The sequence below is a fragment of the Micromonospora sp. CNZ297 genome, assembly GCF_007827625.1.
Genome location: NZ_VISU01000008.1, coordinates 1 through 57,671 on the forward strand (window position 1 = coordinate 1; position 57,671 = coordinate 57,671).

The following is a 57,671-nucleotide window of genomic DNA, read 5'->3' on the forward strand; positions in this document are numbered from 1 at the left end:
CACAACCGCCCATGATCGACGGTGGCTGCACCCGTTCACACACCACACCAAGCCCCAGCTCAGCCAAGGTCAACATCCCCGGCTGGAGTACTAGGCATCGGAGACGACTCCAGAAGGGAATAGGCAATTGGGGAACGGCAAGGCTGTAATGGCGGCCGCCGCAATGACGGCATCGCTCATCGCCATTCCAATGGGCGCAAGCCCGGCAAAAGCCGATCCTGGCACCTGCGGGATCCGCCATGACTTCGGCACCAGCCAGGACGGCATCTATCAGTACATTGTACGTAACCAGTGCTCGCGCGTCGTCAATATGAAGATCCGCACCCAGGGGCACTGGCTATATTGCAAACCCGTGCCCGCCAACGGCTACGCTGGATGGGTGAGCATCTATTTCGACAATAATTGGATCATCGGCTACTGCTGATCGGTGCGGGCAGGTGCTCCGGATTTCACCGGCGCGGGGAGCGCCTGCCTGCACCTCCAAACTTCCCTACAGAACCTTGGCCAGGAACGCCTTGGTCCGCTCGTGCTGCGGCGCCGAGATCACCTCGCGCGGGTCACCCTGCTCGACCACCACACCGCCGTCCATGAACACCAGGTGGTCGCCCACCTCCCGGGCGAAGCCGATCTCGTGGGTCACCACGATCATCGTCATGCCGTCGCGGGCCAGGTCCTTCATCGTGTCCAGCACCTCGCCCACCAGCTCCGGGTCGAGCGCGCTGGTCGGCTCGTCGAACAGCATCAGCTTCGGCCGCATGGCCAGCGCCCGGGCGATCGCCACCCGCTGCTGCTGGCCGCCGGAGAGCTGACCGGGGTACGCGCCGAGCTTGTCGCCCAGCCCCACCCGGTCCAGCAGCTGCGCGGCGTGCTCGCGGGCATGGGCCTTCTTCGCCTGGCGCAGCAGCACCGGCGCCTCGGTGACGTTCTGCAGCACCGTCATGTGCGGGAACAGGTTGAACCGCTGGAACACCATGCCGATGGCGCGGCGCTGCGCGGCCACCTCCTTGTCCCGCATCTCGTACAGCTTGCCGCCGCGCTCCCGGTAGCCGATCAGATCGCCGTCCACCCAGATCCGGCCGGCGTCGATCTTCTCCAGGTGGTTGATGCAGCGCAGGAACGTCGACTTGCCGGAGCCGGAGGGCCCGAGCAGGCAGCACACCTCGCCGGAGCGGACCTCCAGGTCGATGCCCTTGAGCACCTCCAGCGGCCCGAACGACTTGTGCACCTGCTCGGCCCGCACCATCAGCCCGGACTCGGCCGCCGGTGCGGTGGTCTGCGCGGGCACGATCAGCTCGCTCACTTCACCACCCCCGCGCCGCCGCCGGTCTCGGCCGTCATACCCCGCAGCTTCAGCCGGGCCCGGCCGCTCACGCCGTAGCCCTTGCCGAAGTGGCGTTCCAGGTAGTACTGGCCGACCAGCAGGATGCTGGTCAGGAACAGGTACCACAGGCACGCCGCGACGTACATCGGGAAGATCTGGAAAGTCCGTTTGCCGACGGCGTCGAGCTGGAAGAACAGCTCCACGCTCACCGGTACGTAGAGCAGCAGGGACGTGTCCTTGAGCATGGCGATGGTCTCGTTGCCGGTCGGCGGGATGATCACCCGCATCGCCTGCGGCAGCACCACCCGGCGCAGCAGCTGGGCGCGGCTCAGGCCGAGCGCCTGGGCGGCCTCGGTCTGGCCGGGGTCGACCGACTGGATGCCGGCCCGGACGATCTCCGCCATGTACGCGGCCTCGGAGAGCGCGAGGCCGAGCAGACCGGCCATGAAGCCGGTGAGGATGTCCCGGGACGAGAACCCGAACAGCCGCAGTTGCAGGTTGTCGATGCCGAACAGCTGGCCGATCTGGGTGTCGAACGGCACCCCGAACTCGACCCGGCTCCACAGGATGCCGATGTTGCCGAAGACGGCCAGCAGCACCAGCCGGGGCACCGCCCGGAAGAACCAGGTGTAGAGCCAGGCCACGCCGCGCAGGATCGGGTTGTCCGACAGCCGCATCACCGCAATCACCACGCCGAGTGTGACGCCGATCAGCATTGCGCTGACGGTCATCAGCACGGTGCCGCGAAGCAGGCCCTCGATGATCGGCGGCCGGAACATCTTGTCGACCATGAAGGACCAGTTGAAGGCCTCATTGGTCACCAGCAGGTGGACGAACATCGCCGCCAGGACGGAGAGCACCGCCACCGCGACCCATCGTCCGGGGTGCCGCACGGGCACGGCCTTGATCGGTTCCGGCCGTGCCCGTGCGGTTGTCGCTTCCTCGGTGGTCATGTCGTCACGGGTTGATCGCGGGGTCCGTGATCGCGCCGTCTCCCACCTTCCACTTGTCGAGCACCTGCTTGTAGGAGCCGTCGGCGATCACGGCCTTGGTCGCGTCGCGCACCGCCTCGGCCAGCTGCGTCTGCTCCTTGGCCAGTACATAACCGTACGGCGCCGCCTCGTACTGCTTGTCCAGCAGCTCCAGGGCGTCGTTGGACTGCGTCACCGCGTACACGCCGACCGGGTAGTCGGCGAGCATGGCGTCGTCCTTGCCGGACACGACGGCGGCGGTGGCGGCGTCCTGACCCGGGAACTGGTCGATGGTGATCGCCGGCTTGCCGGCGTCGGTGCACGCCTTGGAGCGCTTCTGGATGTCCTCGACCTGGACCGTGTCCTTCTGCACCGCGATCTTCTTGCCGCAGGCGTTGTCCAGCGCGATCCCGGCCGGGTTGCCCTTCTTGGTCACCCACTGGGTGCCGACCTGGAAGTAGCTGACCATGTTGGCCTGGCCCTTGCGCTCGTCGTTGATGGTGAACGACGAGACGCCCGCCTCGTACTTGCCCGAGTTGACGCCGTTGATGATGTCGCCGAACGGCGCCGAGACGAACTCCGCCTTGAGGCCCAGCTTGGCTGCCACGGCGGTGAACAGCTCGACGTCGAAGCCGATCACGGTCTTGCCGTCGTTGTCCAGGAACTCCGCCGGGGCGTAGGTGGAGTCGGTGCCCACCACGATCTTGCCGTCCGACTTGATCGCGTCCGGGACCTTCGCGGCCAGCGCGGCGTCGACCGACGACGAGACGCTGGGGCCGTCACCGGGCTGCGTGGTGCTCTCCTCCTCGCCGCACGCGGCGAGGGAGAGCAGCAGGACGGCCGCACCGGCGACGCCGAGCGCCGCCCGCCGTCCGGGGTTGGGGTGGAACATGGCTGTACTCCTTATTGCGAGGGGTCGGTCGGTCAGGCCACGCCGAGGTAGGCCTCTTTGACCGAGGGGTCGTGCAGCAGGTCCGCGCCGGTGCCGCTCTTGACGATCCGGCCGGTCTCCAGCACGTACGCCCGGTGGGCGCGCGCCAGCGCCTGCTGGGCGTTCTGCTCCACCAGCAGGATGGTGGTGCCCTGCTGGTTGATCTCCGTGATGATCGTGAAGATCTGCTGGATCAGCATCGGCGCGAGACCCATCGACGGCTCGTCGAGCAGCAGCAGCTTCGGCCGGCTCATCAGCGCCCGGCCGACCGCGAGCATCTGCTGCTCACCGCCGGAGAGCGTGCCGCCGGCCTGCTTGCGCCGCTCGGCCAGCCGCGGGAACAGGTCCAGCACCCGGGCCAGGTCCTGCGCGATGCCGGCCTTGTCGCGCCGGGTGTACGCGCCCATGTCGAGGTTCTCCAGCACCGTCATGCCGGGGAAGATGCCCCGGCCCTCGGGCGCCTGGCACAGCCCGCGCCGCACCCGCAGGTCGGCCCGGAGCTTGGTGATGTCCTCACCGGCGAACTTGATCGTGCCGGAGGCGACCGGCCGGATGCCGGAGATCGCCCGCATGGTGGTGGACTTGCCGGCGCCGTTCGCGCCGATCAGCGCGACGATCTCCCCCTCGTCCACGGTCAGGCTGATGCCGTGCAGCGCCTGGATCCGCCCGTAGAGCAGGCTCACGTCCTCGATCTCAAGCAGCATCGTCCGGCACCCCCAGGTACGCCGCGACCACCTTCGGGTTGTCCCGCACCTCGGCGGGCAGCCCTTCGGCGATCTTCTTTCCGAACTCCAGGACCACGATCCGGTCGGTCACGCCCATCACCAGGCGCATGTCGTGCTCGATCAGCAGCACCGTCACGCCCTGGTCCCGGATCTGCCGGATGAGCTGGAGCAGCTCCTCCTTCTCCGCCGGGTTGAAGCCGGCGGCCGGCTCGTCCAGGCAGAGCAGCTTCGGGTCGGTGGCCAGCGCGCGGGCGATCTCCAGCCGGCGCTGCTCGCCGTAGGACAGGTTGCGGGCGAACTCGTGCATCCGGTTGCGGATGCCGACGAACTCCAGCAGGCGCTCGGCCTTCTCCCGGCCCTCGCGCTCCTCCTTCCAGTGCCGCGGCAGGCGCAGCAGGGCGGAGATCACGCTGGTCTTGTGGTGCGCGTCCGCGCCGACCTGGACGTTCTCCAGCGCGGTCATCTCCGGGAAGAGACGGATGTTCTGGAACGTACGGGCCATGCCCATGCGGGTGATCTGGTGGCGCTTCTTGCCACTGATCTTCTGGCCCAGGAACCGGATCTGCCCCTCGGTGGGCTGGTAGATGCCGGTCATCGCGTTGAAGCAGGTGGTCTTGCCGGCGCCGTTCGGGCCGATGAGACCGAGGATCTCACCCTTGTAGAGGGTGAAGTCCACGTCGTTGAGGGCCACCACACCGCCGAAGCGCAGCGTGACGTGGTCGACCTCCAGCAACGGCTCCCGCTCGTTGACCGTCTCGACGGCGGGGGCCGCCGCCTGGGCCGGAACGGCCGGGGTCTGCTCGGTGTCACTCACCGACGATCACCTCCTTGCGGCGGTCCTTGAACTCCGCCGCTCGTCGCCGGTTCGGGATCAGGCCCTGCGGCCGGAAGATCATCATCACCACGAGCACCAGGCCGAAGAAGAGGAACCGGTACTCGTAGAGCTCGATGCCGAACAGCTCGATGCCACGGAACCGCTCGATCATGTACGCCACCAGGCCACCGCCGACGATCGCACCGACGATGTTGCCCGAGCCGCCGAAGATGACAGCGGCCAGGATGATGATCGAGTTGAGCAGCTCGAAGTTCTGCGAGTTGACGAAGTTCTGCTTACCGGCGAACAACGCACCGGCCAGGCCGGCGATGGCCGCGCCGGAGGCGAACGCCCACAGCTTGAACTTGAACGTCGGCACACCCATCAGCTGGGCCGCGTCCTCGTCCTCGCGGATCGAGATCCAGGCCCGGCCGACCCGGCTGTGGGTCAGGTTCCGCACCCCGATCACCACCAGGATGATCAGCGTGAGCACCAGCCAGTAGTACGGGCGGGCGTCGAGCACGCCGAACCACGGCCGGCCGTCGGCGTACTCGCCGGGCGGGTGCGGGATCTCGCTGAAGCCCCGCTGTCCCCTCAGGAACTCGGAACTGACCGCCGCGATCCGGATCATCTCGGCGAAGCCGAGCGTCACCAGCGCCAGGTAGTCACCGCGCAGGCGCAGCGTCGGCGTACCCAGCATGACGCCCGAGACCATGGTCAGGCCGATCGCGATCGGCACCACCAGCAGCCACGGCCACAGCGTCTTGAGGTTGCTGCTCGGCGAGGTCAGCACCGCGACCGTGTACGCGCCGACGGCGAAGAAGCCGAAGTAGCCGAGGTCGAGCAGACCGGCGAAGCCCACCACGATGTTGAGCCCGACCGCCAGCAGCACGTAGATCGAGACCGTGAACATCACCTGGGTGAAGTTCGCCCCGGGCGTCGGGATCGGCCCGAGGTACTGGTAGAACTCCTTGTTCGGCAGCGCGTAGAAGAACACGATGACCGCGGCCAGCAGCACCCAGCGCACCCAGCGCGGCGCGTGGTGCCAGCGCTCCGAGATCGCGTGCCGGCCCTGCCGCAGCTTGTCCGCCGCCGTCTCCCGCCGCTCCGGCGGGTCGATGGTGGTCGTCATGCGCGTGCCCTCCCCAGTGATTCGCCGAGCAGACCGGTCGGCCGGAACATCAGCAGCACGACGAGCACCGCGAACGCGGCGAAGTCCTTCCACTGACTGCCGAACAGACCCGAGGCGTAGTTCTCCACGACGCCGAGCAACAGGCCGCCGATCAGCGCGCCGCGCAGGTTGCCGATACCACCGAGCACCGCCGCGGTGAACGCCTTGAGACCCAGCAGGAAGCCGACGCTGTAGGTGAGCGTCTGGATCCGCACGTCGTAGAGCAGGCCCGCGACACCGGCCATGGTGCCACCGGCGATGAAGACCATCAGGATGATGCGGTCCTTGTTGACGCCCATCAGGGCCGCCGTGTTGGCGTCCTGCGCGACCGCACGGATGCCGCGGCCGGTACGGCTGCGGTTGATGAACTGGTCCAGCGCGAACATCATCACCAGCGCGGAGCCGACCGTGAGCAGCTGCACCGCGTCGATCGGCACCCCGGCGATGTGGAACAGCGGATCGGAGCTGACCAGCCGGGGCGCACCCTCCGGCAGACGCCGGGTGTAGACGCCGAACGCCTCGGAGATCGCGATCGAGGCGCCGATCGCGGTGATGAGGAACGCCAGCGGCGGCGCGTTGCGCTTCCGCAGCGGCCGGTACGCCACCCGTTCGATCACAGTCGCGGTGCCCGCCGAGGCGATGGCCGCCACGATCATCGCCACCAGCAGGTAGAACAGGATCGAGCCGACGCCGCTGACCTGCGAGTTCTGGTCGAGTCCGAAGCCGTTCCAGGTCCAGATCGCGGCGAACGCACCGGCGATGAAGACCTCGGAGTGGGCGAAGTTGATAAGCCTGAGCACGCCGTAGACAAGCGTGTAGCCGAGCGCGACCAGGGCGTAGATGGCGCCCTGCGTCAAGCCGGTCGTGGTGAGTTCCCCGAAGTTGGAGAACAAGCCGTCGAAGTCCAAGGGAGGGACACTCCGTCGCTCAAGAGAAAAAGAGGATGCGGCCGGGAGCCAGCTCCCGGCCGCACCCGCGATCACAACTCAATCGCCAGCCCAGCGATCGAACGATCAGGACTTGGGGATCTCCTGGTCCGGGACGACCTTGCCGCCCTGCACCTTGAACGCCCAGACCTTGACCTGCGCCGGGTCCAGCTCGCCACCCTCGACGAACTTGTAGGTGGACGCCACGCCCTCGCCGCTGTAGCCCTTGACGAACTCCAGCAGGTCGGCACGGCTGGTCTTGCCGGCCTTGATGCCCGCCAGCAGGATGTTCGCCGCGTCGAACGCGGTGTCGCTGTAGGTGCCCGGGTCGGTGCCGTTGAGCGCCTTGAAGTCGGCGGCGAAGGTGCCGCGCGCCTCGGTGGACGGCTGGCAGGGGCAGGTGAGGATGGTGCCCTCGGCAGCCGCCTGGCCGGCGGAGGTGATGTAGGCGCCGTCGTTCACGCCGTCACCGGCGACCAGCGGAGCGGTGACGCCGGCAGCGGTGAGCTGCTTACGGATCAGGCCGGCCTCCTGGTAGTAGCCGCCGTAGAAGACCGCCTTCACGTTGGCGGCCTTGACCTTGGTGACCACACCGGAGAACTCGACCTGCTTGCCCTCGCCCTGGACCTTGTCGCTGCCCACGACCGCGGGGCCGAGCACCTTCTTGACCTCGTCGGCCAGGCCGGCACCGTAGGCGGACTGGTCGTCGATGACGTAGACCCGGTCGGCCTTGAGCACGTTCTTCATGTAGACGCCGGCGGCGGGGCCCTGGCTCAGGTCGTTGCCGACCGCACGGAAGAACGTCTTCCAGCCCTTGGTGGCCAGGGTCGGGTTGGTCGCGGAGGGGGTGATGGTGACCAGACCGGCCTCGTTGAACAGCGGGCCGGCGGCCTCGGACTCACCCGAGTAGGCCGGACCCACGACACCCAGGATCTTGGTGTCGTCGATCGCCTTCTGGGCCAGACCCGGCGCCTGGTCCGGGCTGCCCTGCGAGTCGAGCTCGGCGAGCTCGACCTTGCAGTCCGGGTTCTCCTTGTTGTACTTGTCGACGGCCAGCTTGACGCCGTTCTTCTCGTTGATGCCCAGCGCGGCCGAGCTACCGGTCAGCGCGCCGAAGAAAGCGATCTTGCTCCCGCAGGCGCTGCCCCCGGAACCCTCATCGTCGCTGCCGCTGGAACAAGCGGTGCCACCGGCGACGAGCGCCAGCATGGCGACCCCGCCGATCACGCGTGCGAGCTTCTGCCTCAAGGCCCGAACCCTCCTCCGTCCATGATCCGAACCACCCGCCGCTGATTGGCCCTTGCGGGGTGGACGAACCAAGACCGTCGTCGCCGGTCTGGGCCGGGACGTTATCCCACCGCGAGCGGTGGCGTAAGACCTGGAAAGCGGGGTTGACCGAACCGTTACACGCCGTGGCGGATTCAAGCCCATCGGCGTAAGAAGCGAAGGCGGGCAAAGGCTTTCACCGACTATTCCTCGGTAACGGGCCAGGCCCTCCCCACCCGCTACCGATCGACGGCGGACAACGCCCCCCACCAGGCACGGGATGTTTTTCCGTCGTCGGCGACCACGAGCAGCCCGTCGTCGCGGACGGCCACCGTCAGCGCCGCGTCGCCCCCGTCCGGCACCGGCACCGGCGTGATCACCGGAAGCCACGACGCACCGCCGTCACGCGACATCCAGAGCCGTCGCTGACCCCCGTCCCCGGCCACCGCGACGAGCCGCCCACCGGACGCCGCGAGCGCGTCCACCGACGACACCCCGGGGCCCGCCGAGCCGAACCCGCCGACCCGCCGCCACCCCTGCGCCGCACCCGCCGAACCGGCGGACGGCGAGCCGCAGTCGTCGCACCCGCGCCACACGGCGAAGCGGTCACCCACCGGGCCGACCGCCACCGGCCCGCCGTCGGCCGGCACCACCCGCTCCGCCGCCCCGGAGGTACCCGCCGGCATCGGCAGAGCCACCCGCCGCCACACCCGGCCGTCGGCCGAGAACCACGAAAGCGGCGTCCGGGACGTACCGCCGGGCGGCAGCAACGACCCCACCACCAGCCAGCCCGGCCCCACAGCCGCCACGTCGTACGCCGCCGTCCGGCCCCGGCCGTCGCCGGCCAGCTCCGCGACCCCCTCGCGCAGGACGAACCCCTCCGCGTCCGGCGACGACCACACCGCCGCACCGTCCGCGCGCGCCCCGGCGACCAGCCAGCCGGCCGGACCCGCCGCCAGCCGCGACGCGCTCACCGCGCGCGGGCCGCCGAACAACTCGAACGCCGCCGGAATCTCCCGCAACGGCCCACCCGGACGCCACACCCACGTTCCGGTACGCGGATTGCCGTGCACGCCACCGGTCTTCGCGCCCAGCGCCGCCATCCCGTCGTCGCGGCACGCCACCGCGTAGAGCACGTGCTGGCGGCCGTAGAACGTCTGCGCGCGCACCGGAATCGGCGACCAGGTCACGCCGTCCGATGAGGACCAGGCAGCCGGGCGGGTCTCCCCCGCCGGATCGACCAGCCCGCCCACCACGTACCACCGGCCGGCGCACCGCGCGACGTCGCGCAGCACCGGACGTCCGGTGGCGCCGGCGGGAAGGGCCAGATCGACGGACTGCCACTGCGGGCGTACCGGGGCGGGCTCGGGCAGCGGTCGCGGCGTCGCGTGGCAGGCCACCAGGAGCAGCGCGGCGGCGACGGCGACGAGGACCGGCCGGGCGCGCGGGGAAGGCATGGATCCGATCCTATCGATCGGACGCCTCCGCGGGAGGTCAGGACGCGGGCTGCTCCACCTCGCCGCCGGTGGTCTCCGCGAGGATCCGCTCGGCGACCTCCTTCATGGTCATCCGGTGGTCCATCGCGGTGCGCTGGATCCACTTGAACGCCTGCGGCTCGGTCATCCCGTACGTGGTCATCAGCGCACCCTTGGCGCGCTCGACGGTCTTGCGGATCTCCAGCCGGTCGGTGAGACCGGCGACCTCCGACTCCAGTGCGGCGATCTCGGAGTAGCGGGACAGCGCGATCTCCACCGCCGGCACCAGGTCGCTCTTCTGGAACGGCTTGACCAGGTACGCCATCGCGCCGGCCGCCCGCGCCCGCTCCACCAGGTCACGCTGGCTGAACGCGGTCAGGATGATCACCGGGGCGATGCGCGCGCCGGCGATCCGCTCGGCGGCGGCGAGCCCGTCCATGATCGGCATCTTGATGTCGAGGATGACCAGATCCGGCTTGAGCTCCTCGGCGAGCTTGACGGCGGTCTCGCCGTCACCGGCCTCGCCGACCACCTCGTAGCCCTCTTCGACAAGCATCTCGGCCAGGTCCAGCCGGATGAGCGCCTCGTCCTCGGCGATCAGAACGCGCTTGCGCTCGGCGTCCGCCTGCATCTCGCCCACGAGCCACTCCCACCGGTTCGAGCCCGACACCCGCCGTGCCGGGTGTCGCCGCCCCTAGCGTAGTAGGTAACCTATGGCACGACGCGAGAGCGTCGCGCGAGCCTGTCCCCGTATTCCAATCGGCAGAGAAACGGAGCTCAAACCTCCGACAGTGTGGGTTCGAGTCCCACCGGGGACACCGAAGTTGTCGTACGGGCGTTCGAAGATGCTCTCGTGCACCCACCCGAGATCCGCGCCCGAGCACGTCAGGCCTTTCTGTCCGGGGCGACCGTCGCGGAGGCGGCCCGCGCCGTCGGCCTCAACTACCGCACCGTCTGGCACTGGTGCAGAGACCGCCCGACCGCCGCGGTTCTAGGCACCGCACTGCGGTGTTTCCGTTGCCGCGACGATGTCAGCGTTCCGACAGATCCGGCGGCCTACGCCTATCTTCTCGGGCTCTACCTTGGCGACGGGCATCTCGTGACCAGGGCGCGGGTGCCGGTGCTCCGGATCTCCTGCAGCAACAGCTGGCCCGGACTGATCGAGGCGTGCGACGACGCCATGCGCGCGGTGCTGGCGGAGAAGGTGCAGCGCGTCCGGCATCCGGGGTGCGTCAGCGTGCAGAGCTACGGCAAGCACTGGCCGTGCCTGTTCCCCCAGCACGGCCCTGGCAAGAAGCACCAACGCCCGATCGTCCTGGCCGACTGGCAGCGCCCCATCGTCGAGGCCCACGCGGGCGACTTCCTCCGCGGCCTCTTCCATTCCGACGGCTGCCGCTTCGCCAACCGGGTCGTCGTCCGGGGCAAGGAGTACGTCTATCCCCGTTACATGTTCCACAACGAGTCGGGCGACATCATGGGTCTGTGCCAGCAGGCCCTCGACCGGCTCGGCATCGCCTGGCGGATGAACCGCCGCAACTCCCTGTCGGTGGCCCGCCGGGAAGCCGTCGCCGCCCTCGACCGGCACGTCGGCCCGAAGTCGTGACCCGGCGACGCCGCGCACGCGGCCTGCCGACGGGCGTCAGATCCGCGCCAACGCCCGCGCGAGATCCGCCCGCAGGTCCTCCGGGTCCTCCAGGCCGACCGAGACCCGCAACAGCCCGCCGCACGGCTTGGCGTCGCCCTCGACCGGCCGGTGGGTGAGCGAGGCCGGGTGCTGGATCAGCGTGTCGACGCCGCCGAGCGACACGGCGTGCGTGATCAGCTCGCAGGCGCCGGCGACCTCGGCCGCGGCGGGCGCACCGCCGCGTACCTCGAAGGCGAGCAGGCTGCCGGTGCCGGACATCTGGCGGCCGACCAGTCCGGCCGGGTCGTGCAGCGACGGGTGGTGGACGCGCTCGACGGCGGGGTGCCCGGCGAGCCAGGCGGCGAGCTTCTCCGCGCCGGCCTGCTGGGCGCGGACGCGCAGCGGGAGGGTCTGGATGCCGCGGTGCAGCAGATAGGCGCCGAGCGGGTGCAGGACGGCGCCGGTGACGGCGCGGACCTGACGCAGCCGGGCGGCCCACTCGGGTCCGCAGGCGACGACGCCGGCGAGGACGTCGCCGTGGCCGCCGATGCTCTTGGTGGCGCTGTGCAGCACGAGCGCGGCGCCGTGGCGGGCGGGCTGCTGGAGCACCGGGGTGGCGACGGTGTTGTCGACGAGCAGCGGGACGTCACCGGCGGCGTCGGCGAGCGCGGCGATGTCGACCAGGTCGAGGCTGGGGTTGGCAGGCGTCTCGACCACGACCAGGGCGGTGTCGGGCGGATCGCGGCGGCCACGTCGGCGGTGGTGGCCCAGGTGACAGCGGTGCCGAGCAGGCCGGTGGCGAGGACGTGGTCGGTGCCGCCGTAGAGGGGGCGGACGGCGACGACGTGACGCTTGCCGTCGCGGGTGGCGGCGAGCAGGGTGGCGGTGAGCGCGGCCATGCCGCTGGCGAACGCGACGGCCTCGGCGGTGCCTTCGAGCTCAGCGAGGGCGGTCTCGAACCGGGCCACAGTGGGGTTCCAGAGGCGCTGGTAGACGGCGCTGCCGCCGGCCGGGAGGGTGCCGCCGGTGGCGAGTGTCTCGTAGTCGTCACCGCCGCCGGCCACCGAGGGCAGCGGGTTGGTGGTGGACAGGTCGATCGGCGGGACGTGGACGCCGAGCCCGGCGAGGTCGGCGCGCCCGGCGTGTACGGCTGCGGTGTCCACGGAAGTCATGCCGGAAGCGTCGAACATGACGACGGCTAGAGGCAATAGCAGCGAACAAGATTCTGGCAATCGCGCTTTCGTCCGGCTGTGATTCGGTGAAAGATGGTCGCATGCCTGCCGCACCGAATGATGTACGGCCGTTCGCCGGCCTGGACGACACCGACCGCGCGATCCTCACCGAGCTGGCGGCCGACGGCCGGCTGCCGAACAACGCGCTGGCCGAGCGGGTCGGGGTGGCGCCGTCGACGTGCCTGACGCGTACCCGGGCGCTGCGGGAGTGCGGGGCGATCCGCGGGTTCCACGCCGAGGTGGACCCGGCGGCGGTGGGCCTGCCGTTGCAGGCGCTGGTGTCGGTGCGGCTGACCGCGCACGAGCGGGCCGCTGTTGACGCGTTCCGCGCCCGGTCGGTACGGCTGCCCGGCGTGGTGTCGGTGTTCCATGTGGCGGGCGCGGAGGACTACGTGCTGCACGTGCGCGCCGCCTCCGGCGACGCGCTGCGGGACTTCGTCCTGGATCATCTGGCTGTCGATCCGGCGGTGCAGCACACGCAGACCAGCCTGATCTTCGAGCAGGCCCGCGGTATGGGGTAGCGCACCCGGCGGAACAATTCCGGCACGTCGCGGGTTGCACCTGCCTGTGATCGACGTACCCATGTCTGTTCTTGATCTTGCCCCGGTGGCGGCGACCGGCAACGCCGGTGAGGCGCTGCGGTACACCACGGAGCTGGCCCGCCGCACCGAGGAGCTGGGCTACCGCCGGTTCTGGGTGGCCGAGCACCACAACATGCCCGCCATCGCGAGTTCCGCCCCGGCGGTGCTGCTCGCGCACCTGGCGGCGAACACCAGCACGATCCGGCTCGGCTCGGGCGGGGTGATGCTGCCCAACCACGCGCCGCTGGTGGTGGCCGAGCAGTTCGGCACGCTGGAGGCGCTGCACCCGGGCCGGATCGACCTGGGCATCGGCCGGGCGCCGGGCACCGACCAGGTGACCGCGCTGGCGCTGCGCCGCACCATGGAGGGCCTGTCCGCGGAGCACTTCCCGCGCGAGCTGGCCGACCTGATGAACTACTTCTCCGGCGCCGAGCCGGGCCCGATCACCGCGACGCCGGGCCGCGGCCAGTCGCCGCAGGTGTGGCTGCTCGGGTCCAGCGGGTTCAGCGCGCAGCTGGCCGGTCTGCTCGGGCTGCCGTTCTCGTTCGCGCATCACTTCAGCTCGCAGAACACGATCCCGGCGTTGCAGCTCTACCGGCAGAACTTCCGGCCGTCGCAGTGGCTGGACCGGCCGTACGCGATGGTGGCTGTCAACGCGGTCTGCGCGGAGACCGACGAGCGGGCCGAGTGGCTGGCCGGGCCGTCCGGGCTGTCGTTCCTGAAGCTGCGGTCGGGGCGGCCGGAGCCGCTCGTCACGCCGGAGGAGGCGGCGGCGTACCCGTACTCGGAGTTCGAGCGGGAGTTCGTCGCCCAGCGCCGCGACGGCCAGGCGACCGGTTCGCCGGAGACGGTGGCCCGGCAGCTCGGTGAGTTGCTGGAGCGCACCGGCGCGGACGAACTGATGCTCACCACGATGGTGTACGACGTGGCGGACCGGGTCCGCTCGTTCGAGCTGATCGCCGAGAAGGTGGCGGGCGGGCTGCGCCGGGAGGGCTGAAACACGCTCTTCATAGCGACGTCACCGCACCGTCGCGTGGGACGCATAACTTTGTCCCCGGTGGTGGTACGGCATTCCCGGTCGGGACGGGTCGGGAATGCTGCGGTGTGGTGCACCGGGTCGCCGGCGGAGCGGATTCCGCGGCCGGCGACCCGGTGCCTGCCGTTTCAGCGCAGGTAGATGTTCGGCGCGGGCGGGGTGCTCATGCCGTCGCCCAGGAAGTAGCCGGGGTGCGGCGGCTGGTTGTAGGCGGTGTTCTGCCAGGCCACCGCCACCCGGTACTGCGGGTCGTGCATCAGCGTCGGCAGGCGCAGCCCGGTGGTCACAGGTGTGCTGTAGATCCGTAGCGCGGTGCTGTCGGAGGTGCGCCAGACGACCTCCTCGCGCCAGTCGCCGAGCAGGTCCGCGGAGAGCGCCGGGGTGGACTTGGTGCCGTTGTTCGAGGCGACGCCGCTGCCGGTGAGCAGCCGGGTGTCGCCGCCGGTGCCGTACTTGTCGATCTTCGTGGCGTCGAGCAGCTCCCGGACCGGGTCGCCGTCCCACCAGATCAGGAAGTTCGCCGACGACGGTTTGCGCCCGACGTTCTGGCCCCGGGTGTTCAGCAGCCCGTCGACAGCCGACGACCAGGACTCGGCACCCGGGCTGCCCGCCCAGACGTCGCCGGAGACGCCGCGGCCGTTGTCGCCGCTCGGCGCGGTCTGCCAGATGATCTGCCCGGTACGCGCGTCGGCCATCCAGGAGCTGGGCTTGCTGCCGTCCTCGTCGACCTTGAACACCTCCAGGCCCGCGCGGGAGGGGTCGAGGTCGCCGACGTGCAGGGCGTCGCCGTGGCCGTTGCCGGTGGAGTACAGCAGCCGGCCGTTGTCGTCGATGGTGGCGGCGCCGTACACGATCTCCTGGCGGCCGTCGTTGTCCACGTCGGCCACGGAGAGCTGGTGGTTGCCCTGGCCGGCGGCGGCGCCGTTGCCGGAGGCGTTCGAGTCGAACGTCCAGCGCTTGCGCAGCGTGCCGTCGCGGAAGTCCCAGGCCGCGACGACGGCCCTGGTGTAGTAGCCGCGCGCCATGATCAGCGAGGGGCGCTGCCCGTCCAGGTACGCGGTGCCGGCGAGGAACCGGTCGACCCGGTTGCCGTACGAGTCGCCCCAGGACGAGACGGTGCCGCGCGGCGGGTCGTAGTCGACGGTGGACAGCGCCGCGCCGGTGCGGCCGTCGAACATGGTCAGGTACTCCGGTCCGGCGAGCACGTAGCCGCTGGAGTTGCGGTGGTCGGCCGAGCCGTTGCCGATCACCTGGCCGGTGCCGGAGCGGGTGCCGTCGGCGGTCTTCACGGCCACCTCGGCGTCCCCGTCGCCGTCGTAGTCGTACACCTGGAACTGGGTGTAGTGGGCGCCGGCGCGGATGTTGCGGCCGAGGTCGATGCGCCACAGCCGGGTGCCGGTGAGCGTGTACGCGTCGACGTAGACGTTGCCGGTGTAGCCGGACTGCGAGTTGTCCTTGGCGTTCGACGGATCCCACTTGAGCACGAACTCGTAGCGGCCGTCGCCGTCGAGGTCACCGACGCTCGCGTCGTTCGCCGCGTAGCTGTACCCCTCCCCGGACGGGGTGGTGCCGCCGGGCGGCGGCTGGATCGGCACGTCCAGGTAACCGTTGGCGAACTGGAGCGCCGGGGCGGACGCCGCCTGCTCGGCGCCGTTCACCACGGCCCGCACGGTGTACGCCGATCCGGCCGCCGCGCCGCTGTCCAGGTACGTGGTGGCGCCGGTGATCGGACTGCCGTTGACCTTGGTACCGCCCCGGTAGAGGTTGAACGAGACCCCCGTCGTCTCGGTGCCCAGCAGCCGCCAGGAGACCAGGTTCCCGCTGCCGGAGCGGACGCTGATCAGGCTCCGGTCGAGGTCCTCCATCTGCTTCGCGCCGGCCGGCGGGGTGGTCGGTGGCGGGGTGGTGGGCGGGGGTGTGGACGGCGGTGGCGTGGTGGGCGGTGGCGTGCTCGGTGGTGGCGTCGACGGTGGCGCGCTGGTGGACGGCGCGCCGGTGCAGGCGGTGCCGTTGAGCGTGAACGCGGCCGGGACCGGGTTCGACGCGTTGTTCCACGAGCCGTTGAAGCCGAAGTTCGCGGTGCCGCCGGTGCCGATGGCCGCGTTGTAGCCGGCGTCGCGGGCGCTGACCTGGGCGCCGGACTGGCTGACAGTCGCGTTCCACGCCTGGACGACCTGCTGGCCGGCGGCGAAGCTCCAGCCGAGGGTCCAGCCGTTGACCGGGTCGCCGAGGTTCGTCACTGTCACGTCGGCGCCGAAGCCGCCGCTCCACTGGTTGGTGATCCGGTAGTCGACCCGGCAGGCGGCGGCAGCCGCCGCGGCGGTCATCGTGGTGAGCGCGCCGGCCGACAGGGTGACCGCCGAAGCCGCGGCGAGCAGCGCGATCCGGCGGCGTGGGGTGGTGAGGTGCACGGGGAATGCCTTTCGCGGAGGTCAGGCACGGGGCGAGCGCCGGCCTGCCCGGACCGGCGAATTCGTGCCCTGACGCGACGAGCGACGTCAACACATCGACGTCCATGATTCGGCTCCGCGCTCCGTCAGCCTAGGTCACCGCTGGACACACCCACAAGCACCGGACTCACCGGGCACGTCGCACGCGCCCTTCACCCCGTCCCGTCGCGGTGGCGGCCGGCGCGGCGGCACGGCGGGTCGGCGGCACGGCGGGTCGGCGGCACGGCAGGGTCGCGGCGGGCGGCGAGAAGGGACAGCCGACAACCGATATGCCTCTCGGTCATAAATATGACCGAGAGGCATATCGGTTGGAGGGCTTGTGTCTCCGGAGGGCGACACGCCGAGGAACACCCCTCGCGGGTGCGGGGGGCGCGCCCCGGAAAGGCCTGAGGGCTCAGCCTTCGACGGCGGCGGCGAGCTTCCGCGACTCCGCGGCCTCGGCGGACTCCCCCGACGCCGCGGGCTCCGCCGGCGCGGCGGACTCACCCGGCTTGGCGAACTCCGCCGGCTCCGCCGACGCGGCAGGCTCTCCTGCCGGAGCAGGGCCGTCGGCGAGGGCCGCCTCGACTGTGGCGCGTGCCCGGCGGGTACGGCGCAGGGCGCGCACCGCCAGCCCGACGGCGACCAGCCACGCGACACCGAGCAGCACGTACACCACCACCGGCACCGAGCCGCCCACGCCGCCGGCGCTCAGCAGCGTGCGGGCGTTCGTCAGCACGATCACGCCGCCGATCACGGCGCCGAGCAGCTGGGCGGGGACGATGCGGACCAGCCAGGCCGCGATCGGCGCGGCGATCAGGCCGCCGACCAGGAGAGCGGCCACAGTGGGCAGCAGGAAACCCTCGGAGCCCAGGCCGATGAGGAAGCCGATGCTGGCCGCGCCGGCCACCACGAACTCGGAGGTGTCCACCGAGCCGATGACCTTGCGGGGTTCCATCCGGCCGGAGACGAGCAGCGCCGGGGTGGCGACCGGCCCCCAGCCACCGCCGCCGGTGGCGTCGACGAAGCCGGCGACCAGGCCGAGCGGGGCGAGGAAGCGGCTGCGCAGCCGGCCGGCCGCGCGGTTGGCGCGCAGCGGCCGGGAGAACCGCACCAGCAGGTACGCGCCGAGCGTGAACAGGATGGCGGCCATCCACGGTGCCGCGGCCTCGGTGGAGATGGAGCTGAGGAATGTCGCCCCGGCGAACGCGCCGATCGCGCCGGGCAGCGCGATGCGGCCGACCACCCGCCAGTCGACGTTACCGAATCGCCAGTGCGAGACGCCCGCGGCGAGCGTGGTGCCGATCTCGGCCAGGTGCACCGAGGCGGACGCCGCGGCCGGTGCCACACCGGCGAACAGGAGAAGCGTCGAGGAGGTCAGCCCGTACGCCATGCCGAGCGCGCCATCGACGAGTTGCGCGGCGAGCCCGACGAGGGCGAGGACCAGCAGCTTGCGCACGAGCGCCCCCTGACTTTTCGGTATCTCCTATCAACTTGGTCGACAATGCGGCACGGAGGCGCCCCGGGTCAAGTCCCCATCCGGTTGGTAGGAGACGCCGGACGGTGTGCCGGGGTGTGCGGAAGCCGGCGTCAGCTCCAGGCGCGCGGGTCGGCGGCCAGCTCGTTGACCCGGCCGGGCAGCGCGCCGGCGGCCACGTCGGCGATGGTGACCAGCTCGAGGATCTCCCGCTCGCTGGCCCGAAGCGCGATCCAGACGTCCTGCAACGCGCGGGCCGCACCCTGGTAGCCGAGCTGTTCCGGGCGCTGCCCGCGTACGTGCGCGAGCGGACCGTCGATGACGCGGATCACCTCGGCCAGGGAGATCTCCCCGGCCGGCCGGGCCAGCCAGTAGCCGCCCTCGGGGCCACGCTGGGCGTGCACGATGCCGCCCCGGCGCAGTTGCAGCAGAATGCTCTCCAGGAACTTCGGCGGGATGTCCTGCGCGCGGGCGATCTGCTCGGCGGTCACCGGCCGGCTCCGCCCAGTGGTCCCCCCGACCGCGACCGAGGCCAGCTCAGCGGCCGCGCGGAGGGCATAGTCGACCCGGGCGGAGAGACGCATACGGCCAGGTTAGTCCGCTGCGGTGCGGGCCGGCCCCCCGACCCGCACCCGGACGATCACCGATCGGGCTCTCAGCCGCCGACGCGCCGCAGCAGCCCCTCCTGGACGGCGCTGGCGATGTGCCGGCCGTCGGTGGTGAACATCCGGCCCGTGGCCAGGCCGCGGGCGCCCGATGCGGACGGGCTCCAGCAGTCGTACAGGAACCACTCGTCGGCGCGGAACGACCTGTGGAACCACAGCGCGTGGTCAAGGCTCGCGCCGACCACACCGCCCGGGCCCCACACCTCGCCGTGCACCGACAGCACCGAGTCCAGCAGGGTCAGGTCGGAGGCGTACGTGAGGGCGCACGCGTGCAGCAGCGGATCGTCCGGCAGCTTGCCGTCCAGGCGCATCCACACCCGCTGGTGCGGTTCGGCCGGGCGGTCGCCGGGGCGGACCCAGCCGGGCTCGCCGACGTAGCGCACGTCGATCGGGCGCGGGATCATCCCCCAGATGCCGAGGCGCTCCGGGTAGCGGGAGAGCCGGTCGGTCATGGTCGGCACGTCGTCCGGGCCGGGTACGTCCGGCGGGAGCGGGGCGTGGTGGTCCAGCCCTTCCTCCTGGCGCTGGAACGACGCCGACATGAAGAAGATCGGCTTGTCGTGCTGCAACGCCACCGAGCGACGCACCGAGAAGGAGCGGCCGTCACGGACGTTCTCCACCTGGTACTCGATCGGCTCGGCCGGATCGCCGGGGCGCACGAAGTAGCCGTGCAGGGAGTGCACGGCCCGCTCCGCGTCGACGGTGCGGCCTGCTGCGACCAGGGCCTGGCCGGCGACCTGCCCGCCGTAGACCCGCTGCGGGCCCACCTGCGGGCTCATCCCCCGGAAGGTCATCTCCCCGGTACGGGCGAGGTCGAGCACCTCCAGCAGCTGGTCGACCGCCGCCTGCCCGGTGGCCACACCACTCACTGGAGCGCCCGGGCCGAGGCCGCGTCGACCAGCGAACCGAGCTGGTGCACGCGCAGCGTGTTGGTGGAGCCGGGGGTGCCGGGCGGGCTGCCCGCCACGATCACCACGTAGTCACCCGGGTTGGCCCGGTTGAGGCCGAGCAGCGCCTGGTCGACCTGGCGGAACATGTCGTCGGTGTGCTCGACGAACGGCATCAGGAACGTCTCCACGCCCCAGGAGAGCGCGAGCTGGTTGCGCACCTCCGGCACCGGCGTGAACGCCAGCAGCGGCAGGTCGCAGTGCAGCCGGGCCAGCCGCTTGACGGTGTCACCGGTCTGCGAGAACGCGACCATGGCCTTGGCGCCGATGGCCCGGGCGATCGACGAGGCGGCGACTGTGAGCGCGCCGCCGTGCGTACGCGGGTCGTGCTGCAACCGGGGGACGGCGATCGAGCCGGCCTCGGTGGTGGTGATGATCTTCGCCATGGTGCTGACGGTGAGCACCGGGTACTTGCCGACGCTCGTCTCGCCGGAGAGCATCACCGCGTCCGCGCCGTCGAGCACCGCGTTGGCCACGTCGGAGGCCTCGGCGCGGGTCGGGCGGGAGTTCTCGATCATCGAGTCGAGCATCTGGGTGGCCACGATGACCGGCTTGGCGTTCTCCCGGCACAGCTGCACGGCACGCTTCTGCACCAGCGGCACCTGGTCCAGCGGCAGTTCGACGCCGAGGTCGCCGCGGGCGACCATGACCCCGTCGAAGGAGAGCACGATCGCCTCCAGGTGGTCGACCGCCTCCGGCTTCTCGACCTTGGCCAGGACCGGGCGGCGCACGCCCTCCTCGTCCATGATCGAGTGGACGAGCTTGATGTCCTCCGGCGAGCGGACGAAGGAGAGCGCGACCAGGTCGACGCCGAGGCCGAGGGCGAAGCGCAGGTCCTCGGCGTCCTTGTCGGACAGGGCCGGGACGCTCACCGCGACGTTCGGCAGCGAGACGCCCTTGTTGTTGGAGACCGGGCCGCCCTCGGTGACCAGGCACCGGATGTCGTTGCCGGTGACGTCGCTGACCTCGACCGCGACCCGGCCGTCGTCGATCAGCAGCCGGTCGCCCGGCTTCACCTCCTGCGGCAGCTTGCGGTAGGTGCAGGAGACCCGTTCCTTGGTGCCCACCACCTCGTCGCCGGTGATCACGACGGAGTCGCCGGTGCGCCACTCGTGCGGGCCGTCGGCGAACCGGCCGAGACGGATCTTGGGCCCCTGGAGGTCGGCGAGCACCGCGACCGGGCGCCCGGACGCCTCGGCGGCCTCCCGGACCAACCGGTAGACCGATTCGTGGTCGGCGTGACTGCCGTGGCTGAAGTTGAGCCTCGCCACGTTCATGCCGGCTTCTACGAGCCCGCGGATACGCTCCGGGGAGGCGGTTGCGGGGCCGAGAGTGCAGACGATCTTCGCGCGGCGTGTCACGCCCATCAGGCTAGTCTCTCCTCCGGATCGGCCTCCCGGCCGACCCCTTGCGGACTGCGGAACATTTGTCCAACGACGCGCGTCAACCGCGTGGGCGGGCGGTAGGCGTACCGCACCGGAACGTCGTGTGGCGGGCATCGGCGACCGCGCGGTGAGAAATCGTACCGCTCCCCGTCACGGGCCGGCCGGGGGCACTGTGGGGCCGCCGCGCCCGGCCGTCCGGCCGTGGGCGGGCACTGGGTACGCGGCAGTGGGCGGTGCCGTCGGAGGGGCTCGCGCGGAGCCTCAGCTCTCCGTCTTGACCAGCGGGAACTCCAGTGAGCCGGCCGGGCAGAGGAAGGTGAGCACCTCGACCCGGTAGAGCCCGGCCTGTACCGCCGGGTCGGCCTCCATGACGCTGCGGACGTCGTCCACCGAGCCGGTCCGGGCCAGGCCGAAACCGATCGGCGGGTCGGGTTCCCGGGCCGGGCCGTCGACCGACCCGTCCACGAGCACGATGCCGCGCCGTTGCAGCGCCCGCATGTGCTGGAGGTGCTCGGCCTGCAACCGCTGCACTGTCTCGTCCGGCAGGGCCCGTCCCGAGGGCCCTGGGTAGAGCACGATGCACTCGTACGTGTCCAGCGCGAAGTCGAGCCGTGGCGTCGCGGCCATGCGCACCTCCTGACCACCGTCCCGCCCAGCCTCCCACGGCGGCCCGGTGCGCCGGGGCCGCTCGCCGCAACTGCCGGTGCTTCGCCGCCACGATTCGGGGAATGTCCAGGGGTCGGGGCGCAGCACCGCCCCGCGAGGTACGTACGAGCACAGGAGGACCGCGAATGGCCACCAGCACCCAGCCCGCCAAGGCGTCGGGCAGCTACCGGATCGGTGGCGACCTGCCGGTCGACCGCCTCGGCTACGGGGCGATGCAGCTCACCGGCCCCGGCGTGTGGGGCGACCCGAAGGACCCGGCCGAGGCGGTGCGGGTGCTGCGCCGCGCGTACGAGCTGGGCGTCACGTTCATCGACACCGCCGACTCGTACGGGCCGTTCGTCAGCGAGCTGCTGATCCGCGAGGCGCTGCACCCGTACGCCGACGACCTGGTCATCGCGACGAAGGCCGGGCTGACCCGCTCCGGCCCGGACGACTGGCGGCCGGTGGGCCGCCCGGAGTACCTGCGCCAGCAGTGCGAGCTGAGCCTGCGCCACCTGGGCCTGGACTGCATCCCGCTCTACCAGCTGCACCGCATCGACGCGAAGGTGCCACTGGCCGACCAGCTCGGCGAGCTGGCGCTGCTGCGCCAGGAGGGCAAGATCCGGCACATCGGGCTGTCCCAGGTCAGCGTCGAGGAGATCGAGGCGGCCCGGGCGATCGCGCCGATCGTGTCCGTGCAGAACCTCTACAACCTGGCCGACCGCAGCGCGGAGGACGTGCTGGAGCACTGCGAGCGCCACGACCTGGCGTTCATCCCGTGGTTCCCGATCGCCACCGGCAACCTGGCCCGGCCCGGCGGCCCGCTCGACGCGATCTCGACCTCGCACGGCGCCACCCCGGCGCAGCTCGCGCTGGCCTGGCTGCTGCGCCGGTCGCCGGTGATGCTGCCGATCCCCGGTACGTCGTCGGTGGCGCACCTGGAGGAGAACGTGGCGGCGGCCGGGGTGGAGCTGACCGACGACGAGTTCGAGGCGCTGGCCAAGGCAACCTGAGCCGGCCGCCGCACCTCCGCCGACCCGCCCCTTTCGCGGACTGTGATCGAGCAACTACTGTCAGAGGGATTCTCGCGAGTGGGGGTCCGCTGTGGAGGAGTTCGACTACGTCATCGTGGGGGCCGGCGCGGCGGGGTGCGTACTGGCGAACCGCCTCACCGAGGATCCGGGGACGCGGGTGCTGCTGCTGGAGGCGGGCGGCTGGGACCGCAGCCCGTACGTGCGGGTGCCGAAGGCGTTCTCCCGGCTGATGGACGACCGGCGCACCGCCTGGCACTACCCGGCCACCACCGGGCCGGGCCGCCAGGAGATCTGGCAGCGCGGACGGATGATCGGCGGCTCCACGTCGGTGAACGGCATGATCTGGAGCCGCGGCGCGGCCCGGGACTGGGACGCCCTCGAACCGCTGGGCTGGGGCTGGTCGGCGATGCGGCGGGTGTTCCCGCAGTTGGAGGACCACCCGCTCGGGCCCGCGCCGCACCGGGGCACCGGCGGTCCGGTGCGGCTGTCCGTCGCCACCGGCACCGACCCGCTCGCCGAGGAGATGGTGGCGACCGGCGCCGAGCTGGGCTGGCGCCGCGCCGACGACCTGGACGCCCACGACGACGAGCGGATCGGCTACCCCACCGCCACGATCCGCGCCGGACGCCGGGTCAGTGCCGCGGACGCGTTCCTGCACCCGGTGCGGCGCCGGCCCAACCTGACCGTCGAGGTCGGCGCCGTCGTCCTGCGGGTGCTCGTCGAGGGTGGCCGCGCCACAGGTGTACGGGTGGCGCGCGGCGGCGGGGAGACCACGTACCGGGCGGCGGGTGAGGTGATCCTCGCCGCGGGCGCCCTGGCCACCCCGCACCTGTTGCAGGTCTCCGGCATCGGCCCGGCGGACACGCTGCGCGCGGCAGGGGTGCCGGTGCTGCTCGACCGGCCCCGGGTCGGCACCGGGCTGCGCGAGCACCGGTCGATCGTGCTCCAGTACCGCCTCGCCGAACCCGGCGGCCACAACATGACCATCGGCAGCCCGCTCGGGCAGGCCCGGGCGACGCTGCGCTGGCTGCTCACCCGGGGCGGACCGCTCGCCCTGCCGGTGCTGGACGTGGCGGCCCACCTCAAGTCCCGGCCGGAGCTGGATCGCCCGGACGCGCACCTGCTGATGGCGCCGTTCTCGGCCGCCCCGCCGCGCCCCGGCAAGGCGCTGGAGCTGGAGCGGGAGCCGGGCCTGATGTGCCTGGGCACCGTCACCCGGCCGGACAGCGAGGGCAGCCTGACGATCACCGACGCGGACCCGCGTACGCCGCCGGCCATCGTGGCGAACTACCTCACCACGGAGCACGACCGGCGGGTGGCGGTGGACCTGTTCCGCCGGATGCGGGAGTTCTTCGGCACCGGCCCGATCGCGAAGCGCATCCAGGCCGAGACGGTGCCCGGAACGGCGACCACCACCGACGCGGAGATCGTCGAGGCGGCTGTGGCACGCGGCTACTGCGGCTACCACGCGATCGGCACCTGCGCGATGGGCACCGGCGACGAGCACGTGGTCGACCAGCGGTTGCGGGTACGCGGCGTGGACGGGCTGCGGGTGGTCGACGCGTCGGTGCTGCCGGTGATGGTGGCCGGCTGGACCAGCGCCCCGGTGACCGCGCTGGCCTGGCGGGCCGCCGACGTGATCAGGGGACGGGACGCGGACTGACCGCCCGGACCCGGCCGGCGCTGCACCGGGGCCCGGCCGGACGTGCCCGGACCCGCGCGACGGCGGGTCCGGGCACGTGGCTCAGACCGCGAAGCAGTTCGGCTGGACCGGGGCGCCGGCGAGCACCTGGCGCACCGCCGTGTACGTGGTGCCGTCCAGCACCAGCCCGAGGTGGCCGACGACCCGCAGCGGGCACCAGGCCTGCACCAGGATGTTCGTCGCGCCGTCGGCGAGCACGGCGTTGTCGACCGGCCGGACCAGCTCGTCCTGCCAGGTGCGCACGGTGGCCCAGCGGACCGGGCCGGGCGTGTCGTCCCCGGCGTTGAGGTCGGCGAGGAAGCTCGACCCGATGGTCATCTGCTGGCAGGCGATCACACCGGCGCAGCTGCCCAGCCCGAGGACGGCGACCAGATTCGCGACGTAGGTGCCGTACTGCGGGCTGCCCAGGCTGACGTACTGGTCGACGGTGGCCGCGCCGCCGAGGTACTTGACGTACCAGCGGCTGACCAGCCCGCCCTCGGAGTGGCCGACCAGGTCGACGCGGGCCGCGCCGGTGGTGGCGCGGACCCGGTCCACGTAGGACGACAACGCCCGGGCGGACTCGCGGATGTCGCCGAGACCGAGGTTCGGCAACTGGAAGATCGAGACCCGGTAGCCGTCGGCGCGCAGCCGGGCGGCGATCGGCTCGTACGCGATGGAGATTCCACTCAGGCCACCGACCACGATCACCGGGTCGGCGGCCGCGGCGGCGGCCCGTTGCGCGGCGGTGGCGACGGCGGCCGTGTTCGACGGGGTGGCGGGTTCCGGGGCGGCGGCCTGGGCGGCGGCCGGGACGAGCAGGACGGTGGCGGCGGTGGTGGCGGCCAGGATCGTTCGAAGCAGCATGGGCTGCACCTCCGGGGGGAGGCACCCGGGCGGACCCGGGGGGACGGGTGGGATCCGATCGATCGTGGTCACGATGATGCGTGTCCGATTTCACACACGTCAATGAAAAGTTACGCGGCGGTAACCCTTGTCGCGCCCTCAGCACAAACCGGCATGCCGGACCGGGCTCAGTTGCCCAGCGCCTGCACCTTCGCGATGGTCTCCTGCACGTGCTGCCGGGCCGGTTCCCCGCCCTGCGCGGCCTGCGCCAGCGCCTGCCGGTAGGAGTCGATGACCCCGATCAGCGGGCCCGCCGTGGCCCCCTCCAGCGCGCCCGCCACCAGCGCCCGCGCCTCGGCCGCGTCCTGCGCGGCAGCGGCGGTGCGCGCCTTGGCCTCGTCCAGCTTCTGTGCCGCCGCCGCCAGCCTGGCGATGATCTCCGCCGCGCTCACACGCCCTCCCCCAGCTCACCCGCCCCGGAAGCCTACCTCCCCACCCCGCCCTCCCACCTTCGCGATCTTGCAGTTTCCGCCCGTCCAAAAGCCACCAATGCCGCACCCCGGGGGCCGCAACTCCATTATCGACGGAGCGGTAGGGGCGAGGTCAGCGGAGGAGGCGGAACAGGAGGAGATAGAGGCAGAAGAAGGACGGGGAGACCAGCGCGCAGATCACGAAACCCAGCGGCACGTACCGTCCGGCCGGGGGCGCGTCGCCCTCCACCGCCGGGCGGCCCCAGCGGGCGAGCACCACCTGACCGGCCACGAAGGACATCAACGGCACGCCCGCGCAGCTCAGCGCCGCCACCAGGTCCAGCCCGCTCACCGGCAGCGACGAACCCACTATCGCGATCAGCATCAGCAGCGAACCGGCGAGCGCGCAGCCCGCGTACACCACCACCGCCCGCGCCGGCGCGGACCAGGTGGGCAGCAGCACCGGCGTGCGGGCCAGCACGTCGGCCTGCTGCCCGAACACGTCGGCCTCCTCGGCGAGCCGCCCCGCCGCCGCCAGCTCCCCCGCCGGATCGCCGGCCCGCGGCGCCGGAACACCACCCGAGGGGTACGCCCCGACCTCCGGCCGCCCCGGGGCGTCGGCTACGCCGCCGGTCACCCCGTCACCCGGTCCGGGCGCGGGACCTGGTGCTCCCCCACCGGCCACCATCGCCGGTGCCGGCTCCTCCGCCGGGACCGAGGTCATCGGCACACCGATCGCCTGCCCGAGCCGGTCGAGGTGCTGCCCCTGGGCGGCGAGCCGCTGCCCGACCGAGTCGACGGCGGCCTGGAGGCCGCGGCGGCGCTCCGCCTCGGCGGCGATCTCCCGCTCACCGCCCCGCTGCCGGGTGGACAGCTCCCGCAGCAGCGCCGCGTACTCGTCGAATCCACTCATGGAACATCACTCCCGCCCGCGAACGGCACGATCAGCGCGGTGCGGTGCTCGTGCCGGTCGACGAGCAGGGCGCGTCCCTCGCGCGGGACGTACGCCAGGTCGTGCACGCCGAGGTGCAGGCCCAGGTCGGCGGCGGGGACGTTCAGCGCGACCAGGCCGGTCACGTCGTCGCGGTGACCGCTGCCGCCGAGGTCGTCGGCGAGCCGGCGCAGCCCGCGCCACCAGCCGAGCACGTGCACCCCGCGCGACGGTCCCTGGCGCAGCACGGCGCGCAGGTCGTCGTACCCGGATCGGAACGTCGCCGGGTCGGAGGCGGCGAGCGTCGTGGCGGCGGCGTCCATCCCGAACACCACCAGGTAGGTGCGCCCGGCGGCCGGGGCGTCCCCGGCTGCGGCCTCGGCGAGCTGGGCGCGCAGCGCGCCGGCGTCGAGGCGCCGGACCGGATGCCCGGCGGCGGCCAGCGTCATGGCCAGGTCGTCGGCGGCGTCGGTGGTGCCCGGTGCCAGCGGCGCGAACAGGAACCGGGCGGTGCCGGGGGCGTGCTGGCGGGCCAGGGACAGGGTCGCCGACCGGAGCACGTCCGCGCCGACCGCGGCGGTGCCGACCACCGCCAGGTGCCGGCCCGGGCTGCCGTCGAGCGCGAACCCGGCCGGGCTGCCGGGGACGTCGACCACGCGGCCGACGAGCGCGTACGGCGGGTCGGCGCCCGGCGTCAGCGCCGCCCAGGCGGGGTCGTCGGTGAGCCGGGGCATCTCGTGTCCCCGGAAGACGGCAGGCGGGCGTGACCCGGCCGGGCGGGCCGCGTGCAGTTCGTGGCGCAGCGCCGCGAGGTCGGCCGAGGCGGCGTGCGCGTCCGGGAACCGCACCTCGGCGTCCGAGCCGGGCGCGCCCGCGCCGGTGTTCACCACTGCGGTGCCGACGGTGAGCCCGCGTGCGGCGTCGTTGCGCGGGTCCAGCACGGCGTCGCCGCCGGGCAGCGCGATCCGCAGCGGGAACTGCCCGAAGATCGCCTCGGCCCGGCCGTAGAGCGCCTCGATGCCGGTGGTGCTCTGGCTCGCCAGCACCAGGTGCAGGCCGTACGAGCGGCCCTTGCGGGCCAGTTCCTCGATCAGGTCGACGGCCTGCCGGGCCAGCGCGTCGTTGCCGGCGAACAGCACGTGGAACTCGTCGACGACTGTGACGATCCGGGGCGGCCGGGCGTTGGGCGGCAGGTCGGCCAGGCGGCTGACGCCGTGCCGCTTCAGCAGGTCGGCGCGGCGGCCCAGTTCGGCGCGCAGCTCGCGCAGCACCGCCACGCCGTACTCGCGGTCGGACTCGATGCCGACCGCGTCGGCGTGCGGCAGCCAGGTGGGGTCGCGGTCGGTGGGCACGAACTCGGTGAAGCTGACGCCCTCCTTGAAGTCGAGCAGCATCAGCCGCAGCTCGGCCGGGGAGTAGCGGGCGGCCAGCCCGTACAGCACGTCGAGCAGCAGCACCGTCTTGCCGGCACCGGTCCGCCCGCCGATCAGCCAGTGCGGGGTGGCGTCGTCGAACGCCACGCTCAGCGGACGGCGGCCGGCCCGGCCGAGCACGGTACGCAGCCCGGACGCGGCGGACCCGGCCCAGCGCTGCGCGGGCAGCAGGTCGGTGAACGTGACGCCGTCCTGATCGGCGGCCTCGGCGTACCGGCGGGCCAGCGCGGTGACAGTGGCGTGCGACGGGTCGCCGTCGAGCACCACCGGAGCGGCCAGCCCGCTGCCGTCGGTGCTGAACGGACGCCCCGGCGGATCACCGACGAGCGTGTACCGCTCGGTGACGCGCAGCTGGGTGGTGGCGCCCAGCGGCGGAGCCGCGCTCGGCCCGGCCGGTGGGTGGCCGGCCAGCAGCACGCAGACGGCCGCGGCCGGGCCGGCGTGGGTGAGCGCGGCCAGCCGGGCCAGTTCCCGGGGCGGTGGCGCGGACGCGGCGACCACCACCAGCAGCTCGCGGTCCTCCGGCGCGGACCGCTGGGCGGTACGGGCGTGCCGCTCGGCCAGGTCGAGCAGGGCCGTCGTCTCCGCCTCGGTGGTCGCCGCCGCGGCGAGCACCCCGGCATCCTGGAGCGGGCGCAACGGCAGGAACGCCGCGCCGAAGGCGGCCTGGTCGATGCCGGCCACCCGGATCGCGCCGGCCGGAGCGGCGGTCAGCAGCCGTACCACCACCGCCCGCAGCAGCTCGCCGACGCGCGGGTCACGGGCGTCCGCGTCGACGGCCAGGTGCGCGCCCGCGCCCACCGGCACGAGCACCGGGAACGCGCCGTCGACAGTGGTCGCGGCGCCGAGGCGTACCGGAACGGGGTGGGTCGCGACGCGGGCGGTGCCGGGCACCGCGGCGGCCAGCTCACCGCCGAGGCGGGCCAGCCGCGCGACCAGCTCGGGACTGCCCACCGGCGCCGGGCCCGCGGCGCCCAGCAGCCGCCGGGCCGTCTCCCAGTGCCGCACCGCCCGCCGATGCCGATCGACCGCCTGCCGGTACGCCGCCGCGAGTCTGCCCACCGTCCGCCCTCCGACGTTTGCGATCGAAGGGAACCCTAACGGACGCGCGCCGCACCGGCACGGGGCGCTCCGCACCGGGGATTCGTCCACTGTTCACCCGGCTACGGACGGGCGCGCCGCACGCCGTTCCCCCGGCCCGGCTTGCCTTCCCCCAGGCAATCGTGCGCACAGGAAGGCGACGACGTGACCACCTCACCTCTTCCCCGGCGGTCCCTGCTGCGCGGCGGCGTGGCCGGCGGACTCGGCATCATGGTGGCCGGCAGCCTGGAGGCGATCGCCGGACCGGCGGCGGCCCGGCCCGCCTGCCGCCCCGCCGTCGGCTACGGCGACCTGGTGCCGGACCCGGCCGGCCTGCTGGCGCTGCCGCCGGGCTTCTCGTACACGGTCGTCGCGCAGGCGGGCGCGACGCTGCTGGAGTCCGGGCAGCCCACCCCGAGCGACGCGGACGGCACCGGCTGCTTCCGCGGCCCGCACGGCTCGGTGCTGGTGAACAACCACGAGATCGGCGGCGACGAGCCGTACCCGGTGCCCGCGCTGCCCGGCCTCACCTACGACCCGGGCGCCCGCGGCGGCACCACCACCATCGAGGTGGACCGGCACGGGCGGCGGCTGCGCGAGTACGTGAGCGTGGCCGGCACTCACAACAACTGCGCCGGTGGCATCACCCCGTGGGGCACGTGGCTGACCTGCGAGGAGACCGAGCAGCGGGCCGGCGGGCGGTTCCTGAAGGACCACGGGTACGTCTTCGAGGTCGACCCGCACGACCGGTCCGCCAACACCGACCCGGTGCCGCTGACGTTCCTCGGGCGGTACTCCCACGAGGCGGTGGCCGTCGACCCGTACACCCATTCGATCTACCTGACCGAGGACGCGAGCGGGCCCAACGGCCTGTACTTCCGGTGGACGCCGCCGCCCGGCTTCCGGGCCGGCAAGGGCGCGCTGCGGGCGCTCGCCCAGCGGCCCGACGGCGGCACCGCGGGCAGCCTCGCGGCGATGCGCTGCCTGCGCGGCGACGACCACGTGGCCGACCTGTCCGAGGCCACCACGCCCGGCACCCGCTACCGGGTGGAGTGGGTCGAGGTGCCGGACCGCGACGCCCGGACCGTGTCGGTACGCAAGCAGTTCACCGACGCCGAGGTGACCCGCAGCCGCAAGCTGGAGGGCGCCTGGTGGGGCGACGGCGGCGCGTACTTCGTGGCCAGCTACGCCCGACACGACGACGGCAGCGCCAACGAGCACGACGGGCAGGTGTGGTTCTACGACCCGCGCCGCCAGACCGTGACGCTGAAGACCATCTTCGGGGTGAACACCGACCCGGAGGCCGACACCGGCAACTACGACGGGCCGGACAACATCACCGTGTCGCCGTACGGCGGGGTGATCCTGGCCGAGGACGGCGAGGGCGTGTCGCACCTGGTCGGCGTCACCGAGCAGGGCAAGGCGTATCCGCTGGCCCGCAACGAACTGAACGACAGCGAGTTCACCGGGCCGACGTTCAGCGCGGACGGGAAGACGCTGTTCGCCAACATCCAGTCGCCGGGGTACGTGTTCGCGATCACCGGACCGTGGGGGCGGCCTGGTAACGGGCACCGCTGAGCGGGTGGCCGGCGGTTCCCGGGCGGGAGCCGCCGGCCGATCCGCCTCTCCTCGGCGATCTTGCACCTGCGGCCCCGAAGAATGGGTGCATGAGCCGCATTTCGCCGCCCGAAAGTGCAAGATCGGCGCACTGGACCGCGCCGACGGTTGTCCGCGCGACGCTCTCGGCGATCGCGGAGTACGGCGGGGTCGGCTGAACCCGGCCGCACCCGCCCCTTCCTCCCGCACAGAGCAGCCCTTGATGCGTCACGTCAACAAACGGCCGGACGTATCAATTCATGCCCGCCGGCGGGCGCAGGCCGTCCAGCGCGATGGCCAGGACGCGGTCCCGCTGGGCCGGGTCCGGGAACTGGTACGCGGCGAGGCCGCTGATCAGCCGGATCACGTCGTCGAAGCCGGCGTCCGGCCGAGCTTCCCCGGCGGCCTGGGCGCGGCGCAGCAGCGGCTCGCCGGTCGCGTAGATCTCGGTGCGGCAGCTGCGGAACACCTCGGAGTCGTGCACCAGCTCCTCGGCCAGCGCCCGCTTGGTGGCCACGTAGGCGACGAACCGGTGCAGCCAGCCGACCAGGGCGTCCCACGGGGGCTCGTCGGCCAGGTCGGCGGCGGAGGCGCTGAGCGCGCGCACCTCCTCGACGTAGACCGCCTCGAAGAGGTCCCGCCGCTGCGGGAAGTTGCGGTAGAGCGTGCCGATGCCCACGCCCGCCCGGCGGGCGATCTCCTCCAGCGACGCGCCCGCGCCGTGCTCGCCGAAGACCTCGCGGGCGGCGGCGATCAGCGCGTCGTAGTTGCGGCGGGCGTCGGCCCGCTTGGGGCGGCGCGCGAAGACCTCGCCGGACACGTCGGCGTCAGCCATGAGGCGCGTCACCCCTTCCGCCTTGCAACCGGAGGCACCCCTCCGCTAGGTTAATGGAGGCAAGCCTCCGGTTACTGACCGGAGCCACCCCTCCGGATAGCTTACTCCGGACTTCCGGCCGCCCTCCGGCCACGCGATCCTCGCGCCACGACACGGACCCGGGAGGTCCCACCATGCCCGCCGACCGCTGAGCGCCCGCACGACCCGGCCGCCACCGCCGCACGACTGCGCGAGCGGCCGCCAGTCTCGTACCGACAACGGGGAGTTCTCCCACATGATCCACTCATCAGGGCGCGGCTCGCGCCGACTCACCTTCCTCGTGCTGGCCGCCGGCACCGGATTCTTCGCGATGCTCCAGTCGCTGATCACGCCGGTGCTGCCCACCATCCAGCACGACCTGCACACCTCGCCCAACACGGTGACCTGGGTGCTCACCGCGTACCTGCTCTCCGCGTCCGTCTTCACGCCGATCGTCGGCCGCATCGGCGACATGGTCGGCAAGGAGAAGACGCTCGTCTTCTCGCTCGCCGCGCTCGCGCTGGGCTGCCTGCTGGCAGCCGTCGCCCCCAGCATCGGCGTGCTGATCGCCGCCCGCGTGGTGCAGGGCATCGGCGGCGCCGTCTTCCCGCTCTCGTTCGGCATCATCCGCGACGAGTTCCCGGCCGCCCGGGTCAGCTCGGCGGTGGCCTCGATCTCCGCGGTCGTGGCAGTCGGCGGCGGGCTGGGCGTGGTGCTGGCCGGGCCGATCGTGGCCACCCTGGGCTACCGGTGGCTGTTCTGGATCCCGCTGGTGGTGGTCGGGCTGACCGCGCTCGCCGCGCACCGGTTCGTGCCGCGCTCGCCGGTACGCACCCCGGGCCGGATCAACTGGCTCAGCGCCGTACTCCTGTCCGGCTGGCTGGTGGCGCTGCTGCTGCCGGTCAGCAAGGGCGCCGCGTGGGGTTGGGGCTCCGGCCGGGTGGTCGGACTGCTGGCGCTGGCCGCGGCGCTCGCGGCCGCCTGGCTGGCGACCGAGGCCCGGGCCGCGAACCCGCTGATCGACCTGCGGATGATGCGCCTGCCCGCGGTCTGGACCACGAACCTCGTCGGGCTGCTCTACGGCGCCTCGATGTTCGCCGTCTACGCGTTCCTGCCGCAGTTCGCGCAGATCCCGACCAGCGCCGGCTACGGCTTCGGCGCCAGCGTCACCCAGGCCGGGCTGCTGATGCTGCCGATGCTCGTCGGCATGTTCGTGGCCGGCCTGCTGGCCGGACGGCTGCAGTCCCGGTTCAGCGCCAAGGCGCAGCTGAGCACCGGCGCGGTGTTCAACGTGGCGGCCGCCGCCATGCTGACCGTCGCGCACGACACCCGCTGGCAGGTCGGGATCGCCGGCGGTCTGGTGGGCCTCGGCATCGGGCTGGCGTTCGCCTCGATGGCCAACCTGATCGTGGCGAACGTGCCGGCCGGGCAGACCGGCGCGGCGACCGGCATGAACGCCAACATCCGTACCATCGGCGGCGCGATCGGCGCGGCGCTCGCCAGTGCCGTGATCACCGCGAATCCGCAGCCGAGCGGGCTGCCCCGGGAGGCCGGTTTCACGGCGGGCTTCCTGCTGCTCACCGGCATCTCGGTGGCCGCGGCGCTGGCCGCGCTCGCCGTACCCTCCGGTCGCCGCCGGTGGCCCCGGCGGCGGATCGGGCCGGCGGTGCCGGACCTGGCGCCGGTGCCGGCCGCGGAGCTGGTCCCGGCCCGCTGACCTCAAGGGGTACGAGCAGACGAGAGCCCCGCCCGGCGCGTGCCGGGCGGGGCTCCGCGGTGCCGGCCGCCTTCGCGGCTACGGTCCGAGCGGCGCGAGAAATGATCCTTGCCTCCCTGGCTGCCCAGCACGGCGACCTCGAACCCCAACCATGATCACGAATGGCGGCTGCGCACTAGCGTGGTGCGACGCGGCAGCCGGGGTCGGGGCCGGTGTCGGCCACGCCGCAGTGGAACACCTCGACCGGGGCGGCGTCCACGTCGGGCACCTTCGCCACGGTGAGCAGCGCCAGCCGCTTCGCCACCGGTTCGCCTGAGTCCGGGGCGTACCGGATGAGGCCGCTGACCCCCGGGTAGCCGCCGGCGGCGTTCTGCCGCAGCACCTCGGCGTGCACCCCGACCGGGTTGACCGAGCGGGGCTCCCAGCGGCGGCCGGTGTCGGCGTGGCGCAGGCGGGCGGCGAGGCTCTCCAGCGCGCGTACCGTCATCATGGTGGCGTCGTAGGCCAGGCTGACCCGCTCGCCGACCGGCGGGCCGGTCCCGGCGCGGCATCGGGGCGGGTCGAGCAGGCCGTCCGCGCCGATCCAGGTGAGGAAACTGCCCCGGGCGTCGTCGCGCCCGGCCTGCGCGGACCGCAGCGACGCGCAGGTGGCCAGCGCGGCCTTCGACACGTACGTGACCGGCAGGTTGCCCGGCGCGCTGGCGCGCAGCCCCGGGTTGGCCATGTAGCGGTTCACCGAGTCGTCGGCGACCAGGTGCCGGGGCGGGTTCGCGCCGCACTCCTTGAGCGCGCGCATGAACCCGTCGAACTCCGACCAGCGGCCGGCGAAGAAGAGCATCCCCGGGTAGCCGCACTCCTGGGTGAGCCGCCGCCCGCTGCGCCACTCGTCGAGCCGGGTGATCCGGTCGCCGAAGCGTTCCCGCAGGCCGTCGACGAGGGTGGCGACGTACAGGTCGTCGGTGAGCGAGCTGCCCTCGCCGGTGGTCCAGTAGACGTGCGCCTCCCCCACCCGCAGCACCTGCCGGGCGTACGCCTCGACCATCCGGGCCTGGTCCCGGTTCGGCGCCGACATGGCCAGGTAGAGGCTGGAGTTGGCGTCCATCCGGTCGGCCGACAGCGTGGGGGCGAGCACCGGCAGGCCGACCCGGTTGAGTTCGCGCAGCGCCGCCGCCGTGCTGGTGCGGCTGTCCACCAGCCCGACCACGCCGAGCACTGTGGGGTCGTCGCGGGCCAGCCCTTCCAGCATCCGCACCGCGTCGTCGGCGTGCCGCATCTGCCGCCCGGCGTTCGCCACCACGATGTGCAGCAGCGCCGCGTCGTCCGCCGCCGCCGACTCCTGGAGCAGGGCGTACTGGGCGGTGGCCATGCCCTCCAGTTCCTCCCGCTCGGAGACGTAGGACTCCTCGTCCGCGCGGGTCCGGTTGCCGGTGAGGCTGCCCAGGTAGACAAGCGTCAGGTAGGGGCGGCGGTGCTCGCTGCGCCGCCACACCTCCTCGGCGGCCCGGTTCTGGGCGAAGATGCGCCGCTGCACGGCGCGCAGCCGGTCCTGCCCGGGTTCGCTGTTGAAGACCTGCCCGGCGGTGTCGCTGTAGCCGACGCACTCGCCGCCGACGAGCCGGACGGTGACCCGATCGGTGGGCCAGGGGCGGCAGTCAGGCGCCCACCGCCCGTGCGCCCACACGCCCAGCCCGGCGACGAGCGCCAGGGCCACCGCGGCGGGCAGGAACCGCCGCGCCCACCAGGGCGGGTCGGGTGCGACAAGGGCCGGCGGGACGCCTCCCACCGGCGCGTCGACGTCCCGGTCGTCCGCCTCCAGCAGCATCAGCCAGGCGCCGGAGCGACGCAGCCGGCGGTTCTCCGGCAGCGCCTCGGCCCACTCCTCGTACGCCTCCTCGGCCTCGGCCAGCGGCCGGGAAGCGGCCGGTTCCGGCGGCGGGTCGGCGGCGACCGCGACGACGAGCAGCGGGTCGTTGCGGCCGGTCTCGTTGCGCACCTCGTCGACGAGCCGGACCAGCGTGTGCCCGACGTTGTCCGGCCGCGCGCCGTCGAGCACCAGCACCGGATAGGCGGTGCGGCGCCAGTCCCCGGGCCGCCAGAACCGCCGCCGGTACGCCAGGCGCAGGTCCTCCAGGAACGCGTGCAGCAGCAGCTTCTCCACCTGGGCCGGGTGTTCGCCGTCGCGCCAGCCGGCGGTGAGCCGCTCGGCGAAGCCGAGGAACGTCACCGACTGCCGGGGCGCCAGGTACTGCTGGCGCATGAACCAGCGGTACTGCCGTCCGACGAGCGGCACCCGGCCGGAGACGGCGATCCGGAACACGACGCCGGGCACGGCCCGCCACAGCAGCCAGAGCAGCAGATGCAGCGCGGCGCCGAGGCCGGAGTCGCCGCCGACCTGGGGGTCGTCACCGGTCCGCCGTCCCCGCCAGTCCCGCAGCCGGCGGACCAGCGCGGCCCGGCCGCTGTCGGCGGCGTCCAGGTCCACGGCGAGCGTCTGGTGCATCAGCCAGTCGGCCAGCGGGTAGTGCCGGAACCGCAGCCGGGGCGCGCCGAACGCCTCCACTGAGAGTTGCCGGTGCAGTTCGCGCAGCACGGCTGCGACGTCGTCGCCGGCCGGGCGGCCGGTCAGGTCCAGCACTACGTGCGGCACCCGGCGCCCGGCCCGGCGCGCCGCGAAACGCCGTAGCAGGGCCGCGACCGCGCCGTCCCCGGTGGGCCGGACCAGCCAGAGCAGCGGGAGCCGGCGGTCGCCGCGGCGTGGACGCCGCAGCAGCCGGGCCAGCAGGGTGAGCAGTTCCGGGCCACCGGCCGGGAGTTGCTCGCGGACCGGCCGCGGCCGGGTCGCCGGTTCACGCATGGTCACCTCCGGGTCGCATGCGGTGTCGCACCATTGTCGACGTTCGATGCAACCCGGCACGGCGGGGCCCCGCTCGACGGACGGGTGTCGAGCGGGGCCTCCTCGCGTGCGGATCAGCCGATGGCGGCGGTCAGCGCGGCCAGGTAGCCGTAGCGGTAGCCGTTCGCGTTCGGGTGGTACGCCTCGATGACGCCGCTGACGTCGCGGATCCACGGCTCGGCGGCGCACACGCCGTGCCCGGCGAAGAACGGCCGCGCGTCGACGAAGGTTCCCCCGGCCGCGGCCGCCCGGCCGGAGATGACGCCGTTGAGCGTGTCGGCGGCCTGGTTGAGGATGGTGCGCTTGTAGCTGCTCATGGCGAGCAGTCCACAGGAGCCGGTCTCGAACAGCCGCGGGTAGCCGAGCACCACCAGCCGGGCGTTCGGGGCCCGGTTGCGGATCGCGGTGTACGTGGCGTCGAGCCGGGCGGGCAGCGTGGCGGTGGCGAACGCCTTCGACTCGTTCACCGCGCTCTCGCAACTGGACGTGCTGCCGAAGCGGCAACTGGTCATCACGTCGGCGAAGCCCGCGTCGTTGCCGCCGATGGTGATGGTGACCAGCGTGGTGCTACTGCTGAGCTGGCCGACCTGGTTGGCCAGCACGTCGGCGGTGACCGCGCCTCCGCAGGCCGGGAACTTGAAGCTGGTGACCGAATGGGCGGCCGCCCAGAGCGGGGCGTACGACTTCTGGCTGCGCAGGCAGGTGGACAGGTCGTACGGGCCGGCGCCGACCCCGGAGGAGTAGGAGTCGCCGAGGGCGACGTAGTTGACGGTGGCCGCCCGGGCGGCGCCGGGCAGGAGCACGGCGCCGAGTACGGCCGCCAGGAGGGCGGCGAACACGGTACGGACGCGACGGGGCATGGCAGAGCCTCCACGGGGCAGGGGTGGTGGAGCCCGTTGACCGCGCGCGTGGCCGAGGGATCGGTGCTGTTACTGGTCGGTAATGCTATCGAAACATTCGTCGAAATTGAATAGCCCCGATCGGCCGGAAGGACAGATACGTTCACATGTGTCGATTTAGTTTGACGGTGACGACACCCGACGGAGGGAGTCCCACCGTGCGACGCGCACTCACGGCGGCCATCGCCGCCCTGACCCTCACCGCAGCCGGCACCACAGTGACCGGTGCCCCCGGCCAGGCCGCCCCCACCGGCTGGGGCCGGCCGCGACCCGCGGCGGCCACCCCGACGCCGGGCAGCCCCGGGCTGGGCGACAGCTACTTCCCCGACTACGGCAACGGCGGCTACGACGTCGGCCACTACGACATACGGCTGCGCTACGAGCCGGCCACCGACCGGCTCAGCGGCACCACCACGATCCTCGCCACCGCCACGAAGGACCTGTCCCGGTTCAACCTGGACTTCGCCCTCGACGTCGAGTCGGTGCGGGTGAACGGGTGGGTCGCCGGGTTCGCCCGGGCCGGCGACCACGAGCTGGTGATCACTCCGGCCCGGCTGCTGACGAAGGGCCAGCAGCTCACCGTCGTGGTGAGGTACGCCGGCGTGCCGTCGCAGACCACCGTCTACGGCTACACGGCGTGGACGCGTACCGCCGACGGGGCGCTCGCCGTCAACGAGCCCGAGTCGGCCTGGTGGTGGTACCCGAGCAACGACCACCCGAAGGACAAGGCCACCTGGGACGTCTCGGTGTCGGTGCCGACCGGCGTCGAGGTGATCAGCAACGGCGTGCAGCCGCGCGACCCGCTGCCCGAGGCCGGCAACCGCACCCGGTGGAGCTGGCGCAGCGTCAAGCCCGGCGCCACGTACCAGGCGTTCCTGGCCATCGGGCAGTACGACATCGTCACCGACACCGCGCCGAACGGGCAGCCGGTGGTGAACGCGTACAGCACCACGCTGGGCGAGCGCCTGCCCGCCGCGCGGGCCAGCATCGAACGCACCGCCGAGATCGTCGACTGGGAGAGCGGGCTGTTCGGCCCGTACCCGTTCGAGGCGCAGGGCGGCGTGGCCGGGCCGGTCGACGGCATCGGGTTCGCCCTGGAGACGCAGACCCGCCCGGTCTACGGCCCCGGCTTCTGGCGGCGCGGCGCCAACACGTACGTGGTGGTGCACGAGAACGCCCACCAGTGGTTCGGCGACTCGGTGTCGGTGGCCGACTGGCGGCACATCTGGCTCAACGAGGGCTTCGCCTCGTACGCCGAGTGGCTCTGGTCGGAGGAGCAGGGCGAGGGCACCGCGCAGGAGCTGTTCGACTTCACCTACGACAGCTACCCGGCCGACTCCGAGTTCTGGCAGGTGCGCCCCGGCGACCCGGGGCCGAGCGGGATCTTCGACGCCGCCGTCTACGACCGCGGCGCGATGGCGCTGCACCAGATCCGGCTCGCCGTGGGCGACGCCGCGTTCTTCCGCATCCTGCGCACCTGGACGGCCAAGCGGCAGTACGGCAACGGCACCGTCGCGCAGTTCCAGGCGCTCGCCGAGCGGATCTCCGGACGGGATCTCGACGCGGTGTTCACCACCTGGCTGTTCACCTCCGGCCGGCCCGACGTGGCGACCGCCGCGCGGACGACAGCCGCACCGGCGCAGCCGGCCTCGTGGGCGAAGATCCGGGCCGCGCACGACCTGCTCGGCCGCTGACATCCGCCGCCGCGCTGCGCGTCGTCCGCGGACAGCGCGCCGCGCGGCGGGGGATGTTAAGAAGGGCCCCCTCCTCTACCTGAGGCGTTAAGAGGGGGCCCTTCCTTTCACCTGGCGGCGAGCGGCTGGCGGGCCGGGTCGACAGGGGCGGGCAGCTCGCCCACCCCGCCCAGGTACGCGTGGATCGCCGCCGCGGCGGCGCGTCCCTCGGCGATCGCCCAGACGATCAGCGACGCGCCCCGGTGCATGTCACCGGCGACGAAGACACCGTCGGCGGCCTGCCAGTCGGGGCCGGAGTCGATCGCGCCCCGGCGGTTGCGGGTCACCCCGAACTGGGCCAGCAACGGCTGCTGCTCGGTGCCCTCGAAGCCGATGGCGAGCAGCACCAGGTCGGCCGGGATCTCCCGCTCGGAGCCGGGCAGCGGCGTGACGATGCGGCGACCGTCCACCTTCTCCACGGTCACCTCGGCGATCCGGACCGCGCGGACCCGGCCGGTGCCGTCGTCCACGAACTCCTGCACCGCGACGGCGAAGACCCGCTCGCCGCCCTCCTCGTGCGCCGGGTAGTTGCGCAGCACCCACGGCCAGGTCGGCCACGGGTCGCGCTCCGCGTCCCGCTCCGACGGCGGCTCCGGGTAGAGGTCGAGCTGGTGGACGCCGGCCGCGCCCTGCCGGTGCGCCACACCGAGGCAGTCCGCGGCGGTGTCGCCACCACCGATGATCACCACGTGCTTGCCGGCGGCGTCGATCGGCGTACCGTCGGGCAACGTCGCGAGCGCGGGCCGCCCGTCCCCGGCGGCGGCCACGACCCGGTTCGCGGCGACCAGGTGCGCCATCGCCTGGTGCACGCCGCGCAGCTCCCGGCCCGGCGTCTCCGGGGTGTCCCGGCCCTGCAACGCACCGCAGGCCAGCAGCACCGCGTCGTGCTCGGCGCGCAACTGCTCGGCGGTCACGTCGACGCCGACCTCGACACCGGTCCGGAAGCGCACACCCTCGGCGGTGAGCTGGGCCAGCCGCTTGTCGATGTGCTGCTTCTCCAGCTTGAAGTCGGGGATGCCGTAGCGGAGCAGGCCGCCGATCGCGTCGTCGCGCTCGTACACGGTGACCGTGTGACCGGCGCGGGCGAGCTGCTGCGCGGCGGCCAGCCCGGCCGGGCCGGAGCCGACCACCGCCACCGACCGCCCGGTCGGGGTGGACGCGGGCCGGGGCCGCAGGCCGTCGCGGGCCACTGCCGCGTCGGCGATCTCCACCTCGACCTGCTTGATGGTGACCGGCTGCTGGCCGCCGAGGCCGAGCACGCAGGCCGCCTCGCACGGCGCCGGGCAGAGCCGGCCGGTGAACTCGGGGAAGTTGTTCGTGGCGTGCAGCGACTCCACCGCGGCGTCCCAGTTGCCGGTGCGGACCAGGTCGTTCCAGTCCGGGATGCGGTTGCCCAGCGGGCAACCGTCGTGGCAGAACGGGATGCCGCAGTCCATGCACCGGGTGGCCTGCTCGCGGATCAGCTCCTCACCGGCCGGCGGGTAGACCTCCCGCCAGTCGGAGATGCGCACCGGCACCGGACGGCGGGCCGGCAGCCGCCGGTCGTAGCGCAGGAAACCGTTCGGGTCAGGCACGAGCCACCTCCTGGGCGACCGCCCGGGGCGCGGGCGGTACCGGCGCGGCCGACGGCACGCTGAGCGCACTCATCACCGCGTCGTCGACGTCTCGGCCGGCGGCTTCGGCGGCCCGCATGATCTCCATGACCCGGCGGTAGTCCCGGGGCACCACTGCGGTGAACTCCTCCACCGCCTGCGGCCAGCGCTTGAGCAGGTCCTCGGCGACGGCCGAGTCGGTCTCGGCGAAGTGCCGCTGGACCAGCTCGTGCAGCCGGTCGCGTTCCTCGTCCCGCAGCGGCGACAGGTCGACCAGCTCGGCGTTCACCAGCCGCTGGTCGAGCCGGTGCACGAACGCGGTGCCACCGGACATGCCGGCGGCGAAGTTGCGCCCGGTCGGCCCGAGCACCACGACGGTGCCGCCGGTCATGTACTCGCAGCCGTGGTCGCCGAGGCCCTCGACCACCGCGACCGCGCCCGAGTTGCGCACCGCGAACCGCTCCCCCACCCGGCCGCGCAGGAACACCTCGCCGCCGGTGGCGCCGTACAGGATGGTGTTGCCGGCGATGATCTGGTCCTCGGCGCGGCGGCCCGGCGTGGCGTCCACGCCGGCGAACGGCGCGTCGGCGTCCGGCCGGACCACGATCCGGCCGCCGGACAGTCCCTTGCCGACGTAGTCGTTGGCGTCGCCGTACAGGCGCAGCGTGACCCCGCGCGGCAGGAACGCGCCGAACGACTGGCCGGCGGTGCCGCGCAGCCGGAACTCGATCGTGTCGTCGGGCAGCCCGTCGCCGCCGAAGCGGCGGGTCACCTCGCCGCCGAGCATGGCGCCGACGCTGCGGTGCTCGTTGCGGACCTCGACCTCGACCCGGACCGGGATACTGTCGCGCAGCGCCGGCCCGGCCAGCTCGATGAGCCGGTTGTCCAGCGCCGCGTCGAGGCCGTGGTCCTGGGCGCGTACGCCCCGGCGGGCCGCGCCCTCGGGCAGCTCCGGCAGGTGCAGCACGCGGCTCAGGTCGAGCCCGTGGCCCTTCCAGTGGTCGATCGCGCCGGCCACGTCGAGCAGCTCGGTGTGGCCGATCGCCTCGTCGATGCTGCGGAAGCCCAGCTCGGCCAGGTAGCCGCGGACCTCCTCGGCGAGGAACAGGAAGAAGTTCTCCACGAACTCCGGCTTGCCGGTGAAGCGCTCACGCAGCACCGGGTTCTGGGTGGCGATGCCGACCGGACAGGTGTCCAGGTGGCACACCCGCATCATCACGCAGCCCTCGACGATCAGCGGCGCGGTGGCGAAGCCGAACTCCTCGGCGCCGAGCAGCGCCGCGATCAGCACGTCCCGGCCGGTCTTGAGCTGGCCGTCGACCTGCACCGTCACCCGGTCGCGCAGCTTGTTCAGCAGCAGCGTCTGCTGCGCCTCGGCCAGGCCCAGCTCCCACGGGGTGCCGGCGTGCTTGAGCGAGTTGAGCGGGGACGCGCCGGTGCCGCCGTCGTGCCCGGAGATCAGGATGACGTCGGCCTTGAGCTTGGCCACGCCCGCCGCGACGGTGCCCACGCCCACCTCGCTGACCAGCTTGACGTGCACCCGGGCGGCCGGGTTGACGCACTTCAGGTCGTGGACGAGCTGGGCCAGGTCCTCGATGGAGTAGATGTCGTGGTGCGGCGGCGGGGAGATCAGGCCGACGCCAGGGGTGGCGTGCCGGGTGCGGGCGATCCACGGCCAGACCTTGTTGCCTGGTAGCTGCCCGCCCTCGCCGGGCTTGGCGCCCTGCGCCATCTTGATCTGGAGGTCGTCGGCGTTGACGAGGTATTCGCTTGTCACGCCGAACCGGCCGCTGGCGATCTGCTTGACCGCGGAGCGCCGCGCCGGGTCGTGCAGCCGCTCGACGTCCTCGCCGCCCTCGCCGGTGTTGGACTTGCCGCCGAGCCGGTTCATCGCGATGGCGAGCGTCTCGTGCGCCTCCGCCGAGATCGACCCGTACGACATGGCGCCGGTGGCGAAGCGCTTGACGATCTCGGAGGCCGGCTCGACCTCGTCCAGCGGCACCGCCGGGCGTACGCCGGTGCGCAGCGTGAACAGCCCACGCAGCGAGCCCGCCTGCGCGGCCAGCTCGTCCACCTTGGCGGTGTACTGCCGGAACACGTCGTACTGGCGGCTGCGGGTGGCGTGCTGGAGCAGGAAGACCGTCTCCGGGTTGAACAGGTGCAGTTCGCCCTCGCGGCGCCACTGGTACTCGCCGCCGACCTCCAGCCGGTCGGTGGCCTGCGCGCCCGGTGCCGGCCAGGCCCGCGCGTGCCGGGCCGCCACCTCGGCGTGGATCTCGTTCAGGCCGATGCCGCCGATGGTGCTCGGGGTGCCCCGGAAGTACCTGTGGACCAGGCGGGTGTCCAGGCCGACCGCCTCGAAGACCTGCGCGCCGCAGTACGACGACACGGTCGAGATGCCCATCTTGGACATGATCTTCAGGACGCCCTTGCCGAGCGCCTTGACGTAGTTGCGGACGGCCTTGACCCGGTCCACGCCGGCCAGCACGCCGGTGGAGATCATGTCCTCCACCGACTCGAAGGCCAGGTACGGGTTGACCGCCGCCGCGCCGTACCCGATCAGCACCGCCGCGTGGTGCACCTCGCGGCAGTCGCCGGACTCGACGATCAGCGCCACCTGGGTACGGGTCTGCTCGCGGACCAGGTGCTGATGCACCGCGGCGGTGAGCAGCAGCGACGGGATCGGCGCCAGGTCGGCGTTGGAGTCCCGGTCGGAGAGCACCAGGATGCGGACGCCGTCCTCGATCGCCTCGGACACGTGCCGGCAGATCTCGGTCAGCCGCGCCTTGATGCCGGCGCCGCCGTCGCGCAGGCGGTAGAGCCCGGAGACCCGGACCGCCTTGAAGCCGGGCAGGTCGCCGTCCTCGTCGATGGACAGGATCTTGGCCAGCTCGTCGTTGTCGATCACCGGGTACGGCAGCACGATCTGCCGGCAGCTCGCCGGGCCCGGGTCGAGCAGGTTGCCCTCCGGCCCGATGGTGGACGCCAGGCTGGTCACCAGCTCCTCCCGGATGGCGTCCAGCGGCGGGTTGGTGACCTGCGCGAAGAGCTGATGGAAGTAGTCGTAGAGCAGACGCGGCCGGGTGGACAGCGGGGCGATCGGCGTGTCCGTGCCCATCGAGCCGATCGGCTCGGCGCCGCTGCGGGCCATCGGGCCGAGCAGGATCTTCAGCTCCTCCTCGGTGTAGCCGAACGTCTGCTGGCGGCGGCGTACCGAGTCGTGGGTGTAGACGGTGTGCTCGCGCGGCGGCAGGTCGTCCAGCTCGATCAGGCCGGCGTGCAGCCACTCCTGGTACGGCTGCTCGGCCGCCAGCTCGGTCTTGATCTCGTCGTCGGAGACGATCCGGCCGTTGACGGTGTCGACAAGGAACATCTTGCCCGGCTGGAGGCGGCCCTTGGCGACCACGGTGACCGGGTCGAGGTCGAGCACGCCCGCCTCGCTACCGAGCACCACCAGGCCGTCGGCGGTGTGCCACCAGCGGCCCGGCCGCAGGCCGTTGCGGTCCAGCACCGCGCCGACGATCTCGCCGTCGGTGAACGCGACCGACGCCGGGCCGTCCCACGGCTCCATCAGGCTGGCGTGGAAGCGGTAGAACGCGCGCTTGTCGGCGCGCATGTCCGGGTCGTTCTCCCACGCCTCGGGGATCATCATGAGCACCGCGTGCGGGAGGCTCCGCCCGGCCAGGTGCAGCAGTTCGAGCACCTCGTCGAAGTTGGCCGAGTCGGACGCCGCGGGTGTGCACACCGGGAAGACCCGGCGGATGTTGCCCGGAATGCTCGGGCTCCGGAGCAAGGCCTCGCGGGCCTGCATCCAGTTCCGGTTGCCGCGGATCGTGTTGATCTCGCCGTTGTGCGCGATGAAGCGGTACGGGTGCGCCAGCGGCCAGGACGGGAACGTGTTCGTGGAGAAGCGCGAGTGCACCAGCGCGATGGCGCTGACCACCCGCTCGTCGGTCAGCTCCGGGTAGAACGCCGGGAGCTGGTCCGGGGTGAGCATGCCCTTCCACACCATGGTGCGGCCGGACAGCGACGGGAAGTACGCCGGCACGCCCCGCTCGGCGGTCTCCCGCTCGACCTGCTTGCGCAGGCAGAACGCCACCCGGTCCAGGTCGAGCCCGGTCAGCGGGGAGCCGGCCGGGCCGTCCGGCGAGCCGGTCAGCCGGTGCGCGGCCACGAACAGTTGCCGGACCCGGGGCATCGCCGCGAGCGCGGTCTCGCCCAGGCCGGACGGGTCGGTCGGCACCTCGCGCCAGCCGAGCACGTCGGCGCCCTCGACCAGCGCGTACTTGTCGACCACCTGGCGGGCGCGGGCCTCGGCCGCGTCGTCGTCGGGCAGGAACACCAGGCCGGTGGCGTACTGGCCGGCCGGGGGCAGCGGGAAGTCGACGATGCCGCGCAGGAACGCGTCCGGCACCTGGATCATGATGCCGGCGCCGTCTCCGGTGTTGTGCTCCGCGCCCCGGGCGCCCCGGTGGTCCAGCCGGCACAGCGCCCCGAGGCCGTTCGCGACGACCTGGTGCGAGCGCCGCCCGTGCAGGTCGGCCACGAAGGCCACACCGCAGGCGTCGTGCTCGTACGCGGGGTCGTAGAGCCCGGTCGTCTGTGGGGCCGACTGCGGGCTGTGAGGGTACGGAAAGGCCACCGGGCCTCCTGTCGTCACTCAGGATGGATCATGATGGGGACGACGTCGGCCCTCTGCGGTTTATTGAGTCTACGTTAGGGCTTCCGGCGCAAGGCCAGTTCAGATTGATCACACTTCCAGATGCTGGGACGTGTAGTCTCGCGCGGTGGATCTCGCACGCGCTGACGTACTCGACCGGTTGGAGCGGTTCTACGACGCGGTGCCCCGCGACGGGGCCCGGACCGAGGATTACGGCGCCCTGGTGCTGTTCGTCCGCGACGGGGACGGCTGGCCGTTCTACGCCCGGCCCCGGATCGACGCCACCGAGCATCCCACGCTCGCCGACGTGACAGCGGTCCGCGCCCGGCAGCGGGAGCTGGGCCTGCCGGAGGCGTTCGAGTGGGTGCACGAGCACCAGCCCGACCTGCTGGCGGTGGCCCGCTCGGCCGGGCTCAGCGTGCTGGAGGCGCCGCTGATGCTGCTGGAGCCGGAGCGGCTGCCCGATCCGGGGACGTTCAGCGACGTACCGGTGCGGGTGCTGGACCCCGGCGACCCCGGCTTCGCGGCGGACATCGCGCTGCGACGGGCCGTCGCGGCGGTCGGCTTCGCCAACGGCGGCACCGCGCGCGGCGACGCCGGACCGGCCGAGCGGGACGCCGCCCTCGCCCAGCTGGACGTGGCGGCGCTGGAGGAGGAGGCGACCCGGGTCGCCGACGGGCGGCGTATCTCGGTGCTCGCCGAGACGCTCGACGAGGGCGCGCTCGCCAGCGGGATGGCGATGCGGGTCGACGACGTGGCGGAGATCGCCGGGGTGGCCACGCTGCCGTCCGCCCGGCAGCGCGGACTGGGCGCGGCGGTGACCGCCACGCTCGCGCGGGAGCTGCGCGCCGCCGGCACCGACCTGATCTTCCTGAGCGCCGGCAGCGAGGACATCGCCCGCGTCTACCTGCGGGTCGGATTCCGCCGGATCGGCACCGCCTGCATCGCCGAGCCCGCCGCCGTCATCTGACTACTTACCCGGCTGTCGGGCCGGGCCGGTCGCCCGGGGAGCGCGAGGGCTGACGGCCGGACCGCCGGGGAGCCGGGCCGCCCGAGGGACGTCCGCACGCGGACAGGCCGCGCGCGCGGACGGTCAGGACGGCGGCTGCCAGGCGGCGGCCGCCGCGGCGGCGGTGTTGCGCAGGCGCGGGCTGATCGTGCCCAGAGCCGCGTCCCGCGCGCGCAGCGCCAGCCGGCCCCGGGCCTGCAGGACCGCCGACATCCGCCGGGTCTGCCGGACCATCGTGGCCGCGCGGGGGCGGCGCAACCTGTCGTACGCGGTCACCGCATCAGGCAGCCGCGACTCCCGTAGCAGCCCGGCCAGCGTCGCGGCGTCCTCGAACGCCAGGCAGGCGCCCTGGCCGAGGTGCGGCGGCATGGCGTGCGCGGCGTCGCCCAGCAGCACCACGCCCCCCGGACCGGCCGGGAAGCCGTACGCCTTCGGTAGCGGGCGCAGCTCGCGGATCTCCTGCTGGACGACGTCCTCCGGGTCGGTCGCCTCCAGCAGCGTGCCGATCGGGGCGGGCCAGCCCGCGAACCAGCGCTTCAGCAGCGCGAGCTGGATCTCCGGCGGCTCGGGGCGGGGCGCGCCCGCGGCGGTGGCGACCCAGTAGACGCCGCCCCGGCGGGACGCGCCCGCGGTGCCCCGCTCGCCGAGCGAGGCGGCCAGGAAGCGGTATCCGGCGCCGAGCGTCTCGCCGTGCACCGGCTGGTCGTCGGGCAACTGCGGGGCCCGGTACCAGGGGATGACCGCCCGCCAGGCCGCGCACCCGGAGCTGACCACGGCGGTCTCCGGGGCGAGATGCCGCCGGATCTCGCTGTCGGTGCCGTCGGCGGCCACCACCAGGTCCGCCTCGTAGGTGTGCCGGCCGTCGCCCACCGCCGGACGCTCGCCCGACGCCGCGCGTACGGTCCGCACTGTCACCCCGGTACGCAGCTCGACCCGGTCGCCCAGGCCGGCGATCAGCGCGTCGTGCAGGTCCTCCCGGTGCACCACCACCGGCATCCGCTCGGCCGGCGTGGACCGGGCCTGCACCAGCCAGTGCCCGTCCGGGCGGCGCACGCCACCGTCGGGCAGCGGGGTGGCGATCGCGTCGAGCCCGTCGCCCAGACCGAGGGCGCGCAGCGCGCGTACCCCGTTGGGCCAGAGCACCACGGCGGTCGCCTCCGGGCGGACCCGGTCGGCGCGTTCCAGCAGCGTGACCTGCCAGCCCGACCGGGCCAGCACACCGGCCGCCGCCATTCCGCCGAGGCCGGCGCCGACCACCACCGCGCTGCGCATGACTCCCCCGCTCAGCTGTCCCGGTCCGCCGGGCGCCCGCCGCTGTCGGCCCGGCCGGCGTTCGTGCGCTCCGCGTCGGCCCGATCCGGGTCCGTGTCGTCGCCGTCCGCGTCCGCGCGGCCGGTGGCGTCCGCACCCTCGGTGGCGGCGGAGCCGGTGCTCGCGCCTCCGGCCTCGTCCGCGTCGTCCGTGGCGGCGTCGGCCCCGGTGGCGGCCTCCGGCCGTTCGTCGTCGACCGGGGGCAGCACGCCGGTCTGCCGGTACGCGTCGAACTGTTCCTCGGTCACCACCCGGTAGCCCTCGGGCGCGGCCGGCCGTTCGGCGGCCTCCCGGGCGGAGAGGTCGACCTGGGACACGTCGCCGGCCGGGCCGGTCGCAGGGGCCGGCTCGCCCACCGGCACCAGGTATTCGCGGGGACCGCGGACCCGGATGAAGTAGGCGAGCGCGCCGAGGAAGACCAGCGCGGCGGTCCAGACGTTGAGGCGTACGCCGAGGATCAGGTTCGCCTCGTCGGTGCGCATCAGCTCGATCCAGAACCGGCCCGCCGTGTAGCCCATCACGTAGAGCGCGAACGCTCGGCCGCGGCCGAGCCGCAGGCGACGGTCGAGGAACAGGACCAACGCGGCGACGCCGACGTTCCAGAGCGCCTCGTAGAGGAACGTCGGGTGGTAGAGCCCGGGCTGGAGCACCGGGTTGCCGGCGTCGTCACGCAGCGCGTGACCCGGGTTGTCCGGGTCCATCACGTGCACTTCCAGGCCCCACGGCAGCGTGGTCCGCCCGCCGTACAGCTCGTTGTTGAACCAGTTGCCCAGGCGGCCGACAGCCTGCGCCAAAGGCAGCCCCGGCGCCAGCGCGTCGGCGATGACGGTGAACGGGATGCCGAGCTGCCGCGCGGCGAGCCACGCGCCGACCGCGCCGCCGGCCACCGCACCCCAGATGCCGAGACCGCCCTCCCAGATGTAGAGCGCCTTGATCGGCTCACCGCCGGCGCCGAAGTATTTCTCCGGCGAGGTGATCACGTGGTAGATCCGCGCGCCGATGATGCCCGCGGGCACGGCCCAGACGGCGATGTCGAGCACCGCGCCCGGCGCCACACCGCGGCGGCGCAGCCGGTACTCGGTGACCACGCAGGCCACCACGATGCCGAGGATGATGCAGAGCGCGTACGCCCGGATCGGAACCGGACCGAGCTGCCAGACGGCGGTGCTGGGGCTGGGCATGGCCGCCAGTGGGGTCATCGGGGCGAGGGTCACGGGTGCACACGGTACCGGTGCGGACTGTGTGTGCGGCACCCCGGGCCGCCTGCCGCGCGGGTCGGATGACTTCTGTTTTGCACGGTCGTAGGCTGTTTGTCCATGAGCCCGCTCACCTGGGCGGTCGCCGCTGTCGTCACCGACGGGTACGGCCGGCTGCTGCTCTGCCGCCGGTCCGAGGGGGCCCGGCACTGGGGCCTGCCGGGCGGGCGGCTGCGTCACGACGAGAGCCCGGCGGACGCCGTCGTCCGGGCGGTCCGTGCGGAGACCGGCTGGGCGGTGACGCCGGTCGACCTGGTCGGCCTCTACCGGGTCACCGACCCGCAGGCGCCTCCGCCGTCGGCCGGGCGCAGGAACTGCCCGACGTGCTGACCCCCGCCACGCGCGCGGCGGTCGCGGACGCGCTCGCCGGTCGCGCCGGCGTGCTGCGGCACACGACCGCCGCCGACGCGCTCACGCCACCCGGCGACGGACAGCCCGGCGACGGGCCGCCCGCCCCGCCCGGCCAGCGCGCGTCCGAGCAGGCCGACAGCAGTAGCCGCTGACCACCCTCCCGCTCACGCGGAACGCCTTCAAGATCTTGGTAGGTTTCGGCCCCTGTGAGGGCCGTTTCGTACCAGGATCTCGGGCGGCCGGGTCGCGCTCGCGCATGATCGACACCAGTTCGGCGCAGTGGCGGGGTCCTGGCGTCTATGACCACGCCAGCTCGGCGTAATGGAGTCGATCAAGGGCATGGCGAGCCGGCCGTCAGCGAGCGGGGTTGCGGACGCCCTCGGCCAGTTCGGCGCTGAGCTTGCGCAGCGCGGTCAGGCCGGCTGCCTGGTCCGGGGCGTCCAGCACGCAGCGGACCAGCGCGCTGCCCACGATCACCGCGTCGGCGTACCCGGCGACTGTGGCGGCCTGCGCGCCGGTGCCGACGCCCAGCCCGACGCCGACCGGGATGTCGGTGACCTCGCGCAGCCGGGAGACCAGGATCGGCGCCGCCTCGGAGGTCTGCGCGCGGGCGCCGGTGACGCCCATGATCGCGGTGGCGTAGACGAAGCCGCGGCAGTGCTCGACAGTCATCCGCAGCCGCGCGTCGGTCGAGGACGGCGAGACCAGGAACGTGCGGTCCAGGCCGTGCGCGTCGGAGGCGGCCAGCCACTCGGCGGCCTCGTCCGGGATCAGGTCCGGCGTGATCAGGCCGGTGCCGCCGGCGGCGGCCATGTCGCGGGCGAACGCGTCCACGCCGTACTGCTCGATCGGGTTCCAGTAGGTCATGGTGACCACGCTCGCCCCGGTCGCCGCGACCGCCTCGACGACGCGCAGCGCGTCGGCGACGCGGACACCGCCGGCGAGCGCGATGTCGCTCGCCTTCTGGATGACCGGGCCGTCCATCACCGGGTCGGAGTACGGGATCTCCACCTCGATGACGTCCACGCCCGCCTCGACCATGGCCTTCATGGCGGCGATGCTGCCCTCGACGGTCGGGAAGCCCGCCGGCATGCAGCCGACCAGCACCGCCCGCCCGTCCGCCCGCGCCTTGTCGAAGGCGACCCCGATGCGGCTCACGCTGTCACTCCTTGTCGAGGATGCCGAAGTACGCGCCGGCGGTGTGCACGTCCTTGTCGCCCCGCCCGGACAGGTTGACCACGATCACCGGCTCCCGGCCCAGCTCCTCGGCGAGCCGGGGGGCGATCGCGCGGGCGCCGGCGAGCGCGTGCGCGCTCTCGATCGCCGGGATCACGCCCTCGGTGCGGCAGAGCAGCTCGAACGCGGCCATCGCGTCGGCGTCGTCGACCGGCAGGTAGGTGGCCCGGCCGGTGTCGTGCAGCCAGGCGTGCTCCGGCCCGACGCCCGGGTAGTCCAGGCCGGCCGAGATCGAGTGCGACTCGATGGTCTGGCCGTCGGCGTCCTGGAGGACGTACGTGCGGGTGCCGTGCAGCACGCCGGACGAGCCGCCGGTGATGCTGGCGGCGTGCCGGCCGGTGTCGACGCCCTCGCCGCCGGCCTCGAAGCCGTAGAGCCGGACCCCGGCGTCCGGCACGAACGCGTGGAAGATGCCCAGCGCGTTGGAGCCGCCGCCGACGCAGGCCGCCACCGCGTCCGGCAGCGCGCCGGTCAGGTCCAGGCACTGCCGGCGCGCCTCCTCGCCGATGCCGCGCACGAAGTCGCGGACCATCTCCGGGAACGGGTGCGGCCCGGCGGCGGTGCCGATCAGGTAGTGGGTGCTGTCGACGTTGGCGACCCAGTCCCGCATCGCCTCGTTCATCGCGTCCTTGAGCGTGCGCGAGCCGGTGGTCACCGGGACGACGGTGGCGCCGAGCATCCGCATCCGCGCCACGTTCAGCGCCTGCCGCTCGGTGTCCACCTGGCCCATGTAGACGACGCATTCCAGGTCGAACAGCGCGGCGGCGGTGGCGGTGGCGACGCCGTGCTGGCCGGCGCCGGTCTCCGCGATGACCCGCCGCTTGCCCATCCGCTTGGTGAGCAGCGCCTGGCCCAGCACGTTGCGGACCTTGTGCGCGCCGGTGTGGTTGAGGTCCTCGCGCTTGAGCAGGACCCGCGCGCCGATCTGCGCGGAGAACCGCCGGGCCTCGTAGAGCAGCGAGGGCGTGCCGGCGTAGTCGCGCAGCAGCGCGTCGAACTCGGCGAGGAAGTCCTCGTCGCCCATCGCCTTCCGGTACGCCGCGTCCAGCTCGTCGAGCGCGGCGACGAGCGCCTCGGGGACGAACCGGCCGCCGAACCGGCCGAAGTGACCGGCGGCGTCGGGGACCTGGCCGGTTGCGGGTGCGGCGCTCATCGCGGGCGTCCTCTCGGATCGGGTGCCCGGCGGCTCAGCGCACCGGGCGGGGCGTGGCCGGGTGGTTACCGGCGTTGACCAGCTCGGCGACGGCTTCGCGCGGGCTCTTCTGGGTGACCAGGCCCTCGCCCACCAGCACGGCGTCGGCGCCGGCGGAGGCGTACCGGATCAGGTCGTGCGGACCGCGCACCCCGGACTCGGCGATCTTGACGACGCTGCTGGGCAGGCCGGGCGCGATCCGCTCGAACACGGAGCGGTCGACCTCCAGGGTACGCAGGTCGCGTGCGTTCACGCCGATGACCTGCGCGCCGGCCTCCAGGGCGCGGTCCGCCTCCTCCTCGGTGTGCACCTCGACCAGTGCGGTCATGCCGAGCGACTCGATCCGCTCCAGCAGCCCGACCAGCACGTTCTGCTCCAGCGCGGCCACGATCAGCAGCACCAGGTCGGCGCCGTGCGCGCGGGCCTCGTGCACCTGGTAGCTGGAGACCACGAAGTCCTTGCGCAGCACCGGCACGTTCACTGCGGCCCGCACCGCGGCGAGGTCGTCGAGCGAACCGCCGAACCAGCGGCCCTCGGTCAGCACGCTGATCGCCCGCGCGCCACCGGCCGCGTAGTCACCGGCCAGGTCGGCCGGGTCGGCGATCTCGGCCAGCCGCCCCTTGGACGGCGACGAGCGCTTCACCTCGGCGATCACGGCCACGCCGGGGCGGCGCAGGGCCGCGTACGCGTCGAGCGGTGGCGGCGCGGCGGCGGCCAGTTCACGGATCCGCTCCAGCGGAACCTGCTCCTGGCGCCGGGCCACGTCCTCGCGCACGCCGGCCAGGATCTCGTCGAGCACCCCTGCGGACGGCGCCGCTCCGGCGTCGTCCCCCTCCGCGTGCGCATGCTCAGCAGTCACCAACGGACTCCCCTCTCCGGGCGTCATGGGCCGATGCTAGGGGGCGCCACCTGGCGACGAGTGCCGGGGGGTATGGCGCACCTCACGACATGGGCTGTGGCATGATGGCCGACTTCCGGTGAACGCCATGTCACGCAGCGCCACCGCTGGCATCGACCGTCACCCATCCCCTATCTCACCACGATCGTTCCGGCCCCGCAGGACGGGTTCCGGCCGTGGGCTGTGACCAAGCTCAAGGACCTCCGGCCCTGCCCAGGTCGTCCCCGGTGCGACAGCGTTGACCTGTGCTTCACGGCGGCGAAACGTCCGCCCGGAAGCATCGTCGTCGGGCACACTCGACGGCGGCGGCTGCCGACCGTCGCCAACGATCTCGTATGGGGTGACCATGAGCGCCAACGGGCCGACCCAGACCATCGGCTTGACCACCATCTCCCGTACCGTCGCCTCCCTCGCCGTCGGCGTGGTGGACACGCTCGAACGCGCGGTCGCCGGCGACGGCCGGACGCGTACCGCCCGCGGCAACGCCTGGGAGGCGGTCTGCGCCGACCGGGCCCGCGCCGCCCAGCGCCGCGAGCTGGAGCGGCTGGTGGCCGAGCTGGCCGCCGCGCGGGCCGCGGCCCGGCAGCGGCGCGACGCCCGCGAGGCGCAGCCGGTCAGCTGACCGTCGGGTCCTCGCCCCGGTCCAGCGCGTCCCACGCGTCCCGGGTGCCACGCTCGACGGCCGGCCGGCCGGGCTCGTCCGCCGGGGCGGACCGCCGCTCGTACCGGGCGCCCATCGCCGGCCAGCCGTCGCCGCGCAGCGCGGTGAACGCGCCGCCGGCCGCCAGCGCCAGGCCGCCGGCCAGCACCAGCGCAGGCCACTGCCGGCTCACCCCGGCCTCGGTCAGGCCGATCCCGCCGCCGACCGTCACGGCCACGCCGACACCGGCCAGCAGCACGCCCAGCAGCCGGCGCAGCCGGCCCCGGGTGGCGAGCACCGCGCCACCGCCGGCGAGTCCCACGTAGGTCAGCGCCAGCACCCAGGGCAGCAGGTCCGTGCCGGTGCGCTCGGCCCGCCCGGACGGCAGCGACCCCCGGGCGGTCACCTCCACCGCCCAGGTCCGGGTCACCGCCCAGCAGGCCAGGCCCGCGCCGGCCAGGCAGAGCAGCACCGCGTACGCGAGTTCGCGCCGGCCGCGGGCCGCCGGCGCGGTGGTGCCGGGCGCGCTCACCGGGCCGCCCGCAGCGTCTCGGCGGCCGCGATGGCGGCGAGGACGGCGGCGGCCTTGCTCCGCGTCTCCTGGTCCTCGGCGGCGGGGTCGGAATCGGCCACGATCCCGGCGCCGGCCTGCACGTACGCGCGGCCGTCGCGAATCAGCGCGGTCCGGATCGCGATGGCCATGTCCAGGTCGCCGCCGAAGGCGAAGTAGCCGACGGTGCCGCCGTAGACGCCGCGCCGCACCGGCTCCAGCTCCTCGATGATCTCCATGGCGCGCACCTTGGGCGCGCCGCTGAGCGTCCCGGCCGGGAACGTCGCGGCCAGCGCGTCGAACGCGGTGCGGTCGTCGCGCAGCTCGCCGACGACAGTGGAGACGATGTGCATGACGTGGCTGTACCGCTCGATGGTGGCGAACTCGGGCACCTCGACGGTGCCCGGCCGGCACACCCGGCCCAGGTCGTTGCGGCCCAGGTCGACGAGCATCACGTGCTCGGCGCGTTCCTTGGGGTCGGCGAGCAGCTCGGCGGCGAGCTTCGCGTCGCCGTCCGGGGAGCCGCCGCGCGGCCGGGTGCCGGCGATGGGGTGCAGCAGCGCCCGCCGCCGCCCGTCCGGCCCGGCGCTGACCTTGAGGTGCGCCTCGGGGGACGACCCGACGATGTCGAAGCCGTCGAAGCGCAGCAGGTACATGTACGGGCTGGGGTTCGTGGTGCGCAGCACCCGGTAGACGTCGAGCGGGTCGGCGTCGGTGGGGCGCTCGAAGCGCTGGCTGAGCACGATCTGGAAGCACTCGCCGGCCCGGATCGCCTCCTTGGCCGCCTCCACCGCCTCCGGGTAGCCGCCCTCCGGGGTGCGGCTGACCACGTCACCGACGCCGGGCCGGCCGACTGTCGAGACCATGGGCGGAATCGGTCGGGACAACGCTGTGGTCATCGCGTCGAGGCGGCCGACGGCGTGGTGGTACGCGGCCTCGACCCGCTCCGCCCGGCCGGGGTCGTCCAGCGGCGGCAGCACCGCGTTGGCGACCAGGATCGCGGACCCCTCGTAGTGGTCGAGGACCACCAGGTCGGTCGCGAGCATCATGCCCAGCTCGGGCACGTCCAGCTCGTCCTCGGTCAGCTCGGGCAGGCGCTCGAAGCGGCGGACCAGGTCGTACCCGAGGTAGCCGACCAGGCCGCCGGTCAGCGGCGGCATGTCACCGGCCGGATCCCAGCCCGGCCCGGCGAGCGCGGCGACTGTCTCGCGCAGCACGGTGACCGGGTCGCCGCCGGTGGGCACGCCCGCGGGTGGCGTGCCGGTCCAGCTCGCCGCGCCGTCGCGCTCGGTGAGCGTGGCGCTGCTGCGGACGCCGATGAACGAGTAGCGCGACCAGGCCGTGCCGGCCGAGCCGACGCCCTGCTCGGCGGACTCGAGCAGGAACGTGCCGGGGCCGCCGGCCAGCTTGCGGTAGACCCCGACCGGCGTCTCCGCGTCGGCGAGCAGCCGCCGGGTCACCGGCACGACCCGCCAGCGGGCGGCCAGGTCGGCGAAGGTGGTCCGGTCCGGGCTGACCGTGCCGTCGGTCACGGGGTCGCCTCCGGGGAGCTGACCGGCAGTTCGGTGAAGAAGCAGGTGCGCTGCCCGGTGTGGCAGGCCGCGCCGACCTGCTCCACGCTGACCAGCAGCGCGTCGCCGTCGCAGTCGAGCGCCACCGAGCGGACGTACTGGTGGTTGCCCGAGGTGGCGCCCTTGACCCAGTACTCGCTGCGGCTGCGCGACCAGTAGGTGGCCCGGCCGGTGGTGAGCGTGCGGTGCAGCGCCTCGTCGTCCATCCAGGCGACCATCAGCACCTCGCCCGAGTCGTGGGCGCGGACCACGGCGGCGACCAGGCCGTCCGGGGTGCGGCGGAGCTTGGCCGCGACGGCCGGGTCGAGCCGGGACGGACGGGCCGGTCCGGGAGCGGGGGCGCCGGTCAGCGGCGCGTCAGGGGCGGGCACGGTTGACCATTCTCCCGCACGCGGCCCGGGCACCGCCGACGTGTCCCGGGAGGCGGGCGTCACCGTCCCCAGCGCCCGGCCCAACCGGCCGAGGTAGCGGTCCACCCGGCCGTCGACCAGCGCCTCGGCCAGGTCCGCCCCGTGGGTGGCGGCGATCTCGTCCGCGTACGGGCGGATCAGCGGCAGGATGCCGGTGACCAGCCGTCCGGCGGCGGCGCCGACCTCGGCCGGGTCACCGGCGCGCAGCCCGAGGCAGAGCAGCATGTCGTGGCGGTAGCCGGGCGGGGCGACCGGCAGGTCCAGCGCGGCGGTCAGGGCGGCCCGCCGGGACACCACGCGCACGCTCGGGTTGGCCGGCCGCAGCACCGAGGGGCAGAGCCGGGCCAGGTCGGCCGCGGCGAGCCGGACCCCGACCGGGTCGTCGGCCACACGAGCCGCGGCGACCTTGCCCAGCGTCGCGATCAGCTCCTCCAGGCGCGGCTCGTCGGCGGGCTGGCAGAGCACCGGCAGGTCGATCCGGCGGCGCCATTCCGGTACGGCCCACAGCAGCCGGGCGGGCGCGGTGACCGGGAGGCCGAACGCCCAGTCGGCGGGCTGGCCCAGCCGGCGCACCCACGAGCGGACGTCACGGGCGGCCACCGACACGTGCACGAGGCGACCGGCGAACTCGGTCAGGTACGCCCGCCGGGCCGCGTACGGCGTGCCGCGGCGGGACGCTGCCTGCCGGGCGCCCGTGCCGGCGGTCCGTCCGTCGTCGGCGACCACGAGCACGTCCACGTCCACGTCGCTGTGCTCGGTGGCGGCCCGCCGGGCATGGCTGCCGCGCAGCATGATCCCGACGACCGGCCGGTCGGCGGCCTGCCGCAGGCGGGCGGCCCAGTCGTCGAGGAACGCGGTGTCGGGCAACTGCGCTGGACCCACGGCGTCATGGTGCCGAAATCCGATCTTCACCGCAATGACCGTTGCCGGACCCACTGTCCGCCACTGGGGCGTTCAGCCTGATTCCTCCTCGGCCCGGCGGTACGCGTCGATCTTGTGTTCGAGGACCTTCAGGTCCTCCTCCAGCTCGGCCATCCGGGCCAGCACGCGGGCCCGGTGCGCCTCGAACAGCGCCCGCCGCGCGCCGAGCGTGCTGTCCCCGTGCCGGGCCAGTTCGGCGTAGCGGCGCATGTCGCGAACCGGCATCCCGGTGCGCCGCAGCCGGGTGAGCAGGAACAGCCAGTTGACGTCGGACTCGGTGTAGCGCCGGCGGCCCGACGAGTCCCGCCCGACGCGGCCCACCAGGCCCTCCTGCTCGTACCAGCGCAGCGTGTAGGTGGTCAGGCCGACCCGTTCCGCCGCCTCACCCACGGTGAGGCTCATCTCCCGCGTGCTGATGTCCACGCCCTCCAGGCTTCCAGTTCGAGCGCACTCGAAGTCAAGTCCCTCATTGCCAGGCGCACGCAATTCACCTACCGTTGAGTTCAACGGGTGATGAATTGATGGAGGCGAGCATGGACGACGCGGTGTCGGTCCGCGAGCTGGTGGTCGACCGGGGCGGGCGGCGGGTGCTGCACGGCATCAGCTGCGAGGTGCCCCGGGGCACGGTGACCGGGCTGCTCGGGCCCAGCGGCAGCGGCAAGACCACGCTGATGCGCGCGGTGGTCGGCGTGCAGACGGTCGGCTCCGGCACCGTCGACGTGCTCGGCCGCCCGGCCGGCTCGGCCGACCTGCGCCGCCGGGTGGGCTACCTGACCCAGGCCCCGAGCGTCTACGCCGACCTGACGGTGCGGGAGAACGCCCGCTACTTCGCGGTGCTCCAGGGCCGGGGCCGCGCCGAGGCCGACCGCGCGGTGGCCGACGTAGGCCTCGCCGAGGCGGCCGACCAGCTCGTCGGCACGCTCTCCGGCGGCCAGCGCAGCCGCGCCTCGCTCGCCTGCGCGCTCGTCGGCGAACCCGAGCTGGTGATCCTCGACGAACCGACAGTCGGCCAGGACCCGGTGCTGCGGGCCGACCTGTGGGCCCGGTTCCACGCCATGGCCGCGAACGGCACCACGCTGCTGGTCTCCAGCCACGTGATGGACGAGGCCGCCCGCTGCGACCGGCTGCTGCTGATCCGCGAGGGACGGCTGGTCGCCGACGACACCCCGGCCGCGGTCCGCGCCGCCACCGGGACCGACGACCTGGAGGAGGCGTTCCTGCGCCTGATCCGCGACGCCGAGGGAGAGGCGCGATGAACGGACGGATCCTGGCCGCCACCACCGGGCG

The 57,671-nt window shown here is 73.2% G+C and carries 49 protein-coding genes, 1 tRNA gene and 2 pseudogenes (1 of these 52 running past the window's edge); 16 read left to right on the top strand and 36 right to left on the bottom strand.

Annotated features, from left to right (window positions below):
• Positions 1–127: 127 nt before the first annotated feature.
• Positions 128–424 carry a hypothetical protein gene (locus tag FB454_RS16160; RefSeq protein WP_145751906.1) on the top strand — a complete coding sequence of 99 codons (297 nt, stop codon included), beginning with the start codon at positions 128–130 and terminating at the stop codon, positions 422–424.
• 66 nt (positions 425–490) lie between these two features.
• Here the strand turns inward: FB454_RS16160 and FB454_RS16165 are convergent, their stop codons facing one another.
• The 10 genes from FB454_RS16165 to FB454_RS16210 form a co-directional block, all read right to left on the bottom strand.
• Entirely contained in the window at positions 491–1,243 is a 753-nt protein-coding gene (locus FB454_RS16165; RefSeq protein ID WP_186461611.1) for an amino acid ABC transporter ATP-binding protein, read from the bottom strand.
• Positions 1,244–1,296: 53 nt separating this feature from the next.
• Positions 1,297–2,274: an amino acid ABC transporter permease gene (locus tag FB454_RS16170; RefSeq protein ID WP_018785172.1), complete on the bottom strand. Its 978-nt coding sequence runs from the start codon at positions 2,272–2,274 to the stop codon at positions 1,297–1,299.
• Between the two features lie 4 nt (positions 2,275–2,278).
• Positions 2,279–3,184 carry an ABC transporter substrate-binding protein gene (locus FB454_RS16175; protein WP_145751902.1) on the bottom strand — a complete coding sequence of 302 codons (906 nt, stop codon included), beginning with the start codon at positions 3,182–3,184 and terminating at the stop codon, positions 2,279–2,281.
• A 32-nt stretch (positions 3,185–3,216) separates the two neighbouring features.
• Positions 3,217–3,927, bottom strand: coding sequence for an ABC transporter ATP-binding protein (locus FB454_RS16180; RefSeq protein ID WP_043329572.1), 711 nt, complete (start codon positions 3,925–3,927; stop codon positions 3,217–3,219).
• Positions 3,917–4,762: an ABC transporter ATP-binding protein gene (locus FB454_RS16185; RefSeq protein WP_013287517.1), complete on the bottom strand. Its 846-nt coding sequence runs from the start codon at positions 4,760–4,762 to the stop codon at positions 3,917–3,919. The genes FB454_RS16180 and FB454_RS16185 overlap by 11 nt, the downstream gene beginning before the upstream one ends.
• Positions 4,755–5,894 (bottom strand): branched-chain amino acid ABC transporter permease, encoded by a 1,140-nt coding sequence (locus FB454_RS16190; protein ID WP_145751899.1) that lies wholly within the window; start codon positions 5,892–5,894, stop codon positions 4,755–4,757. Before FB454_RS16190 ends, FB454_RS16185 begins: the two co-directional genes overlap by 8 nt.
• On the bottom strand, positions 5,891–6,841 hold the full coding sequence (locus FB454_RS16195; RefSeq protein WP_145751897.1) for a branched-chain amino acid ABC transporter permease: 951 nt from the start codon (positions 6,839–6,841) through the stop codon (positions 5,891–5,893). Before FB454_RS16195 ends, FB454_RS16190 begins: the two co-directional genes overlap by 4 nt.
• 105 nt (positions 6,842–6,946) lie before the next feature.
• Positions 6,947–8,107, bottom strand: coding sequence for a branched-chain amino acid ABC transporter substrate-binding protein (locus FB454_RS16200; protein WP_145751895.1), 1,161 nt, complete (start codon positions 8,105–8,107; stop codon positions 6,947–6,949).
• Between the two features lie 257 nt (positions 8,108–8,364).
• A complete protein-coding gene (locus FB454_RS16205) occupies positions 8,365–9,582 on the bottom strand; it encodes a hypothetical protein (RefSeq protein WP_145751893.1) in 1,218 nt (405 codons plus the stop codon).
• A 37-nt stretch (positions 9,583–9,619) separates the two neighbouring features.
• Positions 9,620–10,240, bottom strand: a complete 621-nt coding sequence (locus FB454_RS16210; protein WP_030503803.1) for an ANTAR domain-containing response regulator — start codon at positions 10,238–10,240, stop codon at positions 9,620–9,622.
• A 104-nt stretch (positions 10,241–10,344) separates the two neighbouring features.
• Between FB454_RS16210 and FB454_RS16215 the strand changes: the two genes are divergently transcribed.
• Positions 10,345–10,418 (top strand) — tRNA-Leu (locus tag FB454_RS16215).
• Between the two features lie 35 nt (positions 10,419–10,453).
• Positions 10,454–11,203, top strand: coding sequence for a helix-turn-helix domain-containing protein (locus FB454_RS16220; protein WP_013287523.1), 750 nt, complete (start codon positions 10,454–10,456; stop codon positions 11,201–11,203).
• 36 nt (positions 11,204–11,239) lie between these two features.
• Here FB454_RS16220 and FB454_RS16225 read toward each other — a convergent pair.
• Positions 11,240–12,414 (bottom strand): annotated as a pseudogene (locus FB454_RS16225) (trans-sulfuration enzyme family protein).
• An 83-nt stretch (positions 12,415–12,497) separates the two neighbouring features.
• Between FB454_RS16225 and FB454_RS16230 the strand changes: the two are divergent.
• Positions 12,498–12,977 carry an Lrp/AsnC family transcriptional regulator gene (locus FB454_RS16230; RefSeq protein WP_047894721.1) on the top strand — a complete coding sequence of 160 codons (480 nt, stop codon included), beginning with the start codon at positions 12,498–12,500 and terminating at the stop codon, positions 12,975–12,977.
• 61 nt (positions 12,978–13,038) lie between these two features.
• Positions 13,039–14,034, top strand: coding sequence for an LLM class flavin-dependent oxidoreductase (locus tag FB454_RS16235; RefSeq protein ID WP_174361724.1), 996 nt, complete (start codon positions 13,039–13,041; stop codon positions 14,032–14,034).
• A gap of 167 nt (positions 14,035–14,201) precedes the next feature.
• Here the strand turns inward: FB454_RS16235 and FB454_RS16240 are convergent, their stop codons facing one another.
• From FB454_RS16240 to FB454_RS16265, 6 genes are all read right to left on the bottom strand, one after another.
• Positions 14,202–16,484 (bottom strand): rhamnogalacturonan lyase family protein, encoded by a 2,283-nt coding sequence (locus tag FB454_RS16240; protein ID WP_145751891.1) that lies wholly within the window; start codon positions 16,482–16,484, stop codon positions 14,202–14,204.
• A 433-nt stretch (positions 16,485–16,917) separates the two neighbouring features.
• A complete protein-coding gene (locus tag FB454_RS16245) occupies positions 16,918–17,961 on the bottom strand; it encodes a sulfite exporter TauE/SafE family protein (protein ID WP_145751889.1) in 1,044 nt (347 codons plus the stop codon).
• 131 nt (positions 17,962–18,092) lie between these two features.
• Positions 18,093–18,563, bottom strand: coding sequence for an RrF2 family transcriptional regulator (locus FB454_RS16250; RefSeq protein ID WP_013287529.1), 471 nt, complete (start codon positions 18,561–18,563; stop codon positions 18,093–18,095).
• Positions 18,564–18,634: 71 nt separating this feature from the next.
• Positions 18,635–19,513, bottom strand: coding sequence for an acyl-CoA thioesterase (locus FB454_RS16255; RefSeq protein WP_151501499.1), 879 nt, complete (start codon positions 19,511–19,513; stop codon positions 18,635–18,637).
• Positions 19,510–20,958 carry a pyruvate kinase gene (gene pyk / locus FB454_RS16260; RefSeq protein WP_013287531.1) on the bottom strand — a complete coding sequence of 483 codons (1,449 nt, stop codon included), beginning with the start codon at positions 20,956–20,958 and terminating at the stop codon, positions 19,510–19,512. The genes FB454_RS16255 and pyk overlap by 4 nt, the downstream gene beginning before the upstream one ends.
• A gap of 279 nt (positions 20,959–21,237) precedes the next feature.
• The gene (locus tag FB454_RS16265) at positions 21,238–21,603 is read right to left on the bottom strand and encodes a YciI family protein (RefSeq protein ID WP_013287532.1); all 366 of its coding nucleotides are present in this window, start codon (positions 21,601–21,603) and stop codon (positions 21,238–21,240) included.
• 164 nt (positions 21,604–21,767) lie between these two features.
• Between FB454_RS16265 and FB454_RS16270 the strand changes: the two genes are divergently transcribed.
• Entirely contained in the window at positions 21,768–22,634 is an 867-nt protein-coding gene (locus FB454_RS16270; RefSeq protein ID WP_013475834.1) for an aldo/keto reductase, read from the top strand.
• Between the two features lie 91 nt (positions 22,635–22,725).
• Complete coding sequence (locus FB454_RS16275) at positions 22,726–24,318, top strand: GMC family oxidoreductase N-terminal domain-containing protein (RefSeq protein ID WP_145823145.1); 1,593 nt, start codon at positions 22,726–22,728, stop codon at positions 24,316–24,318.
• An 81-nt stretch (positions 24,319–24,399) separates the two neighbouring features.
• On the opposite strand, the gene FB454_RS16280 is transcribed toward FB454_RS16275, so the two are convergent.
• From FB454_RS16280 to FB454_RS16295, 4 genes are all read right to left on the bottom strand, one after another.
• Positions 24,400–25,203 (bottom strand): lipase family alpha/beta hydrolase, encoded by an 804-nt coding sequence (locus tag FB454_RS16280; RefSeq protein WP_145823146.1) that lies wholly within the window; start codon positions 25,201–25,203, stop codon positions 24,400–24,402.
• Between the two features lie 167 nt (positions 25,204–25,370).
• Positions 25,371–25,634 (bottom strand): DUF6244 family protein, encoded by a 264-nt coding sequence (locus FB454_RS16285; protein ID WP_013287536.1) that lies wholly within the window; start codon positions 25,632–25,634, stop codon positions 25,371–25,373.
• Between the two features lie 151 nt (positions 25,635–25,785).
• A complete protein-coding gene (locus FB454_RS16290; protein ID WP_145823147.1) occupies positions 25,786–26,565 on the bottom strand; it encodes a hypothetical protein in 780 nt (259 codons plus the stop codon).
• Positions 26,562–29,078: an FtsK/SpoIIIE domain-containing protein gene (locus FB454_RS16295; protein WP_145823148.1), complete on the bottom strand. Its 2,517-nt coding sequence runs from the start codon at positions 29,076–29,078 to the stop codon at positions 26,562–26,564. The genes FB454_RS16290 and FB454_RS16295 overlap by 4 nt, the downstream gene beginning before the upstream one ends.
• Positions 29,079–29,261: 183 nt before the next feature.
• On the opposite strand from FB454_RS16295, the gene FB454_RS16300 reads away from it, so the two are divergent.
• Positions 29,262–30,674 (top strand): alkaline phosphatase PhoX, encoded by a 1,413-nt coding sequence (locus FB454_RS16300; RefSeq protein WP_145823149.1) that lies wholly within the window; start codon positions 29,262–29,264, stop codon positions 30,672–30,674.
• 271 nt (positions 30,675–30,945) lie between these two features.
• On the opposite strand, the gene FB454_RS16305 is transcribed toward FB454_RS16300, so the two are convergent.
• On the bottom strand, positions 30,946–31,527 hold the full coding sequence (locus tag FB454_RS16305) for a TetR/AcrR family transcriptional regulator (RefSeq protein ID WP_030271987.1): 582 nt from the start codon (positions 31,525–31,527) through the stop codon (positions 30,946–30,948).
• 274 nt (positions 31,528–31,801) lie between these two features.
• Between FB454_RS16305 and FB454_RS16310 the strand changes: the two genes are divergently transcribed.
• Positions 31,802–33,262, top strand: coding sequence for an MFS transporter (locus FB454_RS16310; protein ID WP_013287541.1), 1,461 nt, complete (start codon positions 31,802–31,804; stop codon positions 33,260–33,262).
• A 175-nt stretch (positions 33,263–33,437) separates the two neighbouring features.
• Here FB454_RS16310 and FB454_RS16315 read toward each other — a convergent pair whose 3' ends face one another.
• Both FB454_RS16315 and FB454_RS16320 read right to left on the bottom strand, forming a co-directional pair.
• Complete coding sequence (locus FB454_RS16315) at positions 33,438–36,116, bottom strand: type 1 periplasmic-binding domain-containing protein (protein WP_013287542.1); 2,679 nt, start codon at positions 36,114–36,116, stop codon at positions 33,438–33,440.
• Positions 36,117–36,229: 113 nt separating this feature from the next.
• Entirely contained in the window at positions 36,230–37,015 is a 786-nt protein-coding gene (locus tag FB454_RS16320) for an SGNH/GDSL hydrolase family protein (protein ID WP_013287543.1), read from the bottom strand.
• A gap of 197 nt (positions 37,016–37,212) precedes the next feature.
• On the opposite strand from FB454_RS16320, the gene FB454_RS16325 reads away from it, so the two are divergent.
• Entirely contained in the window at positions 37,213–38,748 is a 1,536-nt protein-coding gene (locus tag FB454_RS16325; RefSeq protein ID WP_145823150.1) for a M1 family metallopeptidase, read from the top strand.
• A 107-nt stretch (positions 38,749–38,855) separates the two neighbouring features.
• On the opposite strand, the gene FB454_RS16330 is transcribed toward FB454_RS16325, so the two are convergent.
• Positions 38,856–40,361 (bottom strand): glutamate synthase subunit beta, encoded by a 1,506-nt coding sequence (locus tag FB454_RS16330; RefSeq protein WP_145823151.1) that lies wholly within the window; start codon positions 40,359–40,361, stop codon positions 38,856–38,858.
• The gene (gltB, locus tag FB454_RS16335; protein ID WP_145823152.1) at positions 40,354–45,021 is read right to left on the bottom strand and encodes a glutamate synthase large subunit; all 4,668 of its coding nucleotides are present in this window, start codon (positions 45,019–45,021) and stop codon (positions 40,354–40,356) included. Before gltB ends, FB454_RS16330 begins: the two co-directional genes overlap by 8 nt.
• A 145-nt stretch (positions 45,022–45,166) precedes the next feature.
• Here gltB and FB454_RS16340 point away from each other — a divergent pair, with 145 nt between their 5' ends.
• The gene (locus tag FB454_RS16340; protein ID WP_091331138.1) at positions 45,167–46,009 is read left to right on the top strand and encodes a GNAT family N-acetyltransferase; all 843 of its coding nucleotides are present in this window, start codon (positions 45,167–45,169) and stop codon (positions 46,007–46,009) included.
• A gap of 123 nt (positions 46,010–46,132) precedes the next feature.
• Here the strand turns inward: FB454_RS16340 and FB454_RS16345 are convergent, their stop codons facing one another.
• Positions 46,133–47,320, bottom strand: coding sequence for an FAD-dependent oxidoreductase (locus FB454_RS16345; protein WP_013287548.1), 1,188 nt, complete (start codon positions 47,318–47,320; stop codon positions 46,133–46,135).
• An 11-nt stretch (positions 47,321–47,331) separates the two neighbouring features.
• The gene (gene lgt, locus FB454_RS16350) at positions 47,332–48,573 is read right to left on the bottom strand and encodes a prolipoprotein diacylglyceryl transferase (RefSeq protein WP_145823153.1); all 1,242 of its coding nucleotides are present in this window, start codon (positions 48,571–48,573) and stop codon (positions 47,332–47,334) included.
• A 102-nt stretch (positions 48,574–48,675) separates the two neighbouring features.
• On the opposite strand from lgt, the gene FB454_RS35390 reads away from it, so the two are divergent.
• Entirely contained in the window at positions 48,676–48,945 is a 270-nt protein-coding gene (locus FB454_RS35390) for an NUDIX hydrolase (RefSeq protein ID WP_486485426.1), read from the top strand.
• Positions 48,939–49,118 carry a hypothetical protein gene (locus FB454_RS35395; RefSeq protein ID WP_486485427.1) on the top strand — a complete coding sequence of 60 codons (180 nt, stop codon included), beginning with the start codon at positions 48,939–48,941 and terminating at the stop codon, positions 49,116–49,118. The genes FB454_RS35390 and FB454_RS35395 overlap by 7 nt, the downstream gene beginning before the upstream one ends.
• Before the next feature lie 202 nt (positions 49,119–49,320).
• On the opposite strand, the gene trpA is transcribed toward FB454_RS35395, so the two are convergent.
• The 3 genes from trpA to trpC are packed head-to-tail and all read right to left on the bottom strand — an operon-like array spanning position 49,321 to position 52,193.
• Complete coding sequence (gene trpA / locus FB454_RS16360) at positions 49,321–50,124, bottom strand: tryptophan synthase subunit alpha (RefSeq protein WP_013287551.1); 804 nt, start codon at positions 50,122–50,124, stop codon at positions 49,321–49,323.
• Positions 50,125–50,128: 4 nt separating this feature from the next.
• A complete protein-coding gene (trpB, locus tag FB454_RS16365) occupies positions 50,129–51,355 on the bottom strand; it encodes a tryptophan synthase subunit beta (protein ID WP_071098343.1) in 1,227 nt (408 codons plus the stop codon).
• A 34-nt stretch (positions 51,356–51,389) separates the two neighbouring features.
• The gene (trpC, locus tag FB454_RS16370; protein ID WP_030271968.1) at positions 51,390–52,193 is read right to left on the bottom strand and encodes an indole-3-glycerol phosphate synthase TrpC; all 804 of its coding nucleotides are present in this window, start codon (positions 52,191–52,193) and stop codon (positions 51,390–51,392) included.
• Positions 52,194–52,638: 445 nt separating this feature from the next.
• On the opposite strand from trpC, the gene FB454_RS16375 reads away from it, so the two are divergent.
• A complete protein-coding gene (locus FB454_RS16375; RefSeq protein WP_013287554.1) occupies positions 52,639–52,914 on the top strand; it encodes a hypothetical protein in 276 nt (91 codons plus the stop codon).
• Here FB454_RS16375 and FB454_RS16380 read toward each other — a convergent pair.
• From FB454_RS16380 to FB454_RS16395, 5 genes and pseudogenes are all read right to left on the bottom strand, one after another.
• Positions 52,907–53,464 carry a Trp biosynthesis-associated membrane protein gene (locus FB454_RS16380; RefSeq protein WP_013287555.1) on the bottom strand — a complete coding sequence of 186 codons (558 nt, stop codon included), beginning with the start codon at positions 53,462–53,464 and terminating at the stop codon, positions 52,907–52,909. The two genes, FB454_RS16375 and FB454_RS16380, sit on opposite strands and share 8 nt — an antisense overlap.
• The gene (locus tag FB454_RS16385; RefSeq protein WP_145823154.1) at positions 53,461–55,014 is read right to left on the bottom strand and encodes an anthranilate synthase component I; all 1,554 of its coding nucleotides are present in this window, start codon (positions 55,012–55,014) and stop codon (positions 53,461–53,463) included. The genes FB454_RS16380 and FB454_RS16385 overlap by 4 nt, the downstream gene beginning before the upstream one ends.
• Entirely contained in the window at positions 55,011–55,424 is a 414-nt protein-coding gene (gene hisI / locus FB454_RS35400; protein WP_145823182.1) for a phosphoribosyl-AMP cyclohydrolase, read from the bottom strand. Before hisI ends, FB454_RS16385 begins: the two co-directional genes overlap by 4 nt.
• A 189-nt stretch (positions 55,425–55,613) precedes the next feature.
• Positions 55,614–56,255 (bottom strand): annotated as a pseudogene (locus FB454_RS35405) (phosphoribosyl-AMP cyclohydrolase); the annotation flags it as partial.
• A 162-nt stretch (positions 56,256–56,417) separates the two neighbouring features.
• Positions 56,418–56,807: a MerR family transcriptional regulator gene (locus tag FB454_RS16395; RefSeq protein WP_013287558.1), complete on the bottom strand. Its 390-nt coding sequence runs from the start codon at positions 56,805–56,807 to the stop codon at positions 56,418–56,420.
• Between the two features lie 110 nt (positions 56,808–56,917).
• Here FB454_RS16395 and FB454_RS16400 point away from each other — a divergent pair, with 110 nt between their 5' ends.
• Together FB454_RS16400 and FB454_RS16405 are read left to right on the top strand one after the other, a co-directional pair.
• Positions 56,918–57,640 (top strand): ABC transporter ATP-binding protein, encoded by a 723-nt coding sequence (locus FB454_RS16400; protein WP_013287559.1) that lies wholly within the window; start codon positions 56,918–56,920, stop codon positions 57,638–57,640.
• On the top strand, positions 57,637–57,671 hold the start of the coding sequence (locus FB454_RS16405) for an ABC transporter permease (protein WP_013287560.1). 721 nt of this gene lie beyond the right edge of the window; 35 of the gene's 756 nt are visible here — the first part of the coding sequence; the start codon lies at positions 57,637–57,639; its stop codon lies off the right edge, out of view. Before FB454_RS16400 ends, FB454_RS16405 begins: the two co-directional genes overlap by 4 nt.

Bases quoted from the DNA above. Each gene is read 5' to 3' on its own strand.
- FB454_RS16165 (WP_186461611.1), bottom strand. From the start codon at position 1,243: ATGGTGCGGGCCGAGCAGGTGCACAAGTCGTTCGGGCCGCTGGAGGTG.
- FB454_RS16170 (WP_018785172.1), bottom strand. From the start codon at position 2,274: ATGACCACCGAGGAAGCGACAACCGCACGGGCACGGCCGGAACCGATC.
- FB454_RS16175 (WP_145751902.1), bottom strand. From the start codon at position 3,184: ATGTTCCACCCCAACCCCGGACGGCGGGCGGCGCTCGGCGTCGCCGGT.
- FB454_RS16180 (WP_043329572.1), bottom strand. From the start codon at position 3,927: ATGCTGCTTGAGATCGAGGACGTGAGCCTGCTCTACGGGCGGATCCAG.
- FB454_RS16190 (WP_145751899.1), bottom strand. From the start codon at position 5,894: ATGACGACCACCATCGACCCGCCGGAGCGGCGGGAGACGGCGGCGGAC.
- FB454_RS16205 (WP_145751893.1), bottom strand. From the start codon at position 9,582: ATGCCTTCCCCGCGCGCCCGGCCGGTCCTCGTCGCCGTCGCCGCCGCG.
- FB454_RS16230 (WP_047894721.1), top strand. From the start codon at position 12,498: ATGCCTGCCGCACCGAATGATGTACGGCCGTTCGCCGGCCTGGACGAC.
- FB454_RS16235 (WP_174361724.1), top strand. From the start codon at position 13,039: ATGTCTGTTCTTGATCTTGCCCCGGTGGCGGCGACCGGCAACGCCGGT.
- FB454_RS16250 (WP_013287529.1), bottom strand. From the start codon at position 18,563: ATGCGTCTCTCCGCCCGGGTCGACTATGCCCTCCGCGCGGCCGCTGAG.
- pyk (WP_013287531.1), bottom strand. From the start codon at position 20,958: ATGGGCGTGACACGCCGCGCGAAGATCGTCTGCACTCTCGGCCCCGCA.
- FB454_RS16265 (WP_013287532.1), bottom strand. From the start codon at position 21,603: ATGGCCGCGACGCCACGGCTCGACTTCGCGCTGGACACGTACGAGTGC.
- FB454_RS16270 (WP_013475834.1), top strand. From the start codon at position 21,768: ATGGCCACCAGCACCCAGCCCGCCAAGGCGTCGGGCAGCTACCGGATC.
- FB454_RS16280 (WP_145823146.1), bottom strand. From the start codon at position 25,203: ATGCTGCTTCGAACGATCCTGGCCGCCACCACCGCCGCCACCGTCCTG.
- FB454_RS16290 (WP_145823147.1), bottom strand. From the start codon at position 26,565: ATGAGTGGATTCGACGAGTACGCGGCGCTGCTGCGGGAGCTGTCCACC.
- FB454_RS16305 (WP_030271987.1), bottom strand. From the start codon at position 31,527: ATGGCTGACGCCGACGTGTCCGGCGAGGTCTTCGCGCGCCGCCCCAAG.
- FB454_RS16310 (WP_013287541.1), top strand. From the start codon at position 31,802: ATGATCCACTCATCAGGGCGCGGCTCGCGCCGACTCACCTTCCTCGTG.
- FB454_RS16315 (WP_013287542.1), bottom strand. From the start codon at position 36,116: ATGCGTGAACCGGCGACCCGGCCGCGGCCGGTCCGCGAGCAACTCCCG.
- FB454_RS16320 (WP_013287543.1), bottom strand. From the start codon at position 37,015: ATGCCCCGTCGCGTCCGTACCGTGTTCGCCGCCCTCCTGGCGGCCGTA.
- FB454_RS16345 (WP_013287548.1), bottom strand. From the start codon at position 47,320: ATGCGCAGCGCGGTGGTGGTCGGCGCCGGCCTCGGCGGAATGGCGGCG.
- FB454_RS35390 (WP_486485426.1), top strand. From the start codon at position 48,676: ATGAGCCCGCTCACCTGGGCGGTCGCCGCTGTCGTCACCGACGGGTAC.
- trpB (WP_071098343.1), bottom strand. From the start codon at position 51,355: ATGAGCGCCGCACCCGCAACCGGCCAGGTCCCCGACGCCGCCGGTCAC.
- FB454_RS16375 (WP_013287554.1), top strand. From the start codon at position 52,639: ATGAGCGCCAACGGGCCGACCCAGACCATCGGCTTGACCACCATCTCC.
- FB454_RS16400 (WP_013287559.1), top strand. From the start codon at position 56,918: ATGGACGACGCGGTGTCGGTCCGCGAGCTGGTGGTCGACCGGGGCGGG.